Raw genomic sequence first — 57,671 nt, 5'->3', positions numbered from 1 at the left:
CTCATAAGAACCTGCTCCCAAATTTGATCCTACTACAATAATTGAATTGTTATTAGAGTCATCAATGATTTCAATATCCTCTAATTTTAATGTCGCAATTTCGGAATTTTTCACATTTACTGTTTTTACTTCTGACTCACAACCTAACTGTGACGTAGCCTGCACAAAATATATTCCCGACTGAGTAATATTTGCAGTCATCTGATTAGAGATTACAGTGCCATTTTCATCTTTCCATTCATACATATGATCCGGTCCATTTGGATTTGAAATCGATAATTCCAGCGATCCAACATTCAAACATAAAACCTGATTCTCGTCCACTTCAAAATCAGGAATAACGTTATTCGTAGTAACTGAAACCATAGTTCTGTTAGAAGACACACAACCATTTGAGCTAACCGCTTCAACAAAGTAATCTGTATCAGAAGAAACATTTACTTCAAATATATTTCCTGTAGAAATTACAGTTGTACTTGATGCAGTTTCATACCAACTAACTATTCCTTCAGAAGGAGTCGCTCCTATTGTTACAGTGCCCGAACTTCCACAAACGAAACCGTTTTGAGTCCCTGTTATTACAGGTAAATTATTTACAGTTGCTGTTACTCTTGTTCGCATGAATGATGTGCAACCTCCAACTGATATAGTAACATAAAAATTTTGTGATGAATTTAATACGGGTGTAGTAAAAGTTGTTCCTGTTCCTAATAAATTTCCACCAACCTCGGTATCAAACCAAAGAATAGTTCCCTCAGAAGCATTTGCCGATAACGAAACCGTTCCTGAACCACAGATTTCATTTTCAGTAGTTGAAATTATTTCAGGTATATAAATTCGAGTTGTAGCAGAAATATTTAAAATTGGATCATCTGGCCAACCACCATATTCTACAATATATCCTTTTGGCTCATAAACTCCAGTATCTCCATTTAGGGGTAAATCATTCCATGAACCGATAATTCCAATAGAGTCATCTGTTATATGAGCATAATCTTCTCCTGCTCCGAAATCATTAGGCTCTCCTGTATTCCAAAATGCAAAATTCGGGGTTGAACCATTAAAGTTACCGTTCCAAAAAATTGTTCCATCCTCAGGGCCTGTTGCCCATTTCCAAACACCTTCAGTTTCTTGATCAGTTCCACCAATCCATCCTGCACCATTTGATTGCTCTCCAACAAAACCAGCTTCGTCTGCTGATGTAATTGTTGCTAAATATCCACTTAATCCAAAATAAGTTCTATTTTCTGCTAAGATTTTTGCTTGTGACCAAGAGATTCCAATATCAGAGACAAATTCATAATAATGTTGTGTTGATGGTAAAAAATTAGCATCACCCACGGTTAATGAAAATATTTTTTCATCCGAAATTGCTGGATCTGAACTTTGAAAAACCACATCAGCAACAGCTTGTTCTATGTCCGTTAACAAAAGAGCGCTTCCTCCAGTCCCTGTAAACATTAATTTTCCCTCACGATTATCCCAACTAGTTATAATATTTGGATGAGATCCTGTTAATATTAAAATATCTGAAGTTGCATCATAATTAGCCGAAATCTGAATTGAAAAAGAATCCAAAGTTGTATCATCAGAATCAGTAATTGTAAAACTAGTTGCAATAGGTATTTGACTTAACGGACAATAACTTTGATTCCCTGACTCAGTTAAAACAGGTGGCTGATTTTGTCCAAAAACCTGAAACTGGAATAATAAGAAAAGAAGAACACCAAATACCAGTTTTTTTGATTTCATAAAGGAATGGATTACTTTTACCTGTTAAAACAAATTTACGTTTTTTAAAATTATGCGATGGAAACTTAAATCAACGCCAGATTTGGCAATAACAAAAAAATTAGCTGATGAATTATCTATTAACACCAAACTTGCCTCTATATTGGTTCAAAGAGGTATTACAACTTTTGATGAAGCGAAACATTTTTTTCGACCATCATTAGACGATCTACATGATCCTTTTTTAATGAAGGACATGGACAAAGCAGTAACAAGATTACAAACTGCTATTGATAACAATGAACAAATTTTAATTTATGGAGATTACGATGTAGATGGAACCACTTCTGTTTCATTACTCTATAATTACTTAATTGAACATTATAATAATGTAGCCACATATATTCCGGATAGGTACAAGGAAGGTTATGGTATATCGTTTCAAGGTATTGACTTTGCTAGTGATAATGATTTTTCACTAATTATTGCTTTGGATTGTGGTATAAAAGCTATTGATAAAGTGGCTTACGCAACAGAAAAAGGAATTGATTTCATTATTTGTGATCACCACAAACCTGGAGATGAAATTCCTAAGGCGGTTGCAGTTCTTAATCCTAAAAGAGTGGATTGCGAGTACCCTTATAAAGAACTTTGTGGCTGCGGAGTTGGATTTAAATTAATTCAAGCTCATGCTATTACGAATGGAGTTGAAGTCACTGAACTTCTTACGTTTTTAGATTTAGTAGCAACGGCAATTGCTGCGGATATTGTTCCTATGACGGGTGAAAATAGAGTTTTAGCCTATTATGGATTAAAAGTAATTAATGAACAACCTCGAATCGGAATTAAAGCGCTTATTAAATCCATAGAGAAGAAAGAACTAACTATTTCTGATGTCGTTTTTATTATTGCACCAAGAATTAATGCAGCGGGAAGAATAAAACATGCCAATTATGCTGTGGAATTATTAACTTCAACTGATATTGAAATTGCGACTGAAATAGCTTCGTCTATTGAAAAATTTAATGCTCATAGAAAAGAATTAGACAAAGAAATTGCGGAAGCAGCCTTACTTCAAATTAAAGAAAATAACGAGACCGAGAAATTCACTACAGTTGTTTATAATGAAGATTGGCACAAAGGAGTTATAGGAATTGTAGCTTCAAGATTAACCGAAACTTATTATAGACCAACAGTCGTTTTTACTAAAAGCGAAGGAAAACTTACTGCATCTGCTAGATCAGTGAAAGGTTTTGATGTTTATGATGCTTTGAATGAATGTTCCGAATTCATTGAACAGTTTGGTGGACATAAATATGCCGCTGGGCTAACAATTAAGCCTGAGAACTACGAAAAATTTAAAACTAAATTTGAAGAGGTAGTTAAAAACACAATAAACAAAGAGTTACTCACACCTGAAATCATTGTTGATGCAGAACTTGAATTTGCTGACATTTCTCCAAAGTTTTATCGAATTATTCAACAAATGGCTCCTTTTGGTCCTGAAAATAGGAAACCAGTTTTTAAAAGCTCATCCGTTAGAGATAATGGATATGGAAAACAAGTTGGACAAGATAAATCTCATTTAAAGCTCACGCTTTTTCAAGGAAACCCTAAGAATATTCTTGCAGCAATTGGTTTTAGCATGGGTGATAAAATAAATAAAATTGAAAACGATTTTGATGTTTTATATCAGATAGATGAAAACACATGGAATGGAAGAACTTCGTTACAGTTACTATTAAAAGATTTGAAATAGTTTATTTAGAATAAATCTAAATAATTATATTTGTTCTATAATCAATAACTCAGATTATGGAAGAAATAGTTAAAATATATGACAATCAAATAGGAATTTCATTTCAATGGAAACATTCTTGTTCCCTACTTACTCAAGTTATATTTAGAGATACAGGGTTTCATCTGACAGAAGATGAAATTGAATTATTTATTGAAAAAACAATAGACTCAAAAAAACAAAAGAAATGTCGTGAGTGTCCAATGGGTGAAGATTGTAGATCTCTTTTATTACAAACACCATCTAACAAGGTTAGCCTAGCAGTTTCATCGATAGAACTGGGACAAATAGAAGACTTATTACGAGGAACCTTATTTCAGTTACGATTGAATAACTATTTAGTAGATATATGTAAAAACTAAAAACCCAGCTGATTAGCTGGGTTTTCTTACTATTTTTTTTCTTTTATAAGGTACAAATAAACTGGAAAGTGATCACTATATCCTCCCGTAAATTGTCCGTTAGAAAAACTTCTAAAAGGATAACCTTTATAGCGTCCTTTACTTTGAACCATAAAACGCTTGTTGAAAATCCCAGACTTAAACATCTTATATGTTGAGAAATCTTTTCTACCCTTTTTATTCAATAAAGGTGAAGTAAAAAGGATTTGGTCAAATAAACTTAAATTATCTCTATACGCAGTTGTATTCAATCCTTTTTCAAACATTCTTTCGTAAGGATTATAAATATCTCCTTTTTGAACATCCTCTTTATCCGCCTTTGTTTTTAATACTTCTTTAAATGACTTATTCATAGGATCATCGTTAAAATCACCCATAATCATAATTTTAGCATTTTTATCCTCTTCCTTAATCTTTTCGATTATCTGAGTTACTTTATATGCAGCCTTTTCTCTTAGAGGACTGCTCTTTGCTTCACCACCTCTTCTTGAAGGCCAATGATTAACAATAACATGAACTAACTCATCATCTAAATAACCTGAGACCCTTAAAATATCTCTCGTGTAAACTTTTCTGTTTTCTGAAAATATATTAGGATTTACAGCTTCGTAATGAACAGGCTTAAAATAACGTTGTTGGTACAATAACGCTACATCAATACCTCTTTTATCCGGAGAATCAAAATGAATAATCCCGTAACGCATTTTCTTTAACCTATCAGAATTAACTAAATCCTCAAGTACTTGCTTATTTTCTATTTCAGACACCCCAATAATAGCAGGACCCGTTTTCGCTTTTTCCTCTCCTATTTGACTAATAACCTCCGCTAACTTGTCAATTTTACTCCAATAAACTTTCGATTTGTTGGTATTTAATTCCATAATCGGACTAGCCTCATCATTTTTTGAGGTGTCATTTATGGTATCAAATAAGTTTTCAAGATTATAAAATGCAACAGTTCTAATCTTATACTTCTTTTGTGCGTTAACAAATAAACTACTCATTAACAACACACTTAACAACAGTAATCTTCTCATCTTTAAAATTTAACTCGGCAAAAATAATACAAATTCCAAGCCACATTTTATAGAGTTATTAACAATCTGAAATGTTAATATTAAGTTAACATTGGCATTTTCATAAAAACATAATTTTGTGCGCATTTTTTATTAAAAATAATTTATAACAATTTTATGAAACAATTTACTCTATCAGTGTTATTTAGCTTGATTTCCATACTAGGATTATCAGCTCAAAACATTGTAAAAGGTGTTGTAAAAGACAGCAACTCCGAAGGATTATTACAAGGTGTTTCTATTAGTGTTGAAGGGAAAAACATAAGTGTTACTACTGATGTTATTGGTTCCTTCATCATTGAAAACTTGCCAGATGGAAGACACATCATTGTAATAAAGAAAGATGGATATGAAACTCAAAACTACCCTGTGTCTTTATCAGGAAGCATGGTTGATTTAGGGATTATCTACATGTATGAAGATGAATTTGCTGAGCAACAAGATTTAAGTACCATTATAATTACAGATGATGAGCTTAATGATGATACTACTGCTTCAGATAATATTTCGGGGTTATTACAAGCTTCAAGAGATGTTTATTTAAGAACTGCCGCTTTTGAATTTAGTTCTTCTTTCTTTAGAGTTCGTGGTTTAGATTCAGATAACGCCAAATTATTAATTAATGGTATAGAAATGAATAAGCTTTCGACAGGAAGACCAGAATGGGCTAACTGGGGAGGATTAAACGATGTTCTAAGAAATCAAGAATTTACAAATGGTTTAGCTGCTTCTAATTATACTTTTGGTGGTGTTTTAGGTTCTAACAATATTAGCACAAGAGCATCTGAATATAGAAAAGGTGGACGTATTTCTTACGCTTCGTCTAATAGAAGTTATGTTCACAGAGTTATGGGAACATATGCTACTGGATTAATGGATGACGGATGGGCATTTGCTTTTTCAGGAAGTAGAAGAATTGCGGATGAAGGTTTTGCTGACGGGTCTTCTTATAATGCTTATTCAACTTTTGCATCTATTGAAAAAGTATTTAACGACAATCATAGTTTAAACTTTACTTCTGTATTTGCTGCAAATAGAAGAGGTAAAGCTGCTCCGAATACGCAAGAAGTTATCGATATTAAGGGAATTCAATACAACCCATACTGGGGTTACCAAAACGGAAAAATCAGAAACTCTAGAATTAAAGATGTTGAAGAACCGTTTATTATGTTAAACCACTACTGGAATGTTAATGAAAAAACTTCTTTAACTACAAATGTTTCTTACCAGTTCGGAGGAATTGGAAACAGTAGAATTGATTTTAACGGAGCAAGAGTAGAAGATGGTGTACTTGACGGAGACGGAAATCCATTCATCACAAATTTAGCAACTGCTAACCCTGACCCAACTTACTATCAAAAATTACCAAGTTATGGTATCAGACAAGGGTTACCAGATGTTTATGGTATGTATCAAGCTTTCGCTAACGATGGTCAATTAGATTGGGATCAGTTATATGCTGCTAATGCAGCTTCTGTTACTGGAGGAAATTCTGCGTACGTATTATACGAAGACAGAAATGAAGATGACAGATTTACAATCAATACAATTTTCAACACTGAATTAACAGACAACATTACTTTAAATGCTTCTGTTAACTATACTTCTCAAAAATCAGAGAACTTTGCAGAAATAACTGATTTATTAGGAGGAACAGGATATTTAGACGTTGATACTTTTGCTGATACTTTTGAAGAAAAGCAAAACAACTTATTAAACCCATTACATTTAGCTGGAGAAGGAGATCGTTTCAAATATGATTTTGACTTGTTATCAGAAGTAATTAATGGTTTTGTTCAAACTCAATTCAAGTTTAACAAAGTTGATTTCTTCTTAGCAGGTAGCCTTTCTAGAACTTCTCACCAAAGAGAAGGAAACTTCCAAAATGGAGGATTCATCAATACTTCATTAGGAAAATCTGAAAAGCAAGAATTCACTAACTGGGGAGCTAAAGGAGGTTTAACTTATAAAATTACTGGTCGTCATATCTTAGATTTTAATGCAGGTTACTTAACAAAAGCTCCTACATTAAGAAACACATTCGCTAATTCAAGAGAAAACAATGCAACTATAAGAGGTATTACAAGTGAAAAGGTACTATCATTAGATGCAAGTTATATTGTAAGAACTCCAATAGTACAAGCTAGAGCTACAGCATACTATACTGGAATTAAAGATGCAACGGAAACTTCTTTCTTTTTCGCTGATGGAATTGGTGGAGACAACACTGCTTTTGTACAAGAAACTTTACAAGGTATTGAAAAAAGACACATTGGTGCTGAATTAGGTTTAGAGGTTAAAGTAACTCCTACTTTAAAGTTAAAAGGTGCTGCTAATATTGGTCAGTACACTTATGCTAACAATCCAAACTTATTTATTGCTTCTGAAGACTTTGTAAATGACCCTGATGCAGATGAATTTGGAGTTAAGAGTTTTGGACAATCAAATCTTAAAAATTACAGATTAGCTAGTGGACCTCAAAAAGCATATTCATTCGGATTTGAATATAGAGATCCTGATTACTGGTGGTTTGGAGCAACAGCTAACGTATTCAATGACACATACATAGATATTGCTCCTTTAACAAGAAGTAGTAACTTTGCAAATAGCACGAATGCGCTTGGAGCATCTGTTCCTTTTCCTGACTACGACGAGTCAATTGCTAGAGAATTATTAAGACAAGAAAGATTTAGCGACTATATGGTTGTAAATGCCGTAGGTGGAAAATCATGGAAAATTGGAGATAATCAATACATTGGTTTATTTGCTAGTATTGGAAACATCTTTAATAGAGAATACAGAACAGGTGGTTTTGAGCAAGGAAGAAATGCTAACTATCGTCAATTAAGAGATGACAAAGCATTAGACACTCCTGTTTTTGGTAACAAATACTGGTTTGGTAGAGGTACTACCTACTTCATTAACTTAAATTATAGATTTTAATAAAATATTATTAATAAATAGAAAAAATGAGAACTAATAAAATTTTAAGCATATTATCATTTTTTATCTTCGCTTTCGCAATTACTTCTTGTGTAGAAGATAACTCTTTTGAAACTCCGAATATTAAACTTGAGGAGCCAAACATAAATACTGATCTTACAGTGGCTAAGGTTCAGAATGATTTAATTCAAGAATATAACAGTAACGATAATTTAACTCTTACATATAGAGTTAACGAAACTCCAACTTACGTTTACGGATATGTAGTTTCAAGCGATGCTGCCGGAAACTTCTTCAAAACTTTAGTAATTCAAGATAAGCCAGAAAACCCAACTGCTGGAATCGAGCTTTTAATTAACAATGCATCATTAAGTGAATCTTTTGAAGTTGGTAGAAAAGTATACATCAAATTAGATGGGTTAACTGTTACATATGATGATGGTGAAAGCTCAAGTTTTATAAACCCAACGAACAATGTACCTGGAGTTTTCACTTTAGGATTCTTAACTAGCGAAAACAGAGTTGACGATATTCCTTATACATCAGAAGAGCAAAGAGAAGCTCTTGTTAAGTCTACTGAATTAGCTACAATTGTTCCTACTCCAATTAAAATTGGTGAAATCGAGCAAAAGCACGTAAACACATTAGTTACTTTAGAATCTGCTCAATTCGACAAAGAAGAATTAGGAAAAACATTTGCTGGAGAGTTAAATGATGAGTTTGATGGATTTAGAAATATTTTTGAATGTGGTACTGAAGCAAAAATTGCTTTACAAACTAGTACTTTTTCTAGCTTCAAATCTAATAAATTACCAGAAGGACAAGGAGCTGCTACGGCGGTTTTAGCAAAAGACTTTAGAGCTGAATTCTTCGTTTTAGTTGCTAACAATCCTGCTGAATTAGATTTTATCGACCCAGAAAGATGTGATCCTATCGTATTAGAGTGTACTGGTGCAACTTCTACTGATGTAACTGTATTTGAAGAAGATTTCCAAACTATTACAAACGAAGCTCAATTAGACGGTTTAGGATGGACTAACGTAAACGTATCTGGAGGAACTGAAAGATATGAAGATAGCTCTTTCTCTGGAAACAGATATATGAAGATTTCTGCTTTTGGAACTGGTGAAGATCCGTTAGAGGCTTGGTTAGTAACTCCAGCTATCAATTTAGATAGCACTACTGAAGAGGTATTGACTTTTGATATTTCTTCAAACTTTGAAACTGGTAAAGTCTTAACAGCGTTTATCACAGAAAACTATACAGGTGATCCAACAACTACTGAGTGGATTCAAATTGATGCTAACATTCCTACTGGTGACGGTGGTTTTGGAGATTTCGTATCTTCTTCAATCAATATTTCTTGTTTAAGTGGTGATGTACACGTTGCATTCAAATATTTAGGTTCTGCTGACAACATGGAAACTAGATACCACATTGACAATGTAAAAGTAACTGGAAAATAAGTTTAACTATTTTTTCAATTAAAAAGCCGAGTTTTAAAACTCGGCTTTTTTTATGCATCTTTATGAAAAAGAAATTAAATGTCATCTAAAAGAAGAATATCGAGAGCCTTTAAAAATGCTAAAATTCTGCCCTTACACAAAAACTCTAAATATGTACTTTTTTCTGATTGTCATAGAGGTGATAATAGTTTTGCTGATGATTTTGCAAGAAATAGAAATATCTTTAACTATGCCCTATCACAATACTTAGCTGATGATTTTACATATATAGAATTAGGAGATGGAGACGAACTTTGGGAAAACAAGTTTCATAGAATATTCCAGGAAAATAAAGATGTATATATGCTCCTAAAAAAATTTCACGATGTAAATCGTCTTCATTTTATTTGGGGGAATCATGATATGGATTATAAAAACCCTAAAAACGTTCAGAAGAATTTAGCTAGTTACTATGAAGATGCCACTGGAAAGCAAAGAGTATTAATGCCTAACGCTTCATTTTCAGAAGCTATTATTCTAAAAAACGAGCAACTCAATCAGTCGCTACTTCTTATTCATGGTCATCAAGCAGATTGGTTTAATTACAATTTATGGCGATTAAGCCGATTTTTAGTCAGGTTTTTATGGCGACCACTTCAAATACATGGAATTAAAGACCCTACAAGTCCTGCTCAAAACTTTAGAGAATCAATAAAAATAGAACGAAGAGTAGAAAACTGGATTAAAAACAATGATAATCAAATCGTAATTACAGGACATACGCACCGACCTCGCTTTCCTCAACCTGATGAAATTCCATTCTTTAATGATGGTAGCTGCGTTCATCCAAGATGCATTACCGGTTTAGAAATAGAAAACTACGAGATAACCCTAATAAAATGGCACTTTATAACACAAGAAAATGGAACCATGAAAATTGTAAAATCCATTCTTGAAGGCCCTAAAAATATTGAGGAATATCGGTAGTTAAAATCATTTCATAACATTTAGGTAACATATCAAAAAGCATTCGTTTATACATTTGCCAAGTTTAAATGTATAAAAATGGGAGATCCATATATTTTAATGTTAATAGCACTTGCGGGGCTTGCAATTCTTGACTTAGTGGTAGGTGTTAGTAACGATGCTGTAAACTTTTTAAATTCAGCTATTGGTTCAAAAGCCATTCCAATTAAAACAATTATGATTATTGCTAGTGTTGGTGTGTTCTTTGGAGCTGTAACTTCTAGCGGAATGATGGAGGTTGCTAGAAAAGGAATTTTTAACCCAAATATGTTCATGTTTGAAGAAATCATGTTCATATTTATGGCGGTAATGATTACGGATATTCTCTTATTAGATATATTCAATTCTCTAGGAATGCCAACTTCTACAACGGTATCAATTGTTTTTGAATTACTTGGTGCTGCTGTAGCAATTGCGCTTCTTAAAATAACTGCCTCAGAAGAAGCTTCTATTTCAGAAATTTGGAATTATATTAACAATGAACAAGCCACTAAAATTATTTTAGGAATCGTACTCTCCGTAGTAGTTGCGTTTACCGTCGGAGCTATAGTACAATATTTTTCAAGACTTATTTATTCATTTAATTTTGAAAATAGACCTACTTATATAAGCGCATTGTTCGGTGGATTTGCTATCACCGCAATTACTTATTTTATTATAATAAAAGGACTAAAAGGAACTGATTTTTACGGTAGTATTAAACATACCATAGAAGGAAGCACAACACTAATTGTTTTAGGTGGATTTGCTATTTGGTCGGCGATTTCATACTTACTTATAAATGTATTTAAAATAAACATTTTAACCGCGATTATTGCGATTGGTACGTTCTCATTAGCTATGGCTTTTGCAGGAAATGATTTAGTAAACTTTATAGGTGTACCTATTGCTGCCTTAAACTCCTATAATGCTTGGGAAGCTTCTGGCGTGGCCGCTAACGAATTCTCAATGGGAATATTAGCAGAAAAAGTTCCTTCAAACACATTATTATTATTGTTTGCTGGAGCAATTATGGTAATTACACTTTGGACTTCTAAAAAAGCACGTGCGGTAATCGAAACTGGAATTAACTTATCTCGTCAAGGAGATGGACACGAAAAATTTCAGCCAAATAATCTTTCTCGTATTGTTGTAAGAGCAGCTATGTTTACGAATATGGGGTTAAACAAGTTAATTCCATTAAAAACACAAGATTATATCAATTCAAAGTTTGAAAAACCAGTAATTAAATTACCTAAAGACAAGACATACGAATTACCTGCGTTTGACTTAGTTCGTGCTTCTGTAAATTTAATTATGGCGAGTATCCTGATTTCTATTGCAACTTCAATGAAACTTCCATTATCAACTACATATGTAACTTTTATGGTAGCAATGGGAACTTCTTTAGCAGATAGAGCTTGGGGACGCGAAAGCGCTGTATATAGAGTTGCTGGTGTTATTAATGTAATTGGTGGGTGGTTTTTAACTGCAATTATTGCTTTTACAGCAGCTGGTATTGTTGCTTTTTTAATTTACTGGCACACAGCAATGATTCCTGTTTTATTGTTTGTTGTAATCGCAATGTTGGTTAGAACTACGTTGCAATACTCTAAAAAGTCTAAAGAAGAGAAAAAACAGCAGTTTGTAGAAAGAGCTGAGTTAATTTCTATTAACGAAGTAATTGAAGAAAGTTCTGGACATATTGCTAATGTTGCTGAAAGAGTAAACAAATTATACTCAAGTGTTGTTAATGATTTAGCGACTCATGATTTAAATAAATTAAGAAAAACTGAAAAGCACGTAGCCAAGCTAAATAACGAAATTGAAAGTTTAAAAAGTGGTGTATTCTATTTTATCAAGTCTTTAGATGACACTTCTGTTCAGGCGAGTAAATTTTACATCTTAATCTTAGGTTACCTTCAAGATATTGCACAATCTATAAGTTACATTTCAAAGTCTACTTATAATCACGTAAATAACAATCACAAGAATCTTAAAAAATCTCAATTAAAAGATTTAAAGCACATTGACAATAAATTAAGTCAATTACTTGAGGATATCAGTAAAGCATTTGAAACAAAACAATTCGACAATTTAAATCAGATTTTAGTTGGGAAAAAGGAGCTTTTAAAAGAAGTATCTGAATCAATTGAAAGACAAGTTGAAAGGATTCGTACGTATGAAACGAGCCCTAAAAACACTACTTTATACTTTAGTATTTTATTAGAAACACAAGATTTAGTATCTGGATTAATAAATCTACTAGATAATTACAACGAGTTTTATATAAGTACGAAAGTATCAATTTAAGCACTTTAAAAACACCATAAAAAAACTCGAGTTAAACTCGAGTTTTTTTTATTTGAAAGAATTTAAAATTTCACTTAAAAAATTATTTACATCTGCATTTTTTGTAAGACCTAATCGAACTATTACCAATTCTTGATCTGGTAATACAAAAACATTTTGTCCTTGATATCCGTTAAATGAATACATATTTCTTGGCACATCTAAATACCTTCCTCCCGAATTCAACCAAATTTGTGCCCCGTACCATCCATCTGAAGTTGGTGTTGGTGTAGTAGCATAATTCACCCAATCTTTATCAAATAATGAATCTCCATTCCAATTCCCATTATGCAAATACAACAATCCAAACTTAGCCCAATCTCTTGCAGTCGCCCAAGCGTATGATGATCCAACATAGTTTCCAGCCATATCCGTTTCAACTGTCATTGAATTCATTCCAATTCTATCAATAAGCGAACTATACCAAAAATCTAAATATTCTTGATGTGTTTTAAATTGCTTTCTTAAAATACCAGAAAGTAAATTTGTTGTACCTGATGAATAATTCCAAGACTCATTTGGTTTACCTACTAAAGGTTTATCTATTTGAATCCTTGTAACATCTTCTGTTAAGAACAGCATCTTAGTTACGTCCGAAATAGAGTTATAATCTTCATCCCACTCCAAACCACTATTCATTTGCAATAAATTATGAATAGTAATATCCTTTCGCTCATCATTTTTCCATTCTTCAAAAGGAGCTTCATCATAAACATTAATCTTTCCTTGACAATGTAAAACTCCAAAAAGTGTACTAGTTATACTTTTAGTCATAGACCACCCAAGTAAAACAGAGTTTTTATCTAAACCTGTATCATATTTTTCTGCTATTATTTTGTCCTTATAAACAACAACAATTGCCCTAGTTTTATTGATATCGTTAAACATCTTATCCACGGTGGCATTTAACTTTTCGTAATTTATATTTGAAAAAATCGAATCTTTTGGTTCTGCATTACCATAAGGAAAAGGGGTAACAAAGTCAGGTTCCGTTCTTTTAGGTTTTGGAATATTTTTATCGAGCTTAACACCATCAACAAGTAATAAACTTCCAAATCCATCTCTATAGATCGATTTACGATTCAGTAAACCAAAAGCCGATGAATAAGCTGTTTTCTTGTCAATATCAACTCTATTGATTGCCTGATTGATAGGAGAAAAATTCGTATCTGTACTATCTGTAAACGCAAGACTTCTTTCCGCTAAAAACACAGAAGAACCCGTCATCTTTGCAGAATAACCAGCTATTATATTAAGTTTTGGGTAATTGTAAAAAACGATTAACAGTGAAACCGTGAAAAGTAATAATAAACTTCTCTTTAATATTTTCATATGAGGTTAATTTTAAACAAATGTAAGAATTTAAGTGATTGATTGTTCGTTTGCCAACAGAGCCGTATTTTTGTTATAAATTATATTTTTCATGTTTGATATCAATAAAATACGTGAAGATTTTCCAATCTTAAAAAGAAAAGTTCACGGAAAACCTTTAATATATTTCGATAACGGTGCGACATCTCAAACACCTAAACAAGTTATCGACACCATTGTTGACTATTACACTAACTATAACGCAAATATTCATCGCGGAGTACATACACTGAGTCAAGAAGCTACAGATAAGTATGAAGAAGCTCGTATTAAAATTCAAAAACACTTTAACGCGAAGCATGCTTATGAAATGATTTTTACAGCTGGAACTACAGAAAGTATAAATATTATAGCATCTGGTTTCAGTTCAATTTTAAAAGAAGGTGATGAAGTTATAGTATCTGCCTTAGAACACCACTCGAATATTGTTCCATGGCAAATGATGTGTGAAAAAACTGGAGCTACACTAAAAGTTCTTCCGATGGATGAGGATGGTTCTCTTAGAATGGACTTATTCGATGAATTACTAAACTCAAAAACGAAATTAGTTTTTTGTAATCATGTATCAAATGCTTTAGGAACAATTAATCCTATAGAAACTATTATTCATAGAGCTCATAAGTTCGGAGCATACGTTTTAATTGATGGCGCTCAAGCATGTCCACATATAAAACCCGATGTTCAAGCTTTAGATGTAGACTTCTATGTTACATCAGCTCACAAAATGTGTGGACCAACAGGTGTGGGAATTTTATACGGAAAACAAGAACTTCTTGAAATGCTTCCCCCATATCAAGGCGGTGGAGAAATGATTGAAACTGTAACTTTTGAAAAAACTACATACGCCGGTTTACCTCATAAATTTGAAGCTGGTACGCCTAATATATGCGGCGGAATTGCTTTTGGTGCCGCTATTGACTATATGAACTCTATAGGTTTTGAAACAATTCAAGAACGTGAAAATGAACTTTTAGAGTATGCTACCTCGGAGCTAAAACAAATAGAAGGACTCCGAATTTTTGGAACTGCTAATAAAACCTCGGTAATATCATTTAATATAGATGGAATTCATCCATACGATATCGGTAGTATCCTAGACAAACTAGGAATTGCGGTAAGAACTGGACATCATTGTGCACAACCTATTATGGATTTCTATAAAATTCCAGGAACAGTAAGAGCTTCTTTATCTTTTTACAATACAAAAGAGGAAATAAACACATTAGTTAATGCTGTAAAAAAGGCAAAAATGATGTTAAGTTAATTTTACCATTTTTACAAAAAACTTACCAAAAAGGTATTGTTAAATTCTCATTTTTCAATGCCTTTTTTTATTAAATTTACACAAAACACATCGTTTTTGTTTAAAAAAAAACATGAAAAATGACATTTTTTTTGCCAAAAACAACAATAAAACCCAATATTAATAAGGCTTCACCAAAGAAATTAACTTTTTTTTAAGGATTTCACTTTTGTAAGTAAAAAAATCTTATTTTTAGCATCACAAAAAATTAACATTATTATTGGTTTATTTAAGTTCATTTAACATAGTTGTTAATTTTTTAAAAAATGGGGAAGAAAAACCAGCCCTTGAAAAAAATATTTGGTTTTTCTCAATTATTAAATTTTAAATTTTACAAAATGAAAAGAGTTTTATTAAGCATTGCTGTAGTAGCAGGTTTATTAACTGGATGTCAAGATGAAAATTCAAGAGAAGACATTACATTAACACAAGAAGCAGTCGTAGATATGAGCGACTTCTATGTACAAACTGAGGAAACAGTTGCAAAAGGAGTAAACTCTCAATGTCAATCTATGAAGGTATTAAACCGTCAATTAAAAGAAAACCCAGGTTTATACAAGCAAATGTATGACATTGAATACAACACAAGAAAATTCATTGCTGCCAAAAAAGGCGGAAACGGCGGTGGTAAACCAGGCGGCGGAGACGGCGGCGATGGTGGAGGAGGAAATCCACCAGTAGATGACGGATTAGGAGTAATCAATATCCCTGTATATGTACATGTTGTATATAGTAACTCAAACGAAAATATTTCTGATGCACAAATCGCATCTCAAATGAGAGTATTAAATGATGACTTCAGAATGCAAAATTCTGACGCAAGTAATACACCAGCTGAGTTTGCTGCTGTAGCTGCTGATAGTGAAATTACTTTCACTTTAGCTAATACTTTTAGATATGCTGACTCAAGAACTTCTTGGGGAACTAACGATGCAGTAAAATCTGCTTACCCTCCAGTATCACCTTCTACTCACTTAAACATTTGGGTATGTAACATTGGTGGAGGAATTTTAGGATATGCGCAATTTCCAGGTGGTAATTTAGCTACTGATGGTGTAGTATGTGCTCCTCAATTCTTTGGTACTACTGGATACGTACAAGCTCCATTTAACAAAGGACGTACGATGACTCACGAAGTTGGTCACTACTTAAACTTACGTCACATTTGGGGAGACGGAAGATGTCGTCAAGACGATTTCGTATCTGATACTCCTTCTTCTGATGGACCTAACTACGGATGTCCAAGTTACCCAACTGTAAACTGTCGTTCTAATGACATGACAATGAACTACATGGACTACACTGATGATGCTTGTATGAGTTTATTCTCTCAAGGTCAGAAAGAAAGAATGAGAGCTACTTTCCAATCTGGAGGAGGTAGAGCTTCAATCTTAAACTAGTAAACACACAATTATTATTTATATTAACCTAAGTAGTTTATAAGAGGTTAAAAGACCTCTTATAAACTGCTTCTCAAAAAGCCCTTACCAATGAGAAAAGTAGTTTTATCTATTGTAGCTGCTGCAACTTTACTAATAGGTTGTCAAAACAATGAAACAGATCAACCTGTAGAAACTAATGATGAAGTTGTTGCACAAAAAAGTGCCAAGCAATGTTTTACAATGGATAAGTTAAATGAAAATTTAGCTCAAGATCCAAGTTTAGCCGGGAAAATGGCTAGTATTGAAGAACAAACTTTTAAGTTCATCTCAGAACAAGAAAATGTTTTAGGTAGATTAGTTAATGGAAAAATTCAAATTCCTGTAGTTTTCCACGTAATCTATAGACAAGCTAGTGAAAACTTACCTTTATCTGTTTTAGAAGATCAGATAGCAGCGTTAAACGAAGACTTTAATTTACAAAATCCAAATAGAGGTGCTATGCCAGCTGAATTTGCAGGTGTAGAGGCTAATGTTGGAATCGATTTTGTAATTGAAGATGTAATTAGAGTTAGTAGTAGAAAAAGAAGCTGGAGACCAGACGATTCTATGAAATTCTCTTCTAGTGGAGGTAGTGATGTAGTTAACCCTCAAGAATTCTTAAACATTTGGATTGTTAACAACATGCCATACCGAGGTGGAACTATCTTAGGATATGCTCAATTCCCAGGAGGTAGCTGGTCTACTGACGGTGTTGTATTAGGAAGTAGATTTGTTGGAAGAACTGACAGAACTGCTACTCACGAAGTTGGTCACTGGTTAAACTTACGTCACATTTGGGGTGATGGTGGTTGCGGTGCTACTGATTTTGTTGCTGATACTCCAGACGCTGCAGGACCAAGTAGAGGTTGCCCAACTTATCCAACTGTTGAGTGTGGTACAACTAACATGACTATGAACTTCATGGACTATTCTTCTGATGATTGTATGTACATGTTTACGAATGGTCAAAAAGCTAGAATGGACGCAGTTTTTGCTGCTGGAGGATTTAGAGCTACAATGGCTGACTAATCTCAAAACTTGAAAATTATTATATTTATGAGCGCCATAATTTATGGCGCTTTTTTTAATTGAAAACCATGAAAACATTCATCTCTTTATTAATAATTTTAACTTCAGTAAGCTGTGTTTCACAGAAAAAACAACAAACCAACTCAATAGAAGAAATAATATTTAATGCTCAAACGAGAGGAGCAATGGAAAATATAAAATTGGCAGGTAAAAATCTTGAGTATAAAACTTACAGTGATAGCAAAAGTCTTCTAATTAATGATGAGCAAAAGAACAAACTGTATGATTTAATTAAAAAAATAGATTTAACTAAACTTTCTGAATTTAAAGTTTCATCCGAAAACAGAGCCTCAGATAGAGCAATGCACGCAACTTTTACTATAAAAACAGATAAACAAACTTACACTTCAAATCAATTTGACGATAATAATCCACCTGAAGAGCTAAAAAAAATTATAGAACTATTAAGAAGTTTTGTTGATTAGTAACTATTTTCTTCCGAAATCAGCCGGAATTTCACCCCAAGCCTTTGTTTCCCATTTTAAAATTGGGTTTGAGTAGTTGTTATCATTAAGCCATTTTTCGGCTCTTTTAATTAATTCTAATAAATCACTATTCTCTTTTGTAAAAGTAATGTTAGTTCTACATTGCTTCTTTCTCACCCAACTCATTGCTATTTTGGAATCTGTATAAATTGGATAATTATGAGCATTTTTTTTCTGTAAAAAAGCCAAACCATGCACAATCGCCAAGAACTCTCCTATATTATTTGTTCCCTCTTTAAATGGACCTTGAATGAAAATTTGTTTTTTGGTTTTGGTGTCAACCCCTCTGTATTCCATTTTACCTGGATTACCTGCACATGCAGCATCTACCGATAAGCTATTTAAAATAGGTTTACCATACTTTTCAAGTTCTTTCTTAGTAAGTGTTTCTTTCTTTGTATTAACCCCTTTAAAATCTTCGAAAGACTTTTTTATAGCAACTTTCGCTTCAGATTCACTCGCAAATGATTTATATTCAGCACCTTCAAAACCGTTAATTTGTTCCTTACACGCTTCCCAAGAAGTGTAAATCCCAGGTTTTTTTCCTTTCCAAACAACGTAATATTTCTTTTTATTAGCCAATTTCTTCTTGTAAAATTACTTTCTCAATGATTTGAGGAAAATATTTATATTCTAATTCATGAACTTTTTCTGCAATCTCTTCGGCAGAATCATCTTCTTCTATTTTCGTTTTTGCCTGAAAAATGATAGCTCCTTCGTCATAATTTTCATTTACATAGTGTATTGTAATACCAGTTTCACCCTCAATATTATCTTTTACGGCTTTGTGAACATTCATTCCATACATTCCTTTTCCTCCATATTTTGGCAATAATGCAGGATGAATATTTATGATTTTATTTGGAAAAGCCTCAACAATCTTACTTGGCACCCTCCATAAAAATCCAGCTAAAACAATATAATCTGCTTCGTTTCTCAAAAAATTCAACACCTTATCAGTTTTAGTAAAATCTTCTTTATCAAATACTAACGTGTTTATTTCCAATCTTTTACACCTCTCCAAAACTTTGGCACGTTGGTTGTTAGTAAGCACGTGAGTAACATCAATAGATTTTTTAGTTTGAAAAAACCCAATAATATTTTCGGCATTACTACCAGAGCCGGAAGCAAAAATTACAATTCGTTTCATAATCTACAACACTATATAGTTACTGCAAAAAAACAATAATTATTAACATGAGTGTGGTCTTAAGAAAAGATTTTTTTATTTTAGACCCCACATTTTCGGGCAAAAATTAGAATTAAAACCTAAGATTTGTATTTTTGCCACGATTTTAAATTTAAAAATTAAAAAATTATGTCAGACATTGCATCAAGAGTAAAGGCAATTATCGTTGATAAATTAGGAGTAGACGATAACGAAGTAACTAACGAAGCAAGCTTCACTAACGATTTAGGAGCAGATTCTTTAGACACTGTTGAGTTAATCATGGAATTTGAAAAGGAATTTGATATTCAAATCCCAGACGATCAAGCGGAGAACATTGCTACAGTTGGTCAAGCAATAAGCTATATTGAAGAAGCTAAAAAGTAAGAATATATGCAATTAAAACGAGTTGTTATAACTGGACTTGGCGCATTAACGCCAATAGGAAATAATATTGAAGAATATTGGAATGGCTTAGTTAACGGAGTTAGCGGTGCAGCCCCTATTACATATTTTGATGCTGCCAAGTTCAAAACTCGTTTCGCTTGTGAACTTAAAAATTTCGATGTTAAAGATTACATCGATAGAAAAGAATCAAGAAGAATGGATAGATTTACGCAGTATGCGATGATTGCTTCTGATGAAGCAATTAAAGATGCTGAGTTAAATTTAGACACTATTGATAAATTAAGAGTTGGGGTAATTTGGGGTGCCGGAATTGGTGGTTTAGAAACTTTCCAAGATGAAGTTTTAAATTACGCCAAAGGAGACGGAAGTCCTAGATTCAACCCTTTCTTTATACCAAAAATGATTGCAGATATTGCGCCAGGACATATTTCTATTAAAAATGGATTCATGGGGCCAAATTACACTACCGTATCTGCATGTGCATCTTCAGCAAACGCATTAATTGATGCACTTAACTACATACGATTAGGACATTGCGATGTAATCGTATCTGGAGGTAGTGAAGCAGCTGTTACCATAGCTGGAATGGGTGGTTTTAATGCAATGCATGCTTTATCTACTAGAAACGATGATCCCCAAGCAGCCTCAAGGCCTTTTGATGCTGAAAGAGATGGTTTTGTTTTAGGTGAAGGTGCAGGAGCGTTAATTTTAGAAGAGTATGAACATGCCAAAGCTAGAGGCGCGAAAATTTACGCTGAAGTAATTGGTGGTGGTTTATCTTCTGATGCACATCACATGACAGCTCCACACCCTGATGGATTAGGAGTAATTGCGGTGATGAAAAACTGTCTAGAAAATGCAGGAATAAAACCGGAAGAAGTTGATCATATTAATACACATGGAACTTCTACACCTTTAGGAGATGTTGCTGAATTAAAAGCTATATCTGAGGTTTTTGGAGATCATGCTAAAAACATCAACATCAATTCTACTAAGTCAATGACAGGTCATTTACTTGGTGCTGCAGGTGCTATAGAAGCTGTTGCCTCTATATTAGCAATGAAGCACGGAATTGTTCCTCCTACAATCAATCATTCTACAAAAGATGAAAATATTAATCCAGATTTAAACTTAACGTTAAATACTCCTCAAAAAAGAGATATTAAAGTAGCGATGAGTAACACATTTGGATTTGGAGGTCATAATGCCTGTATAGCTTTTAAAAAATTAGATTAATTAATCTTATTATATGAATTTTCTTCGCAAAATAGTTAATCCAAAAACTAAGGAGGACGAAGAATTTTATTACGACTTAAAAGCACTACTAAATTTTAAACCCATAAAACTATCACATTATAAAAGAGCTTTTATTCATCGTTCTCTTAAAATGACAGATAGTAAAGGGAAGCCTATTAATTACGAACGTTTAGAGTTTTTAGGAGATGCTATATTGGGCTCTGTAATTGCTTCATTTTTATACAAAGAAGCTCCGAAAGGTGATGAAGGTTATCTAACTCAAATGCGCTCGAAAGTTGTTAGCAGACAAAGCCTAAACAAATTAGGTAAAGATCTAGATCTCATCAGATTTGTAAAAAGCAACATCAATCAAAACCAAATTGGTGAGAATATCCATGGAAATATTTTCGAAGCTTTAGTAGGTGCGATATATTTAGATCGTGGGTACAATTATTGTCATCAATTTATATATGATCAGGTAATTATACCTTATGTAGATTTGCAAAAACTTGAGAATAAAATATCAAGTTATAAAGGTTATATTATCGAATGGTGTCAAAAAACAAAAAGGAAATATCTTTTTGAAAGTTATGAAGATACGGGTAGACAAGTACAAAAACATTTTAGTGTAATTGTGTACATAGATGGTCAAAAAATTGCAAAAGGAAGAGCTACTTCAAAGAAAAAAGCTGAAGAAATGGCAGCAAAGAGAGTTTATTATGCTTTTCAAAACGAAATTAGCTCAATAGAATAAACAGAATCGAAATCGTTTTCGTTTTTTTCACAATATCTTATCATTACATTCTTTAACTTAGCATATTAGTAATTTATATCTTTTATGCAAGTTCATACAGTAAGCCTTGATGATTTTTCTTGCACTGATTATCACATTATAGGAATACATAGCACCCTAGAAGATTATCAGTTAGCTTACGTATTAAATGCAAATTTAAACGTTCATTTTCAGCGTTGCAAGACTGATATTGATGTTAAAAACAAATCTTATGAAGCCTTTTATCCATTGTTTGAGTATATGGATTATAATAATGATGATGTTTGGTATTTAATTTCAAATGTTTTTAAAACAAAGGCTAAAGATGACTCGAATAGTTTATTTGCAGAAAATGAAACGAGAAGATATTTAATTCCTGAAAAGAAAAAAGTAGATTATTTCTTAAAATTAGAAGGAGAGTTTACTCAAAACAAAGTACACGAAATTAACGAAGTTATTCATCAAACTCAAGGTGTAATAACTTCCTATAATATAGATACAAACACACTAAAATCTAAAGAATTTTTAATTTTTTAACCTATGCCACACAATAAAAAGACTAAGATTGTAGCAACATTAGGTCCAGCTACTAACACCAAGGAAATCCTAGCCGAAATGGGAGCTTCTGGTGTAAATGTATTTAGGATTAATTTCTCTCATGCAGATTATGACACTGTTAAGGAGAGAATTCGCCAAATAAGGGAAATTAATGAGGAAAGAGGATACAATGTAGCAATTTTAGCTGATTTACAAGGTCCAAAACTTCGTGTTGGGGTTATGGAAGATAATGTAGAAGTTAAAGCTGGAGACACTTTTATTTTCACTACAGAAGAATGTATTGGAACTAAAGAGAAAGCCTATATGACTTATCAACAGTTTCCAAAAGACGTAAAAGCAGGAGAAAATATTCTTGTTGATGATGGAAAACTTCAATTTGAGGTTATTTCTACAGACAAAACTTCTGAAGTTATAACCAAAGTAATTGTCGGAGGTCCTTTGAAATCAAAAAAGGGCGTAAATTTACCTAATACGAATATATCACTACCTGCACTAACCGAAAAAGACAAAAAAGATGTTGTTTTCGCCTTAAAGCAGGAAGTAGATTGGATTGCGCTGTCCTTTGTTAGAAATCCAGAAGATTTACGAATGCTTCGTGATTTAATCAAACAAAAATCTCGTTATAGAGTACCAGTAATTGCCAAAATTGAAAAGCCAGAAGCTGTTGAAAACATTGATGCATTAATTCCTTATTGTGATGGATTAATGGTTGCTAGAGGTGATTTAGGTGTTGAGGTACCTATGCAAGATGTACCATTAATTCAAAAGATGCTTGTTAGAAGAGCTAAAAAGGCCCGTATTCCTGTTATTATTGCTACTCAAATGATGGAAACTATGATTGAAAATAGTGTACCAACAAGAGCAGAGGTAAATGATGTAGCGAACTCGATAATGGATGGTGCCGATGCAGTAATGCTTTCTGGAGAAACTTCTGTGGGTAAACACCCTATTAGAGTTATACAAAAGATGACAGAAATTATTGGTAGCGTTGAGTTTTCTGATTTAATAAAAGTTCCGGTAGAAGCACCACATATTAGAACAAACCGTTTTATTACAAAGTCTATATGTTATCACGCGGCTTTAATGGCTGATGACATTAAAGCTTCAGCTATTTCTACTTTAACCAACAGTGGATATACAGCATTTCAGATTTCTGCCTGGCGACCAAAATCTCATGTAATTGCCTTCTCTTCAGAAAGGAGAATTTTAGGAAAATTAAACCTTTTGTGGGGAGTTAGAGCTTTTTATTACGATAGAGAATTAAATACTGATGATACTATTAAAGATCTTAATGAAATTATAAAAGAAAAAGGATTTGTAAAATCAGGTGAATTTGTAATTAATTTAAGCTCTATGCCAGTTGAAGAAAAAGGTATGGTGAACACGCTGAGAGTCTCACAAATAGATTAAATTCAAAAACCAAAACTAAAAAAGCCCATAAAATTAATTTTATGGGCTTTTGTTTTTATTAAAAGTAAAACTCTAAACTTCTATATTAATCTGCTAGAATTATAACTTTATTATCTTTCATTTCAAGTGTTCCTGAATTAATAGTAAAACTCAACTTTCCGTCGTTATCCTTATTAAATCTATCTTCGAATTTCTCATCTATAGAAGCGTTATTAGCCTCTACTCGAATCTTTCCAGATGTTAATACAGAAACAATAGGTGCGTGATTGTTCAAAATCTGAAATTCTCCATTTAAACCAGGCACTGCAACTGATGTTACATCAGATGAAAAAATTACTGCTTCAGGTGTTACGATTTCTAAAAACATTATATCAATTGTTTTTATTAATTATTAAGCTTCCGCTAACATTTTCTCACCAGCCTCAATAGCATCTTGAATAGATCCTCTTAAGTTGAAAGCTGCTTCAGGATACTTATCTAACTCACCATCCATAATCATGTTGAATCCTTTAATAGTATCTTTAATATCAACTAAAACTCCTGGAATACCAGTAAACTGCTCAGCTACGTGGAATGGTTGAGATAAGAAACGTTGTACACGACGTGCTCTGTGAACTACTAACTTATCCTCTTCAGATAATTCTTCCATACCTAAAATAGCGATAATATCTTGTAACTCTTTATAACGTTGTAATAACTCCTTCACTCTTTGTGCACAATTATAGTGCTCATCTCCTAAGATTTCTGGAGTTAAAATTCTTGAAGTAGAATCTAATGGATCTACTGCAGGATAAATACCTAACTCAGCAATTTTACGAGATAATACTGTAGTTGCATCTAAGTGAGCAAATGTTGTTGCTGGTGCTGGATCCGTTAAATCATCCGCAGGTACATAAACTGCCTGTACAGATGTAATAGATCCTTTTTTAGTAGATGTAATACGCTCCTGCATTGCTCCCATCTCTGTAGCTAATGTTGGTTGGTATCCTACGGCAGATGGCATACGACCTAATAAAGCCGATACCTCAGAACCTGCTTGAGTAAAACGGAAAATATTATCAACGAAGAATAATACATCTTTACCTTGATCTTCTCCTGCTCCATCACGGAAATACTCAGCTATTGTTAAACCAGATAAAGCAACTCTTGCACGTGCTCCAGGTGGCTCATTCATTTGTCCGAATACGAAAGTAGCCTTAGAATCTCTCATGGTATCTTTTTCTACTTTCGACAAATCCCATCCACCTTCTTCCATAGAATGCATGAAATCATCTCCGTATTTGATAATACCCGACTCTAACATCTCACGTAATAAATCATTTCCTTCACGAGTTCTTTCACCTACACCTGCAAAAACAGATAAACCTCCGTGTCCTTTTGCAATGTTGTTAATCAACTCCTGAATTAATACTGTTTTACCTACACCTGCTCCTCCAAATAATCCAATCTTACCTCCTTTTGCATAAGGCTCAATTAAATCGATAACTTTAATACCTGTAAATAATACTTCAGTAGAAGTTGATAATTCTTCAAACTTAGGCGCTTGACGGTGAATAGGCAAACCATTGCTACCCTCTTTAGGTAAATCACCTAAACCATCAATTGCATCTCCTGTTACATTAAATAAACGTCCATAGATATCCTCTCCTATTGGCATTTGAATTGGATTACCCGTAGCTACTACTTCTTGACCTCTTTTAAGACCATCAGTAGCATCCATTGAGATTGTACGAACAGTATCTTCACCAATATGTTGTTGAACTTCTAAAACTAATATTGAACCATCAGCTTTTTTAATTTCTAACGAATCATAAATCTTTGGTAATTCGGCATTTTCTGTATTGAACTCAACATCGATAACTGGACCAATAATTTGAGAAACTTTACCTGTTATTGTAGACATTACTTTCTGTAATTTAGTTATTGTATTTATTAAGTGATGTTTATCCCACTTTTCAGAGCGCAAAGGTAATTTTTTTATAACAATATAAAAAGTCTTTGTATAATATTTTTTTAAAAAGAAAAAAGCCTTGCAAATGCAAGGCTTTCTTTTAATTATATTTCGGTATTGATTACTTCTTTAAGTTAATCTCTACACGTCTGTTCTGTGCTCTACCAGCTCTCGTTTTGTTAGTAGCGATTGGGTAATCCTCCCCTAAACCAACAGAACTTAATCTGCTTGCAGGAACTCCACCTTTACCTGTTAAGTAATCTAAAACAGCTTTAGCTCTTTTCTCAGATAATCTTTGGTTAGTTGAAGCAGCTCCTTGGCTATCAGTATGACCCTCGATGTTGAAGTTAGCATCTGGATATTCTTTCATGATTCCAGCGATTAAATCTAACTTTCCAGTAACACCTGGTCTGAATGAAGATCTTCCAGAGTTGAAGTAGATAGCTCTTGCGAACTCATCTAATTTCTTCTTAGCCTCTTCAGTGATAACTGGCTTAGGCTCTGGACATCCTTGTCTTGAAGCAACACCAGGAACGTCTGGACACTTATCTACGTTATCCTTAACACCATCGTTATCTTTATCTCCCCAAGGACATCCTCCGTTTTCAGCAGGACCAGCCTCGTTTGGACACTTATCTTTGTTATCAGCGATACCGTCACCGTCAGCATCTGGACAACCGTTCATTGCTTTTGTACCAGCAGCGTTTGGACAAGCATCATCTTTATCTGCGATACCGTCACCATCAGCATCAGGACAACCGTTTAACGCAGCAATACCAGCTTCGTTTGGACAAGCATCATCAGAATCTTTGATTCCATCTCCGTCAGCATCAGGACATCCGTTGAATTCTTTTAAACCTGCAACTTCTGGACAAGCATCATTCTTGTCGTATACACCGTCTCCATCAGTATCTTTTCCACCGAAACGGAAAACTAAACCAAGAGAGTGTTGGAAGTGATCTTGTACTTTATCAGCAAATTCTTTTTTACCACCAGTTTGGTAGTTAACACCGATGTTATCGTTGAACCAGATGTTAAACCCATAACCCATGTTAAGAGTTCCTTCGCTTCCTTCAACGAAATTTCCAGCATCCATTCTTCCGAAGTCAACAAAACCTCCACCAATGTAAACATAAGGATCAAACCATCCTGTGTCTCCAAATAAGTGATTTAAATCCCACTTAGCTACTAAATCAATAGACCAGTAAAGCTCATCGATATCTTCGCTACTAGCGTAAGTTTTAACTTTGTTTATAGAACCTGCTAACTGTAAAGAAAACCCATCGTTCAAGTATCTGTCGATACTAATTCTCGAAATTGATGGTAAAGTGTTATCTCCCCACTCACCAGCTCCGAAGAAATCTTTCACGTGGTCACCAAATTCTGAGGTAGTTCTAACATCAATAGTGTTAATACCGAAACCTACAGCCCAAGGGTTGTTTTCGTCTTGCGCATTAACATTACCAAATGTTAAGAACGCAACAATAGCTAACATAGCTAAATTTTTTAATTGTTTCATTATCAAAAATTTAAATTAAAAGTTCGTTTATATATAACGCAAATGTAAGTTCTTAAAACTTATTTACAAAAGCAAATCTACAAAAACTTATAAAAAAAACAAGTTTTTGTTCTTCTATTTACTAAATAACGTTTAACTCTTTTCCTACTTTTATAAAAGCATTTATAGCTTTATCTAAGTGTTCTTTATCGTGAGCAGCAGATAATTGAACACGTATTCTTGCTTGACCCTTTGGTACTACTGGATAAAAGAACCCAATTACATAAATTCCCTCTTCCAATAATTTATCTGCCATTATTTGAGAAAGCTTTGCGTCGTAAAGCATTACAGGCACAATAGCTGCATCTGCTCCAACTAAATCAAAACCAGCCTTCTCCATTTCTGATCTAAAGTAGTTTGTATTCCATTCAAGTTTATCTCTTAGAGAAGTGTCATTCGATAACAAATCGAACACTTTTAGCGAGGCTCCAACGATTGCTGGTGCTAATGAATTTGAAAATAAATATGGTCTAGAGCGTTGACGTAAAATATCGATAATTTCCTTTCTACCAGTTGTATAACCTCCCATAGCACCGCCTAAGGCCTTACCTAATGTTCCTGTTACAATATCCACTCTACCTAATACGTTTTTAAGCTCTAAAGTTCCTCTTCCGGTAGCTCCTATAAATCCAGCAGCGTGACACTCATCAACCATAACTAACGCATCATACTTTTCTGCTAAATCGCATATTTCATCTAGCTTTGCAACGATTCCGTCCATAGAGAAAACACCATCCGTTACAATAATCTTAAACCTATGATTTTGTTTATTTGCTTCAATTAATTGTTCTTCTAAAGAAGCCATATCATTGTTATTATATCGATATCTGGCTGCTTTACATAAACGAACACCATCAATAATTGACGCATGGTTTAAGCTATCTGAAATAATTGCATCATCTTTTGACAATAAAGGCTCAAAAACTCCTCCGTTTGCATCAAAAGCCGCTGCATACAAAATTGTATCCTCAGTTTGATAGAATTCTGCGATTTTAGCCTCTAATTCTTTGTGAATATCTTGAGTTCCACAAATAAAACGAACAGAAGACATTCCGAACCCATGTGTATCCATCACATCCTTTGCTGCTTGAATAACTTCTTTGTTATTTGAAAGTCCTAAGTAATTATTTGCACAAAAGTTAATTACCTCTTCTCCTGTCGAGATTTTAATAACTGCATCTTGAGAAGAAGTTATTATTCTTTCACTTTTATATAATCCAGCCTCTTTAATATCCTGAATTTCTTGTTGTAAATGTTCTTTGATTTTTCCGTACATGGTATAGTTTGTTTGCGATGTAAAATTAGTCAATTTCTTTAACTAAAACTTCATCATTTATATAGACAAGTATTTTTTTAATGATTTTAAATTCTAGGCTTTCGAGCTCATCAGCATATTGTTCTAACTGGTTTACATGAGTTACACTCTCAACACCTGTTTTGTAATCTATTATAGTTACATTTTTGTTTGAAAAAACCAATCTATCAGGTATAATTATATCATTATTCACTGTCAAAATTTCTTTCTCATTGAAAGCAATAACTTCGTTGGAAAAATAATCTTTTAATAACGGATGATCTACAACATTTACAATTAAACTTTTAATGCTAGAAAGTAACTCCGTTGACAAGTCACCCTGCATTGTATAGAAATGAAAGACTCTTTCAATATCTGACTTTATGTAGATTTCTGAAAGAATAGCGTGGACTAAATTTCCATACTGGATAGATTTTTCTTGGTTTGTATCCCATAATTTTGATGCGCTAGCAAGTAACACTATATTATGTCTTTGCCAAGCTGTAGTTATAAACTTTTCTTGAATCTGAACTTGTCTTTGCTGAATTAATTTTTCACTAAATCGAAGGCTTTCACCAAAATGATATTCGTTCTCAGTATCTAACCAAAGCCCCACATTTTTTAGAAATGAAATAAAAATTCCAGAATAGTAATTAGTATTCTCACCTGACTTCCCGATTTTCTTTTCCGTTATAATATGTAATTGCTCAACAGCTCGAGTTAAAGCGACGTAAAGTAAATTAAGATTATCTAACTCTAATTCTTGAATCTGTTGATTATACATCTCAGTTCCTCTACTATTAATATTAGCAAGCGATTTATTGAAATCGATAAATAATGATTTGAATCCATCAAATGTCTCAGGTAAACCATCAAACCAAACTTTTGGTTTAACTTGTCGGTATATGTCCAAATCATAAGGGAAAATAACAACAGGAAATTCTAAACCTTTAGATTTATGAATTGTCATTATATGAACTGCATCTGCATCTTCAGAAGTTACAATACTCAACACTTCTTTTTTAACATTCCAGAATTCAATAAAATCATTAACATCATTTCCTTTATTCTGTTGATCCAAAACAACATCTAGAAAAAACTGGACATAAGCATCCGAACTTAATAATAAATTAAAACTTCGGATAATATACTCTATCTTATCATAAAAAGGTAATTCAAAATAAATATTCAAATTGAAGTCAACCGAAAAAGACTGCAACTCATTAAAAAAAGTATTGATATCTGTTTTGATGAATACATCATAGAAACTATGAGCATCTTTATCAATAGTTAAATGCTTATGTAAAAAGTATAGAATTTCGAACTTCTTTTCTTCATTATCAAACTGAAGAATTAATTGAATAATATTAGCTATGAAATTAACTCGTTCATTATTTTTAAGCAATAATGTTTCAGAAGATATAATTGGAATTCCTTTTTCAGATAAATAATTTGCAACTTGAATTCCTTCGCTCTTTTTTCTGACTAAAACAGCAATTTCATTTAAAGAATATTGTTGTTTTAACTCAGTAATTTTTTCAAAAACTTTTTTAGGATACTTTTCTTCTTCTACACTTTTATCTTCCTGTTTTTCTAAAAAACTTAATGATACATATCCTCCTTTTTTCGAATTATTTAATTGCTTATTTCCGTCAACAAACAACTGCTTATAATCTTCATTGTTCAAAAAAGAACTCACATGTTGAAAAAACTGATTATTAAAATTAACAACCTCAGAAAAACTTCTATAATTAGTATCTAATAAATTGATGCTTTTATTTACCTGAAATATTTTATGGTTTTCATTACTTAAGTTAATAAATTGTTCTGCTTTTCCTCCTCTCCAACGATAAATAGCTTGCTTTGCATCACCAACTAAGAGTAAACTACTATTTTCTTGGGCAAGTGCATTATCAATTAACGGAATTAGATTTTCCCATTGTAATACAGAAGTATCTTGCATTTCATCAATGAAATAATTCATGAATCGTTGTCCAAGGCGCTCATAAATAAAAGGAGTAGGTTGATTTTTTATATTATCTGAAATCAACTGATTGAACTCTGCATTTAATCTAATATTATTTTCTTCTTTCAGATGTTGTAATTCTGAATTTATAGAATTTAAAACAGCCAAAGGAATTAAACTTTTTAATACTAGATTATTTAAAAGATAAGTACCATAATATTCTTCATATAATCGTTTCGATTCATAATACAGCTCTTTAAAATCATCATACAAATCCTCAATAGTACTTTTAGCTTCAGCACTTGCTTTTCCAGCAAATAGGTTTTTATCTAGTTCAAAATTTTTATTGATTCTTCCGTCAAATTTTAAATCACCATCTTTTAAAAACTTTAATCTCAATAACTTTTCAAAGTGTTTCGGCACTTCTCCGCTATATGAGAAATCAGAAAACTCTAAGCCGTTGTTTTTGACTAATAACAATGCCTTGTCAGCTACTTCAGTAAATAAAGATTCAATTTGGTTGTTCGCCTTAACAAGTTTTTCCTTTAAGCTGAAAAAGTCATTAATTGACTTATCTGCTAAATTTCTAAAATGTTGAACATCATTTTCATTTAATAAAATTTTTGAAAACTCTTTTAATTCATAAGAAATATCCCAAGATTTATCTTCATCTATTTTAGACAAAGAAAAATCTATTAAAAGATTCGTCAACTCTTTGTTGGTTCCAATTTTAGAAATCAATATATCAACGGCTTCGTTAAGCAATGAAACCGCATCCATTTCAACTTCAAAATTGAGTGTTAAACCTAAATCGTGCGCGAAGTTCTTGATAATCTTATGTGTAAAACTATCAATCGTTGTAATGGAAAAAGCCGAGTAATTCTGTAGAATAGCATCTAATATTTTAGTACTTCTTTCTTTTACAGTTGCTTTATCTAAAGTGGTTTCCTGTAATATCTGCCCGATAATATCATTTTCAACTTCTTCTGCAGCATCTGAGAGTGATTTCATTACACGCTCCTTCATTTCACCAGCTGCTTTGTTGGTAAATGTTATGGCTAATATTTTCTGAAAGTAAAATACATCACTCGATTGCAGTACCACTTTTAAGTACTCTTTCACTAACGTAAATGTTTTACCACTACCTGCAGATGCATTAAATATTTGAAATGAAGGACTTACTTGCACAACTAAATTTTTATGCAAGTTAACTAAAAAAACACCCTAACTCGTAAGGTGTTTTTTAAAAATATTGAGCTTTTATAGACTAAGTATTTCCTTATTAATTCTAATAAAATCGTTGTTCTTAGCTTTTTCAGATAACCTCAAAGCTCTTTTCGCAACTTTCTTTGCTCTACTAATCTCATCCAAATCTTTTAAAATTAAAGCTTCACGTGTAACTTGAAAGAACAATGCTTTTTCTGAGGAAGTAACTTTTTGAATATATTCTAACGCCTTTGGCAAGTCAGTTTTGGTTTCATGAAGATAAAGTGCGGCTCTAAAATATTCGGAATTACTTGGACCAGCTAAGGTTTTATTGATAGAATTAACTATTTCTAATTCTTCCGGAATCTTTATTGAAATTTCAACTCGAGCTGTTTCCCATTCAATAAATAAATCTGAACCGTGCAATGAGTTATTTTGAAATCTCATTGAAAATGTTTCTACAACTTCTTTTAAATCTTTTACCAGAACTTCCATTGTCTTATAAGGATTTTGTTCTTTGTAATCATTCCAATTTGAGCTAGCATATTTATACCATTTTACTTTCCACTTATCTTTGCCTGGAACAATCAGTAATGTATAATCACCTTTTTTAAATTGTTCTCCATTTATAAGTAAATCTTTTGAAAAAGATAATTTAGTAGCTGTATTTGCACCAGTTCTCCAAACCTCCCCATAAGGTAATAATCCACCAAAAATCCTCCTTCCTTTTTTACTCGGACTAGAATATTCTATGGTTACTGTTGATAATCCTATATTCTGACTTAGCTTAGTTTTTGGACTTAAACTTGGGACTTTTAATTGCGCTAGCAAACCAGCGTTCACAAACATGAACGCCATTATTATATATGTTTTCATTCTTATTGTTTTTGATTAAAATATGCCGATGGAGAAACTCCCATCAAGCTTTTAAAAGATTTATTAAATGTTGTTTTGGAATTGAAACCCGCTTCTTGGGCCAATCCAAAAAAAGTAAGTTGTTTTCCTTTTTCACTTTTTGCTAAATCAACAAATTCTTTAATTCTGTAGTAGTTTACATATTCAAAGAAATTCATCCCGATATTTTCATTTAATAATCGTGATAATTCCGGACCATGCACTCCTAACATTTGAGCTAATTCTGTTTTCAATAATTTAGCGTTTAAGTATGGTTTTTTCTCTAGCATTAATTTTTCTAATGCTAGTTTTAAACGATCTAAATCTTCATGAGTTAATTTTGATTGATGATACTTCTTAACTTTTACATCTGGAATAGATTTCAACACCTCAGGTTTTAGCATCATGTAATAACTAATAAATAGAATTACGAACGTTAGTACAATCCAGATATAAGGTCTTGCAGTTCGTTCAATCATTGGAAAACCTAAGAAGTTTGTTATGAATAAAATCAGCCAGATTAACATACAAAAGCCAGTTACAATCAAAAAATGATGGACAAACTTTATATGAGGTACAAATGAAGACTCATTTTTGAAACTATCTGAGAATTTTTGAAAACCTTTATACGCCTTTATCCAGTACAATATATTCACTACTAAACCAATAGCGTGACACCAGTAAATAACCGTCATTAAATCAATAGACTTATTTCGTTCTATTTGATATTCACGTGATGGAATAATGAAATATCCTGTAATAAATAATGAATATACAATACCTGGGACATAGTACTGTAAACTAGCTTTTGTAAACTTTTCTTTGAACAAAGTAGATTGTACAAATAAGAAAATTGTAGGTCCAAATAAGAGCGCAGAAAACTCCGACATTGCCATTAATTTGAAACTTCTATCGAACAAATCAATACTATGTAATACTTTACCAAACAATCCTATAGTTAGAATTACAATCAATACCAATAAAAACTCATTGATTTGATTACGCCTTTTCAAAGACACTATAAAAATAAATATAAGTAATAAACTTTGAAAAAAACCAAAGTACACGAGTTGTTCAAGAATTTGTTGCATTTACTTTTTTCTTTTTTGAAAATTAATCAATTTGAAATTGATGTACATTTGATAATCTTGCATAGCTAGACAATGGATACTTCTTGGAAAAAGATTCAAACTGTTCATCAGTTTCCCATTCTACAATAGATATAATATCTGGCTTGTAATAATATCCCGTTGGCGACTCTCCTTTTTCTAATTTCAAAACAACTTTCCCTCCATTTCTTTTCACGCTATTTTCCCACACTTTATAAAAATCAGTTTTATCTTTTTTCTTTTTCCAAAACGAAGTTACCACATTGAACTTATTCTTATAAATTGAAAAATTTACATCATTTTTAACTTCAAAATATGCTAAACCAAAGTATGGAAATAAATCTTTTCTCTGCTTATGAAAATCTGGAACTTCTTTATCTATTATTCTTAAAAATTCCTTTCTTTTCTTAATATCGCTCCACTTCCCAAAAATAAAATTAACTGGCAAATGACTTCCCATCATTAATTTTTTAGTTCTAAATCCTGATTGTGGTTGATAAGTTAATTTAGAAGCAACAGGAAACGCTGTTTTTTTATACCTATCAAACAATTTTTTATAATTGTTCTTTGTCCCCGTTACAAGAAGTATATCTAATACTTCTCCTTTTTTAAACTGAAATGCTTTTTTTCCTGTTTGAGCTACTCCTTGATAACAGCAAACACATAAAAAAGCCAATTTGATTACTAATAACTTCATGTTTTCAAATTTTAAATTATTTCACAAAGCAACTACAAAACTCAATGAAAGTAAAGGGTTAAGAGGTACGGTTACCGTATGTGGACATCAAATTTTATGTTTTAGAATCGACAATTATTCGGATTCTGTTAAATACAGTAGAAATTTCTAATTGAAGCAACTTTTCGTTTATCTTCGTTATACAAACAAACCTATTTAACTATTTAATGAGCAGTATCTTGAAAATTGGGATGGCGCAAATTTCTCCTGTTTGGCTAAACAAAGAAAAGACCATCGAAAAAGTCAATTCGTATATTGTAAAAGCCGCTAAAGAAAAATGTGATCTAGTAGTTTTTGGTGAAGGATTATTGCCAGGATATCCTTTCTGGTTATCTATCACTAATGGCTCTGAGTTTAACTCACCAGTCCAAAAAGAGATACATGCTCATTATTTAAAAAACTCTATTGAGGTTGAAAAAGGTGATCTGAATAGCATCTGTAAAACAGCTAAAGAAAACTCAATTGCAATTTATTTGGGTATTATAGAAAGAGCTGTTAATCGCGGCGGTCATAGTTTATACTGTTCTTTAGTGTATATTGACAAAACAGGGACTATACAATCTGTTCACAGAAAATTACAACCGACATACGAAGAACGTCTAACTTGGTCTCCGGGAGATGGTCACGGCTTAACGGTTCATCCTTTAGGAGGTTTTACTGTTGGAGGATTAAACTGTTGGGAAAACTGGATGCCTTTACCAAGAACAGCTTTATACGCACAAGGAGAAAACTTACATATTGCAGTTTGGCCTGGGGCGGAAAGAAACACTTTTGATATCACAAAGTTTATTGCAAAAGAAAGCAGGTCTTTTGTTGTTTCCGTAAGTGGATTTATGTCTATTGATGATTTCCCGAAAAACACTCCTAACTATGAAGTAATTATTAAAGACGCACCGAAAATTTTAGCGAATGGTGGATCTTGTATTTCTGGACCAGATGGAGAATGGGTAATTCCTCCAGTTGTTGGAGAAGAAGGTTTGTTTACGGGTGAAATTGATTATCAAAAAGTACTTGAAGAGCGACATAATTTTGACTGCGTTGGTCATTACTCAAGACCAGATGTCACCAAATTAACTTTAAATAGAGAGAGACAATCTATCATCGATTTTTCATGAAATTAAGAGAACTAAACACGGCACTTTTACTAGTTGATATTCAGAAAGGATTTGACAACGAGGAATATTGGGGTGGAAATAGAAATAACAAAGATGCAGAAGAGAAATGTGCTCAAATTTTAAAAGAATGGAGAGCATTACAACTTCCTGTTTATCACATTCAACATAGTTCACAAAATCCGAAATCATTATTACATAAATCTCATCCTGGTTTTGAAATTCAAGACATTGTGAAACCACTACCAGGTGAACCCGTAATTGTAAAAGATGTGAATAGCGCTTTTATAGGCACAAATCTTGAAACTATTCTTAAAGACCAACAAATTAAAAATGTTGTAATTGTTGGATTAACTACAAATCATTGTATTTCTACAACAACTAGAATGGCAGGGAATTTAGGTTTTGATACTATCTTAGTTGGCGATGCTACAGCAACATTTGACAGAAAGGGAATGAATGGAGAAATCTTTTCTTCAGAAACTATTCATCAAACGACTTTAGCAAACTTACACGAAGAGTTTGCTGACGTTATTACCACAAATGAATTGTTGAGTAGAGTTTAACCTAACCCAACATCCAAAGACATCATCACAATAAATCCACCTATAAAACCAAGCGTGGCAATATCAGTGTATTTGTCTCGTTGTGTTTCCGGAATAACTTCTTCAACAACTACGAATATCATTGCTCCTGCCGCAAAAGCTAATGCGTAAGGTAAAATCGGAGTAAAAAACGAAACTGCTAAAGCTCCTAAAACTCCAGCAAATGGCTCTACAACAGCAGATAATTGTCCGTACCAAAAACTTTTTTTCCTGCTAACTCCTTGTCTCCTTAAAGGCATAGCCACGGCAAAACCTTCTGGGAAATTTTGAATTCCGATTCCGATAGCTAAAGAAATGGCAGCAATAATCATTTCGGTTTGCTCTACTCCAACTAATGTTGAAGCTGCTCCAAATAAAACTCCAACTGCTAATCCTTCTGGAATATTATGTAATGTAATTGCTAATACTAACAAAGTAGTTTTATGCCAATTTGTTTTTACACCTTCCGCTTCTTCTTCTTTAAAATTAATATGTAAGTGAGGTAACCATTTATCCATTCCGAATAAGGCCAAAGCTCCTAATGCAAAACCAATGGCAGACGGTAACACTTTTACAAATCCTTCTCCAGGACTATTTTCTATCGCTGGAGATAGTAAACTCCAAAAACTTGCAGCTACCATAACACCTCCAGTAAATCCAAGCATTCCATCTAAAACTGCTCGATTCAATTTCTTAAAAAAGAAAACTAAAGATGCTCCTAATGCAGTTAACCCCCAAGTAAATAAAGTTGCGTACAAAGCTCCCTGAATAGGATGTTCTTTACAAAACTCAACTATTTGATCGAAAAAACTCATATCTTTTTAATGTATAAGTTGCTAGCTATTTTATTTGAAATAGATAGCGGTTTATTATTTATTTCTATGGTTAAAGAACCATCAAAAGGTTCAATATCTATAATTGTGATTTCAACTCCTAAACCAATTCCTTGTTTATCTAAGAATTTTAAAAAATCAGATGAACTATCATTCACACCTACACAAACCCCAACCGTTCCTTTAGGCAAAACAGATAAAAGATTCTTCTCAATCTGATGTATATTTCCTTCTTCATCAGGAATTGGATCTCCATGTGGATCATGTTTAGGGTATCCCAAAAAAGCATCCAACTCATTAATAAGTTTGGGTGATTTTATGTGCTCCAATTGTTCAGCTACTTCATGGACTTCATCCCAAGAAAAATTCAATTTTTCTACTAGAAAAACCTCCCACAATCTATGTTTCCTGATAATTCCTGTAGCAATTCTTCTACCAAAATCGGTAAGCTTTACACCTTGATACTTTTTGTAAACTACAACTTCTTTTTCAGATAGTTTTTTAATCATATCGGTAACTGAAGAGGCCTTGGTATCCAACTGTTTTGCGATGGCATTCGTACTAATCCCTTTTTCAGAATCAATGGCTAGGTGATATATTGTTTTAATATAATTCTCTTCAGACTGTGAAAACATAGTTGTAATTCTTGACTACAAACATACGAATTTTTGATTTATAAAATTTAATTTTTAGTCTTGTCTAAAAATTAATTTATATTTGCATTAAATTTATTTTAGAACAGAGGAAATGAAGTCTTTCTTACAAACGATATTTTTATTCGCAACACTAATTAGTTACGGACAAACTATAAAAGGAAAAGTCACTTTTAATAACGAACCACAAGAGTTCGTATCAGTATATACTAAAGACAAATCACAAGGAACTATTACTAATAAAGACGGTGAATTCAACTTAACCATAAACCAGCCAAAAGTTACCATAGTATTTCAAAGTGTTGGATTTAAGTTAATAGAAAGGGAAATAAGTTTTAACGGTTCAGAAACCAAAACACTTGACATAACTCTGCAAGAAGACCTCTTAGGATTAGATCAAGTGGTTGTGAGTGCGACACGATCATATTTAAACAGAAAAGTGGCTCCCGTAATCGTTAATGTTACTGACGCGAAATTATTAGAAGCTACTCAGTCTGTTAGTTTATCTGAAGGATTAAACTTTCAACCAGGACTAAGAATGGAGACTAATTGTCAAAACTGTGGTTTTGCTCAGGTCAGAATTAATGGATTAGACGGAGCTTATTCTCAAATATTAGTAGATAGCAGACCCATTTTTAGTGCTTTAAACGGAGTGTATGGTTTAGATCAAATTCCAGCTAATATTATTGACAGAATTGAAGTAGTTCGTGGTGGAGGATCTGCTTTATATGGTGCAAATGCTATTGCTGGAACTATTAATATTATTACTAAAGATCCGATTGACAACACATTTCAAGTAGGGCAAAACGTTTCTTTAATCAAAGGAGAAACATTAGATATTTCAACAACTATTAACGGAACCGTCGTAAATGATGAAGCGTCTGCTGGTTTAACCTATTTTGGAATGTACAGAAATAGAAATTCATATGATTACGATGGAGATTCTTTCACTGAACTCACAAAACTAGAAACGCAAACCTTCGGATTTAAAGGATATATAAAACCTTCTGACAATACAAGATTAACAGCAGAATTTAATTCTATTAGTGAATTTAGAAGAGGAGGAAACAAATTAGGTTTACAACCTTTTGAAAGTGATGTTGCAGAACAAATTGATTCTGATGTATTAACGGGTGGACTTACATTTGAATCTTCTATTAATGAAGGAAAACAACATTTCTCAGCTTATGTTTCTACTTCTCGCTCAAAAAACAAAAACTATTACGGAGGCGGAGAGGATTTAGTTGCTCAAAATGGTCAAGTATTAGGATTTGGTAATTCTCGTGATGAAACTTGGGTTTTAGGTTCTCAATATGCCCACAAACTATCTGATTTTCTAGGTGGAAAAGGAAATTTCACTGGAGGAATTGAGTTTAAGTATGATAAAATGAAAGATGAAAAACCAGGTTTTAATGCTTTTGTAAATCAAACTTTAAGAACTTATGGATTGTATGCCCAACAGGAGTGGACTATCAATAAACAATGGAAAGTTTTAGGAGGGTTACGTGCAGATATTCATAACTTAACTGATGAAAGCGTGATTTTCAACCCGCGTTTAAATGTAATGTACTTCGCAAATGATAATTCTAGATTTAGACTTTCATATGCTAAAGGGTTTAGAGCTCCACAAGTATTTACAGAGGATTTACATGCACAAATTGCAGCCGGAGAAGTTTTAACCGTTCGTGTTGATCGTTCTAATTTAGTTTCAGAAACATCTCATAGTTTTACAGGATCTTTTGATTGGAATAAAAGTTTAACTGAAGGAGAAATATCGTTCACTTTAGAGGCCTTTTATACACGAATCGTAAATCCATTTATTCTAGAACAACTCACCGATGTAATATGGGAAAAACGTAACGGAGATAATGCATATGTAAAAGGATTCAACATCGAAACGAAATATGCTCCAAATGAAAACTGGATTTTACAAGCAGGAGCAACAATTCAAGAAGGGAAGTTTGACAAACCAGTTCAATGGTCTGATGATCCTAATATTTCATTAGAAAACGCAGATAACTTTTTCAAATCACCAAACTTCTACGGAAACTTTATTGCAACCTATGCTCCGAATAAAAAATTCCAAAACAATATTTCGGCTGTATATACAGGAAGTATGTACGTTCCACATTTAGCAGGTTTCATTACTGAGGATCGTTTAGAAAAAACACGAGACTTCCTTGAATTAAACCTAAAGTCATCTTATGACTTTTCTTTAGATAGCCATAATCACTCTACATTGAGAGTTGGTGGTGGAGTTCAAAATATTTTTGATAGCTATCAGCAAGACTTTGATCAAGGGCCAGATAGAGATGCTACCTATATTTATGGTCCAACTAGACCTAGAACATATTTTATTTCTTTAAAGTTCATTAGCAACTAGCTAATTAAGCTATTTGGTTTTTCTTGTTAACATTCGCGAAACATTCGGGTAAGGATTCATAAACGTTATGGTAATACAACTATAATCTACATCTAACTTTTACTTTACAAAATCTGTTCAATTTTGCCTGCAATAAGAATCACCAAGGATGAGAAAAATTTTAATATTCGCTTTAATAAGCTTTTCACAATTTATTTTTGCGCAAGATAAAGGAACGGTAAAAGGAATTGTTACTGATAAAGAAATGAGTAATGAGCCTTTGCCTTTTGCTAATGTATTTATAAAAGGAACTACTATTGGAGGTAACACTGATATGGATGGTACATATACTATATCAGTTGTACCAGGTAATTATACGTTAGTTTTTAGTTTTGTAGGATATCAGACTATTGAAAAACCAATCACAATTGTTGCTGGAAAAACAATAACAGTAAATCAAGCAATGGGTGCCAGTGGTGGAGAACAATTAGATGAAATCCAAATTAACGCTACTGTAAGTAAAGATAAAGAAAGTGCTTTATTATTAGAACAGAAGAAAGCGACAGTAATTAAAGAAAGTATCGGTGCACAAGAACTTGCTAAAAAAGGAGTTAGCGATGCTGCTGGAGCTGTAACTAAAATCTCTGGAGTATCTAAAGAAGAGGGAAATAGTAACGTTTATGTACGTGGGTTAGGAGATAGATACCTAAACACTACTATGAATGGTTTAACATTACCATCGAACAATGTCAACAAGAAAAATATTGACTTAAACTTATTCTCTTCTAACATTATTCAAAGTGTATCAATTAGTAAAGCATACGCTTCTGATTTTTATGGAGATTTCGCAGCAGGTAATGTAAACATTACATCTAAAGAGTTCACAGGAAAAGAAATGTTTGAAGTATCAATAGGAAGTGGAGTTAATTCTCGCGCTGCCGGACAAGACTTTGTAAAAAGTGAAGGAACAGGACAATTCGGTTTCTATGGAAGATATGGAAACAACCCGTTCGCAAGAGTTTTATCACACGGAATTGATCCAGTTGACGGAGGTGCTCCAATTAATGCAGATATTGAAATCAGTGCTGGTAAGAGCTACACTTTTGAAGATGATTCTAAATTAAGCTTATACGGTACCGCTTCTTTCGAAAGAGGTTTTGAATACAGAGAAGGACCTGCTGTTGATTTCATTACAGTATTTAAAAAGTCTTACCCAAATGCTAAAGAATATCAGTACTCGACAAAAACTACCGTTTTTGGTACTGCTTTGTATAAAATTAATGATAACAATAAACTAAAGTACACTTCGATGTTTTTAAATAATTCATCTGATGAAGTAGGTTACTATGGTTTTAAAGGTTTAGGTGAAAATAGAGATGCTATTTTAAACACAGATGAAGGTTTCTATCAAATGAACGTTCAGTTTAATCAAGATTTAGTTTTCGTAAACCAATTAACTGGAGATCATAAATTTTATGAAAATCCAGAAGATGAAACTCCTGAATTAGAGGTTACTTGGGGTATTGGATATAACAATGTTTTTGCTCACGAACCAGACAGAAGAAGAGTAAGTATAGAAAATTATCAATTTTCTTTAGACAATGATCCAACAACAAACGCAACTTTCTTCAACAATAACGTATTTGATAATCAACGTTATTTCCAAAGAATTATAGATGAAGAATTAAACAGTCGTATGCAAGTAACATATAATGCCTCTGAAGCTCTTGCTTTAAACTTCGGATACAACGGAAGGATAAAAACAAGAGAGTTTGAAAACATTCGTTACGGATATAACTTCGTTGGTAACAATGTTGAAGTAGATCCAAATAATATTGATGATGTTATCAACTTAAATAACGCTCAGTTTTTCCAAAATCAAACTGGAAAATTATATAACATTGAGGTATTCAATCAAATTCCAGGTTATCAGAATAGCAATATTGTAAGCTTACCTGGTACGAATGAAAATGAATATAGTGGAGAATTAAGAATTCATGCTTCTTATGTTTCAGCTAACATTACTCCAAATGAAAAATGGACAATCGTTCCTGGAGTAAGATTAGAGTATTTAGATCAAAGAATTGATTATGATGTAATTAACATTAACCCTAATGATGCTGGTTTCAGAGAAGTAGAACAAACATTCTTTTTACCAAACTTAAACGTAAAGTATGCACTTACAGATGATTCTAACTTACGTTTATCATACGGAAAAACAGTATCGGTTCCAGAATTTAAAGAAGTAGCTCCATTTGTTTACGAAGATGTAACTGAACGTATTGGAGGTAACTCTGATTTATTAAATGATCCTTCTTTCTCTGCAGTACATAATTTAGATCTAAAGTATGAGTGGTTTATGTCTAGAGGAGAGTTATTATCACTTACAGGATTTTACAAACAAATTAACGATCCGGTGAACTTAGTAATTGCAAATGATGCAACAGGAACACAACGTTATTTCAGAACTGGAGATAGAGCTCAAGTAGTTGGAGCTGAATTAGAAGTTCGTAAAGCATTAATCAAAAACGAAGATGACCAAACGCAATTAGGATTTGGATTCAACTTTACATACATGCACACGCAGCAAGATTTAAAATCAACTACAGGGTTATTTACTGCTACGTTCAATAGAGATTCTGATGAAGTGCAAGGAGCTTCTCCATACATCTTTAACGCGAATATCGACTATTCACCTACTCAATTTGAAAACTATAAACCAGTTGCCAATTTAGTATTCTCTTACTTCTCTGATAGAATTTACGCCTTAGGTTCTGGTACAGGAAACATCGTTCAAAAAGGTGTTCCAACTTTAGATTTCGTTTGGAAAAATGAGATTGGTAAGCACTTCGAAGTAAACTTTAGTGCGAAAAACTTATTAGATCCATCAATCGAAAGAGTAAGAGAAATCAACGGTGCTGATGATGTAACATTATCAAAATACAATAGAGGAATTAACCTAGGTTTGAGTCTTAAGTACAAACTTTAAATAAACAAAAAACAACAGAACTAATAAAAATTAAAAATTAAACAAATGAAAAATAATTTTTTACTAGGATTAGCTTTAGCTGCTACAATCTTAACTTCGTGTGGAGATGACGATACTGCTAATGTTATAATCAATGATAATAGTGTAATTAATAACGGTGGAGGAACTACAAATCCTGACACTGATGAAGAATTATCTGGAAGTATCTCATCTGATTTAACTTTAGATGCTACTAAAAATTACACAATCACAGGACCAACAATCGTTCAAGATGGTGCTTGTTTAACAATTCCTGCTGGAATGACTATTAGAGCTGCTGCAACTGGAGCTGATGTATATTTAGCTATCGCACAAGGTGGATGTATTAACGCTGAAGGAACTTCTTCTCAACCTATCGTATTTACTTCTGCTTCTAACACTCCAAACGCTGGAGACTGGGGAGGTTTAATCCTTTTAGGAAAAGCTCCAATCAACTCTGTTGACGGTACCACTACAACTACTGCAACTTCTGAAATCGCTTCTTTACCTTATGGAGGAACTGAGGCTGGAGATAACTCAGGTACTTTACGTTATGTACGTGTTGAATATTCTGGAGGTAAAGCTGACGGACAATCTGAAAACAATGGTGTTTCTTTCTACGGCGTTGGAAACGGAACTGTTGTTGATTATGTACAAGTTTTCGAAGGAAAAGATGACGGATTCGAATTCTTCGGAGGTACTGTAAACGTTAGTCACATAGCTGTGTTAAACTCTCAAGATGATTCAATTGACTGGACAGAAGGTTATACAGGAACTATTACTGATGCTTATGTTAAGCATGGTGCTTCTCACGATAAAGGAATTGAAGCTGACGGATTTAACACTGACGTTGCTAACAACGGTGGATACTTCTCTAAGCCAACTGTAACTAACTTAACTATCATCGGTTTAGGATCTGGAACTGGAAACGAAGCTGTACGTTTAAGAGCTGGTACTCAAGGTATCTTTAACAATGTTTGGATCGAAGGATTTAACGAAGCTTTTGATTTAGATGGTGCTGATGCTGCTAACCCAACTGGTGCTGGAGTATTAAGTGGTGACTTAGTTGTTAATTCAGTAATTTTTGCTGATGTTAACGTTAAAATGAAAAATGATACAGGTGAGACTTTCGCTGAATCTGACTTCTTAACTGAAGATGCTAACGCTACAGGAACTGACTTCGCTACTTGGGGAGCAGGATGGACTAGACAATAAGAAACATATATTTCTTAATATAAAAAAAGCCGAGGTAAAATCCTCGGCTTTTCTATTTTTGTACTACAATCTGAAACTTATTTAACAGCAATCTTTGTACTTTCTTTCCATGATTGTACACTTGCTATTGTATTGTTGTTATTGTAGTTAATTTCTTTAAGTTCGTCTTTGGTCCAAATAAACCACTTACCTACTTTTTTTCCTTGGTCGTAATGCGCCATAACAGTTTTGTTACCCTTTGCATCATAACGATTCCATACTCCATGTAAAAGTTTGTTTTTATAAAAACCTTCCTCTTTTACATTTCCATTATCATGAAAGTGAGTTACTTTAATTAAATCACCTTTCTTCTCGTATTTTGGCTTTATTTCCTGTGCTTGAGAGATTCCAAAGAAAGCTACACAAGCTAAAATTAGTACTTTTTTCATATTGGAGAACGTTTAACTATTTACATTAACATTACAAATATAACATATATTTTACTTTCAAACAACTTTTTGGTAACATTAATTTAACATTGGAAGAATGATTGGGAAATCTGTTATGAGATTGGTATATTTACATTACTTATTTATTAATCAATTAAATATTAAAATTATGGCAGTAATGAAAGTTATTGAAGTTCTAGCGAACTCAGAAAAAAGTTGGGAAGACGCAACTCAAAAAGCAATTAAGCAAGCTTCTAAATCGGTAAAAAACATTAAATCAGCTTTTGTTCAATCTCAAAGTGTTGTCGTTAATGATGACGAAGTATCTGAATTTAGAGTTAATTTAAAAATTACCTTCGAAGTAAAATAACCAGACCCGTTAAAGCTACACTACTACTATAATTATATTTTGCGATATTTTACATATCGCTTTTTTAATTCATTAAACAAATAATCATAATAAAAAAATGGAAGAATATCTATTAGAATTTAAAGACATCTTAATTCAATATGCACCAAATGTAATTGTGGCATTTATTTTACTTATTGTCGGACTTTGGGTTATAAAACTCATAACAAAAGCAGTTGACAAAGTAATGGATAAAAGAGGGATTGATAACTCGCTACAAGGTTTTTTACTTAGTCTAATTAATTGGACGTTAAAAATATTCTTATTTGTTACTATAGCGGGACAATTAGGATTAGAAACAACCTCTTTTGCTGCAATAATTGCTGCTACTGGTTTAGCTGTTGGTATGGCATTGCAGGGGTCTCTTTCTAATTTTGCTGGAGGTGCTTTAATTATGATTTTTAGACCGTTTAAAGTTGGCGATTATATAGAAGCTCAAGGTGAACAAGGTGTTGTAAAAGAAATTCAAATTTTTACCACTAAATTAAATACTGTAGATAACAAAGAGGTTATTTTACCTAATGGTGCTTTATCAAATGGCGCTATTACCAACTATTCTTCTGAAGAAAAAAGAAGAGTTGATATTACTTTTGGCGTTTCTTATGATGCCGATATTAAGCAAACAAAAGATGTTCTATATAATGTCATCAACAATACACCATACACTTTAAAAGACCCAGCAACTCAAGTTGTATTAGGTGAGTTAGCTGATAGTTCTGTGAATTTTAAAACTAGAACTTGGGTGAACAGTGGTGATTATTGGGATGCTTATTTTTATATTATGGAAAACACAAAAATCGCATTAGACAATGCTGGGATTGAAATCCCTTACCCACATAGTGTTGAAATTCAAAAGGAAGGTTAAACCTTTTTCTTTTCAGGAGTAACAATAAAATCTTTTAAATAAAAAGGTTCAAAATAAGCGACATCTTCGATGTCGTTTTTTTTATACTTTTCATAACTCAGTGAAGCCATTTCTTTTGAAGAAGGAAATTTACCATCAATAAAACTAAAATTAGGATGATTTAGAACTTCTTTACACTTTTCTGAACCACCACCAAGGAAAACTATTTTCTCTTTAGAATATTCTTTAAAAGAAGTTTCATCTATTATTTCCGCTCTAATTTCCCTTACTTGATTATAGTTACTATCATAAACAGCTGAATACACCTCCATTCTTCTAGCATCTAGCATGGGAATAATATATCCTTCCTCTACACTTACAGCATGTGATAATGATTTTAACGTATCTACAGAGATTAATGGAACATCTAGGGAAAAACACAAACCTTTAGCCGCAGAAACACCAATTCTCAACCCAGTGTAAGAACCAGGACCTTTACTAACTGCAATAGCATTAACTGAATGGATTTCAACCTTAGCTTCCTCTAAAACTTCTAAAACAAATGGGTGCAATTTTTCTGCATGTGAATAATTACCATCATTAAGTTCTTTAAAATGAATAACATTTCCATTTTCAGCTACTGAAACAGAACAATTCTTTGTTGAAGTTTCTATGTTAAGTATAATTGCCAAGGTTTACTTTTTTTTTTGCAAATATACAAAGCGTTCACCTCTTTTTAAGATTTAATCAAGTATGTTCTCTCCGTAGAAAAACTTTAAAACTTTCGTTTTAAAAATATAATCATACTTTGCTCTAATAGAAGCTGATTCCGCATTTACCAGTCTGTTACGAACCTGATCATAATCAAACTGAGTCATAGAACCGTAATCAAAACTAACCTGCGCGTTTTTAAAAGCCTCTTTTTGAGCTTCTAAAGAAATTCCAGCTGCTTCATAAGTTTTGGCAGCAGCTTTTGCATCTAAAAACGCTTGCTCAATAGTTTGTTGTAAACGAAGCTTTTCGTTCTCTAAGTTATTTTCAGAAACCATTTTTTGAATTTTAGAACGCTCAACATTAGCATCATTTCTAAAACCATTAAAAATCGGGATATTAATGTTCACCCCTAATCCGTAACCTAAGTTATTATCTAATTGAGTAAAAAATTCAGTATTTGAAAAACCTGTTGGTAAATCTAACAAGAAACCATAGTTGGTACTTACATTTGCAGAAGTAGAAATAGATGGATAATAACCAGCTCTAGCAATTTCAACTCCAAGACTCGCATTCTCTATATTCAATTTAGCTTTCTCAATTTCTGGACGATTTGTCAATGCTTTCTGATATACTTCATTAGAACTACTGTAAAGTAAAGCTGCAGATGGAGATCCGACCTCGATCACTGCAACATCAAAATTTTCGTAAGGCACTTGGATTAACTGAGCTAACTGTAATAATGCTATATTTAAACTATTCTCTTGAGTAACTACATTTTGAGCATCATTTGCTGCTGTAGATTGAATGTTTAATAAATCTCCTTTCGGAATAGAACCTGCTTCAAATTGAACCTGAGCTTGTTGAATTTGCTTCTTACTTATCTCAGCTTGGACTTTTGCAACTTCCAGATTTTCCTTTGCAAACAAAACATTTAAATAGGTGTTTACTACTTGTAAAGAAATATCATTTTCGATAATACCTAAATCTAACTTACTACTTTCTACACCTAACTTCGCTTGCTTATATGTGTTTAAATTTCTAAAACCATTAAACACAGTGTAACTAGCACCTACTCCTATAGATCCACCAAACGTGCTTGTAGCTACCCTGTCATTAGATACTGGATCAAAGGTAGAACCGAAGTTTAAGTTACCTCCTGTATTAGCACTAACTGACGGTAAAAAATTAGCCTTATTACTCTTTACATCTTTTTCAGCTATTTCTACACTTAACTTATTTTGCTTAATCGTAATATTATTAGTCAAAGCATGATCAACAGCTTCTTTTAGCGTCCATTGCTTTTGGGCAAATGTAAATGTTGTACTTAATAAAAAAGCTGATAGTAGTATTAGTTTCGTATTTTTCAAAGTATTTTGTTTTTGTAAACCAAGGATATGACGACAAAGAACACAATATGTTACAAAAAAAATTAAGATTCTTCTCTTTTTGTTTTTTTTCTGTATTTGTATAGCGCATAGAATAACAACCCCACCAAAATATATGGAAAAATCATTAGATATGTAATGCCATCGTTCACTCCTTCTGCCATTGTTTCATTACCTCCTTCAACAACTGCTTTGCACATTGCACATTGAGCATTCATGATGTTAAAGGACACTAAAAAAACAAAGAAAGTAATTGTCTTCTTCATATTAATGAACATAATAAGGAGAAATCATTACATAAACCACAACACCAGTTACAGCAACATATAACCATAAAGGGAATGTAATTTTAGCTATTTTTTTATGTTGTGGAAACTGACCTAATTTTGCTCTCATATAAGTAAACAAAACAAAAGGTATAACCACAACTGAAAGCAGAATATGCGAAATTAAAATGAAATAATACACATATTTTATAATTCCTTCACCTCCAAATTTGGTCGATTCAGATGTCATGTGATATGCCACATACATCACTAGAAACAATGCAGAAAAAATTAGTGCAGTCGTATTTAATTGCTCATGCAACTTTCTATTTCCTTTCTTAATAGCAATAATGGATCCTATTAATAAAACCGCAGTTAACCCATTTATTGTTGCATAAATCGGTGGTAAAAAAGATAAAGGTTCAACGTTTGGTATTTTGATTCCAAAAAGTGCAGCTACCGCAATTGGAATAACTACAGATACAACTGTTATAAACTTCTTATACTTCTTTTCGTTTACAGATACGTTACTCATTTAATAAAAGTTTAATGTCTTGTTTTAATTCGTTAATTTGATCTGGAAAACCCTGCTCTTCAAGTGCACGGTAATACATAATTGGATTCCCATGTTCATCATATCTTGAGCGGATATACCCATCTTTATCTACTAAAGCAAATAATCCAGAATGTTCAAAACCTCCATGGGTTTCTTCTCCATTTCCAGCATATAATTTAAAACCTTCGTTTGATAATTTATAAACCTCTTTTTGTGGCTTTCCAGTAAGTAAGTTCCAGTTTTTATGAGTGATTTTATAATTATCTGCATATTGTTTTAATTTCTCCGGTGTATCAATTTCTGGAGTAATTGTAAAAGAAGCTATACCGAAGTTTGGGTTCCCAAAAAATTCATCTTGAATTGTTACCATTTTACGATTCATTATTGGACAAATAGTAGGACAAGTAGCGAAAAAGAATTCTACTACATACACTTTACCCTCATAATCCTTATTCGAAATTGTTTTTCCTTCTTGATTTACAAATTCGAAATCTGGCACCTTGGTGAACTTATGTAAATCTGCTTTTTGAAAATTCTTTACAATTTTTGGAACTGAATAAATTCCAAATAACAATACGATAAACGCTATACCTACGTAAGAATACTTCCCTTTTTTCATTAATTATTACTTTTTTCTGTCTGCACTATTTTTTTTCAACGCTAAACGATACTCCGCTAAAACGACTTTCACATCATCTTTCATCTTGTCATTTAACTCTCCGACAGAAGCCATATTATAACCAAATAATTTCCCATCTGCCATATCTTTATCGTCAACTCTACCTCTTAAATTCAATTCTTTGTCAATGATAAATGCCTTGGATGTGTGTAAATTGAAATCTAAAGATTGATTTACCTTGAAACTATCATAAAAAGCTCTTATCACATTATCTTCTGCATAAATGAAATTCCATTTCATCATATCTGTGTAATTACCAATAGATTTTTTTATTTTCTCAATTTGTTCTTCTGAGCCTTTTGGACAAACAACAATCATTTGAAAGTCATTAAAACCATAAAAGGGTTTATATATCTTCTGATTTAGGTTAAAGATTTCACCTTTTACTGCATCCGCCTCTTTTCCAGGGAAGAGAACAATGGAAATTTTATTTTCAAATTTAAATTTACTATCTAAACTTGACACATCGATAACATTCTTTGTTAATACAGGGAGTTTAGCGAAGTTATTCATTCCCATAGAAAGAAAAATATAGAACAATAAAGGCACTATAAAAAGAATGGAAAGAACTATATATTTTTTTGAAATTTTCAAACGAATTTAATTTTAATTGTTTTGCAAAAATAAGCAATTATGAAGCATAGAACTATTCAACCTAACCCGATAACTACTTAAAATATTCTAAAAATTAACTTTAATCTCTATGATTGGTATAAAATTATTTAATCACTCAGAGTTAAAGTATAAAGCAAAAAAAAGGTGGTAAAAACCACCACCTTTTCTAATTTATATTATTACCATTTAATTAATGGTGCTAATGTGTCATATAAATAACCACCTTCAAATAATACGATGAATAAAAGGTAGCAGATTAAGAATACTGCAGTCCAAACTACCGCTCTTCTAAACCATTTTTTTTCACCTTCAAGGTGCATAAATGCCCAAGCAATGTAATATGCTTTAGCTAATGTTAATATGATAAATATCCAATTTAACCAACTAGTACCAGGACCGCTTAAGTGTAAAAAATCAGGTTTTTCAATACCTAAACCTACTTCTACTGCAGTAATTACAGATAAAATTGCTAAAACAATCCAGATTCTTTTTGTATTTGACTCGTGTGAATGTGCCATCTTAAAATATCTTTATAATTAATTAAACTAAGTAGAAGAACGTAAATACGAATACCCAAACTAAATCTACAAAGTGCCAATATAATCCAACTTTTTCTACCATTTCATAATGTCCTCTTTTCTCGTAAGTTCCAAGAACAACATTAAAGAAAATGATGATGTTAATTACAATTCCAGAGAATACGTGGAATCCGTGGAAACCTGTAATAAAGAAGAAGAAGTCTGCAAATATTGGATTTCCATATTCATTCACATGTAAATTTGCACCTTCAACAACTAAATTCGCCTTTTCTAGCTCCTTTAAACTCTCTTCTCTAGATAGAATGATTTTCTTTTTAGTTTCTAAATCAATTCTCTCTGATCTGATTTGTAACGAAGGATCCGCTTTAAACGCTTCTTGAACCTGAGCTACAGAATATTCTGAAATTGTTTTTTCAGACGTAAACCATAAACCATTCTTTCTTGAGTGTTGTTCTCTACCGTCGGTTCTTTCTCCTGTTACAAAATCAGCTAAAGCTATTTGCTCACCATTTTTAACGAATTGTAATATTTTATTGTCTGAAGTTCTAACTGCACCGTAAGATCCCTTGATAAAAGTTTTCCATTCCCATGCCTGAGAACCAACGAATATTAAACCGAATATAATTGTAACGAACATGTACAACGCTACTTTCTTTTGTTGCATTTTGTGACCTGCATCTACAGCTAACACCATAGTTACAGAGGACACAATTAATATGAAGGTCATAAACGCAACATAGTACATTGGGTAGTTTCCGTGGAAAAACGGAACGTGTGTAAATACCTCATCGGCGATTGGCCAAGAGTCAATAAACTTAAAACGTGTTAAACCGTAAGCGGCTAAGAATCCTGAGAATGTTAATGCATCAGATAGGATAAAAAACCACATCATCATTTTACCATAACTTGCACCAAATGGTTGCACTCCGGCTCCACCACCCCAAGTCTCTTTATTATCAGAATTTACAGCGATATTAGATTCCATAAATATCTTTTATCAGTTAATTTTTGTTAAATAATGCGCCAAAATTACGCATTTTATATTACTTGTAAAACTTAAAGAATAAAAATAAAAGTATCCATAGTAAATCTACGAAATGCCAAAAGATTGCACCTAGTTCAAACCCAAGCATATTGGTAGATGAATACTTCTTTTTAAAATGATTATAAATAACGACCATTAGCACTACAACTCCCGCCAAAAGGTGTAAAACGTGAATAAACGTTATTCCAATGACAAATGAGGTTGAAACCGTGCTTTTTGGTCCTGTAAAATATAATCCTAAACTTTCTAATTCTTTAAATCCTATATATTGATACCAAACAAATGCTAAACCAAGCACAAAAGTCGCGATTAATAATAGCATAGATTTCTGTAAATCGTCTTTTTTCAGAAACGATTGTGATAAAAATAATGCGATACTACTTAATACAATTAAAACTGTACTTATGTAAAAGGCCTGAGGTAAATCAAACGACACCCAATCTTCTCTTTTAGAACTCACAATGTAAGCACTTGTTAATCCAGCAAAAAACATCACCATACTAATTAAAGACACCCAAAGCATTGGTTTTGCTGATTTTCTTTTTGCTTCTTTAAGCTCTTTATTTACTTGAACTTCACTCATTTTTTAATGTAAAAATTTATCGATTACGTAAATAATTGGTAATACTGTAATATAAAAAACACTAGCTAACATTAGTTTTCTAGCATCCGTATTGTCTTGAGATTTGTATAATTTAATTCCGTAAAACAACATCAATAACCCCAAAATTAATACGATAATTGCAGTTAAAGGGTAGATGTATAATTTACCAGTTACTTTTAAAACAGGTGCTACGGAAATCAAAATCATTACACAAGTATAAAAGATAATTTGTGCTACAGCTCCTTTATCTTTTTTATCCATAGGTAACATATGTAAACCTGCTTTTTTATACTCTTCATCTTGTAACCACCCAATAGCCCAGAAATGCGGAAATTGCCAGAAAAACTGAATCATAAATAAAAATCCAGCTTCTATTCCGAAACTACCAGTTGCTGCAACCCAACCTAACATAAATGGAATTGCTCCAGGAATAGCTCCTACAAAAACCGCCAATGGTGTAACAGCTTTTAAAGGTGTATAAGCACTTGTGTATAAAAAAATCGAAATCGCTCCGAACAATGCACATTTTGGATTGATGGCATATAATATTGCAATTCCTGCAATTGTAAAGAGTGTAGCAATAATTAAAGCAGTAGTAGATTTCATTCTACCAGAAGGCAAAGGACGATTTTTTGTTCTTTGCATAATTGCATCAATATCTTTCTCTATAACTTGATTAAAAGCATTTGACGCACCTACCATTAAATAGCCTCCGATACTCAATAATAATACTATTGAATAGTCAACTGTTTCTGCTCCTAATAAATAACCAGCAACTGAAGTAAATACCACACTAACCGACAAACCAACTTTAGTTAGTTGCTTAAAATCTAAGAAAAGTGTTTTTAAAACCGACTTATCTGCCATCAAAACTGAACCCACCTTGCTTTTAAAAAATTTTTGCAAAGATATTCCATATATATGTAACCACCATAAAATTTACGTTTTATTGAATATTTAAACTTTTTTTGAAAAAAAATCGATTTTTGTTTGACAGATTAAAAAACGGTTGTATATTTGCACCCGCAATCACAATTGCACACGATCTTAAACAAAAAGACTACGCGAAAGTAGCTCAGGGGTAGAGCATCACCTTGCCAAGGTGAGGGTCGCGGGTTCAAATCCCGTCTTTCGCTCTGAACCTTATATAAAATACCAATGCTGAAGTGGTGGAATTGGTAGACACGTTGGACTTAAAATCCAATGAGCCGTAATGCTCGTGCGGGTTCAAGTCCCGCCTTCAGTACTAAAGCCGAAACATTTTGTTTCGGCTTTTTTTATTTATTTCTTTAAAATATCCTTAATCTCATCTATTTTATCAAACATTGCTTTCGCAAAAGGACATAAAGGAAGTATTTTAATATTTTTTTCTCTAGCCATATCAACTATTTTATAGAGGAGTTTCTTTCCAACTCCCTTTCCTTTAAAACTTTCATCTACTTCTGTGTGATCTATTATAATGAAATCACTTTCAGGAATAGAATAGGTCATTGCTCCAGCTTTCTTTCCGTTATCACTTGCTAAAGCAAAACCTTTACTCCCTTGTTCTTTAATTGTTATTTCCATTTTTTAAAATTTTATTTCTGTTGGTAATATGAAATGATATAGATTAGAATGGAAAATACTATGGAAATATTAATTATCAAAGATTATTTACTAAAGAAAAAAGCTAGTCTCATAAACTAATTTCTTTTACTAAGATTTATTCCTCGCAACAAAAACTGTATTAAGCGCAACACCTGTAATTACTACTCCCGCTCCGAGTAAACCAATAATTGTATATTTTTCATCTAGCCAGAAAACACCTGCTAACATGGTAAATAAAACTTCAATATACTTTAAAGGTGCAGATTTATTTATTTCTGAGGTTTGAAAAGCTTTTGTCATATAGTATTGTCCGATAAATCCAAAAACACCTAAACTAACTAAGGATAACCAATCGAGGTCTGATGGAGTTCTCCAATAAAAAATGGTAAAAATCCCGCTAATAAAAGTAGAAATCCCCATAAAATAATTTATTACCACTAATGGATGATCTCTTGTATTTATTTTACGGATTAGCATAAACACCAAACCAGTTAACACTGCAGACCCCAGAACAATCAAAAAACCAATTGTACTTACATCTGTATCAAAACCTTTTAAAATTAACACTCCAAGAAAAGCGATACCAAAATACATCCATTGATTCCATTTTATTTTTTCCTTCAATAAAAAAACGGCAAAAATTGCTGCAAAAATTGGTGAGATGTAACGAATAGAAACTGCTGTTCCCGTTTTTAAATATTTTAGTGACGCAAAAAAGAGCGTCATGGCCACAAAGCCTATAATCCCGCGAGCAAATAATAATTTTCTTTGGTTACCTAGAGGTTTAATGTTGTTCTTTATTAATAAAGGAATGGTAAAAAAAAGCGTAATTGCTGATCTAAAAAATACAATTTGATACACATTAAAATGGCGTAAATCTTTTACCAATATATTCAATACGGAAAATGACAGCGCACTAATAATCATGAAAATAATCGCCTTTCTCATGCTACTAATGTAAACAGACTTCTTTACTTAAAATCATAATTCTGTCATAACTTATAATTATAAATTAGCCCTTCAAAAAAGGAAATTCAACTTTTTGGAATATTCTTTGTAAAGTTTAAAATGTATCTGCGTCTAAATCCACAAATCAAGATAATTATGAAAAAATTAATCCCAATTATTGCCCTTTTTATATCAGTAAGTATTTCGGCTCAAACGAGTGTATTTAATGGTTTATTAAGTAAGCATGTTGATGCTAAAGGAAATGTAAACTATAAAGCTTTGAAAAAAGATGAAGCTACATTAGATACTTATATCGCTTATTTAGAAAAAACATCTCCAAGTTCATCTTGGTCAAAAAATAAGCAAATGGCATTCTGGATTAATGCATATAACGCCTATACAATCAAATTGATCTTAAATAACTATCCTGTTAAAAGTATCATGAAAATTAAAAAGAAAGGGAAAAGCGCATGGAAAATTCCTTTCGCAGTTGTAGGTGGAAAAACATACACGTTAGATCATATCGAACATAATATTTTACGTAAGAAATTATTCGATCCAAGAATTCACGTAGGTGTAAATTGCGCCTCTGGATCTTGTCCTAAACTACATAACAAGGCTTTTACTGAAGCAAATATTAATAATGAACTAGAGAGTTTAATGAAGCAGTTTATTAATGATTCCAAGAGAAATAACTTAAAGAAAAAAAGTACTATTCATATTTCTGAAATCTTTAATTGGTTTAAGGGAGATTTCACTAAAAAAGGTTCTGTTGTTGACTATATTAACAAATATGCAAACGAACCTGTAGATGATGATGCTAAAATTCAGTATTTACCTTATAACTGGAATCTAAACGGAAAGTAGTATTTTTATTCTCATTTTACTGAAACAAGTTCAGTATAAAAACATAAAAGAAAGTACATGTCTAAAACATATTATGATCCTGCCGACTTAAGAAAGTTTGGTAAAATAACAGAATGGAGTGAAGAGCTTGGAAACAAGTTCTTCGACTATTATGGGAAAGTTTTTGAAGAAGGAGCACTTACCGCTCGAGAAAAAAGTTTAATAGCATTAGCTGTAGCACATACAGAACAATGCCCATATTGTATTGATGCTTATACAAAAGATGGTTTACAACGTGGAATCACCAAAGAAGAAATGATGGAAGCTATTCACGTTGGAGCAGCAATTAAAAGTGGTGCTACCTTAGTTCACGGTGTTCAAATGATGAACAAAGTGAACAAATTAGAAATGTAAGTAAACTCTAATTTAGCGAAGTCTAAATCTTAGAGATTACTTATCCCAAATTTTGTTGGAAACTGAAAATATTGTCACCTCGAGCGGAGTCGAGAGGTTGTTTAATTAGGTCTCGACTGCGCTCGACCTGACAAAAAACAAGTAATGAAGAAATCGCTTTTAGCAAGAAATAACGATTTAGCAAACACACAACGTCAATTAGAAATTCTATCAAATGGAATTTTTAAGGATGGTGAATTACCTACGTTTGCTGAAAAAATTAAGGAAACAAATCAATTTCCTTTACAGCCCAAGAAATTAGAAATTCTACAAATAAACCTTGGTTACATGTGTAATCAAGTTTGTGCTCACTGTCATGTAGACGCTGGTCCTGATAGAAAAGAAATCATGACTCAAGAAACAATGAAACAGTGTTTAGAGGTAATTAAAAAAACTGGTGCACATACTTTAGATTTAACTGGTGGAGCTCCAGAAATGAATCCTAACTTCCGTTGGTTTGTAGAAGAAGCTTCAAAAGCTGGAATTAAAGATTTTATCGTACGATCGAATCTGACTATTATTCGTGCGAATAAAAAATATTACGATCTACCTGAGTTCTTTAAAAAACATAATGTTCATGTTGTTTCATCTATGCCGCACTGGACTCGTGGAAAAACAGATAAGCAACGTGGTGATGGAGTTTTCGATAAATCCATCAAAGCATTACAAATGTTGAATGATGTTGGTTACGGAAAAGAAGGTTCTGGATTACAATTAGATCTTGTTTATAATCCATCAGGAGCATTTTTACCAGGTGATCAAGCTGCCTTAGAAAGTGATTTTAAAAAAGCCTTATTAGAAGACTTTGACATTGTGTTTAATAGTTTATTCACAATTACCAACTTACCTATTAGTAGATTTTTAGATTACTTAATTGCTTCTGAAAACTATGAAGATTATATGTATGCTTTAGTAGAAGCTTATAATCCGATGGCCGTTCAGAATGTAATGTGTACCAATACACTTTCTGTGAGTTGGGATGGTTGGTTATACGATTGTGATTTTAACCAAATGCTAAATCTGAAAGTTGCTAGCAAGGTGAAACACATTTCAGAATACAACGAAGAATTATTAAGCAAACGTAATATCATTATCAACCAACATTGTTACGGTTGTACTGCTGGAGCAGGAAGTAGTTGTCAAGGAACTGTAGCGTAATTTAATTAGCAAATTTGATAATTAGTTAATATAATAAATGTCTGTTTTAAATCATGAATACAATTTTAGCATCATTCCGAATTCATTTCGGAATCTCATGATATTGCGAAACTGTTATTTATGATGAGAACCTGAAATAAATT

General features: G+C 32.6%; 53 protein-coding genes and 2 tRNA genes (1 of these 55 running past the window's edge). 27 read left to right on the top strand and 28 right to left on the bottom strand.

Going from position 1 to position 57,671, the window contains the following annotated elements:
- On the bottom strand, positions 1-1,752 hold the 5' portion of the coding sequence (locus tag ACOSP6_RS08515) for a T9SS type B sorting domain-containing protein (RefSeq protein WP_422095101.1). It extends 402 nt beyond the left edge of the window; 1,752 of the gene's 2,154 nt are visible here — the first part of the coding sequence; it begins with the start codon at positions 1,750-1,752; its stop codon lies off the left edge, out of view.
- A 52-nt stretch (positions 1,753-1,804) separates the two neighbouring features.
- Here ACOSP6_RS08515 and recJ point away from each other — a divergent pair, with 52 nt between their 5' ends.
- Together recJ and ACOSP6_RS08505 are read left to right on the top strand one after the other, a co-directional pair.
- Entirely contained in the window at positions 1,805-3,490 is a 1,686-nt protein-coding gene (recJ, locus tag ACOSP6_RS08510) for a single-stranded-DNA-specific exonuclease RecJ (RefSeq protein WP_422095100.1), read from the top strand.
- Between the two features lie 56 nt (positions 3,491-3,546).
- Positions 3,547-3,891, top strand: coding sequence for a hypothetical protein (locus ACOSP6_RS08505; protein WP_422095099.1), 345 nt, complete (start codon positions 3,547-3,549; stop codon positions 3,889-3,891).
- A gap of 29 nt (positions 3,892-3,920) precedes the next feature.
- On the opposite strand, the gene ACOSP6_RS08500 is transcribed toward ACOSP6_RS08505, so the two are convergent.
- Positions 3,921-4,967, bottom strand: coding sequence for an endonuclease/exonuclease/phosphatase family protein (locus ACOSP6_RS08500; protein WP_422095098.1), 1,047 nt, complete (start codon positions 4,965-4,967; stop codon positions 3,921-3,923).
- Between the two features lie 156 nt (positions 4,968-5,123).
- Here ACOSP6_RS08500 and ACOSP6_RS08495 point away from each other — a divergent pair, with 156 nt between their 5' ends.
- From ACOSP6_RS08495 to ACOSP6_RS08480, 4 genes are all read left to right on the top strand, one after another.
- Complete coding sequence (locus ACOSP6_RS08495; protein ID WP_422095097.1) at positions 5,124-7,949, top strand: carboxypeptidase-like regulatory domain-containing protein; 2,826 nt, start codon at positions 5,124-5,126, stop codon at positions 7,947-7,949.
- A 26-nt stretch (positions 7,950-7,975) separates the two neighbouring features.
- Positions 7,976-9,415 (top strand): DUF5689 domain-containing protein, encoded by a 1,440-nt coding sequence (locus tag ACOSP6_RS08490; RefSeq protein WP_422095096.1) that lies wholly within the window; start codon positions 7,976-7,978, stop codon positions 9,413-9,415.
- A 78-nt stretch (positions 9,416-9,493) separates the two neighbouring features.
- A complete protein-coding gene (locus tag ACOSP6_RS08485) occupies positions 9,494-10,381 on the top strand; it encodes a metallophosphoesterase (protein WP_422095095.1) in 888 nt (295 codons plus the stop codon).
- Positions 10,382-10,459: 78 nt separating this feature from the next.
- Positions 10,460-12,712 carry an inorganic phosphate transporter gene (locus ACOSP6_RS08480; protein WP_422095094.1) on the top strand — a complete coding sequence of 751 codons (2,253 nt, stop codon included), beginning with the start codon at positions 10,460-10,462 and terminating at the stop codon, positions 12,710-12,712.
- A gap of 48 nt (positions 12,713-12,760) precedes the next feature.
- On the opposite strand, the gene ACOSP6_RS08475 is transcribed toward ACOSP6_RS08480, so the two are convergent.
- Positions 12,761-14,083 carry a serine hydrolase domain-containing protein gene (locus ACOSP6_RS08475; protein ID WP_422095093.1) on the bottom strand — a complete coding sequence of 441 codons (1,323 nt, stop codon included), beginning with the start codon at positions 14,081-14,083 and terminating at the stop codon, positions 12,761-12,763.
- Positions 14,084-14,174: 91 nt separating this feature from the next.
- On the opposite strand from ACOSP6_RS08475, the gene ACOSP6_RS08470 reads away from it, so the two are divergent.
- The 4 genes from ACOSP6_RS08470 to ACOSP6_RS08455 all read left to right on the top strand — a co-directional run bounded on the left by ACOSP6_RS08470 (position 14,175) and on the right by ACOSP6_RS08455 (position 18,360).
- The gene (locus tag ACOSP6_RS08470; RefSeq protein WP_422095092.1) at positions 14,175-15,386 is read left to right on the top strand and encodes an aminotransferase class V-fold PLP-dependent enzyme; all 1,212 of its coding nucleotides are present in this window, start codon (positions 14,175-14,177) and stop codon (positions 15,384-15,386) included.
- Positions 15,387-15,763: 377 nt separating this feature from the next.
- Positions 15,764-16,825 carry a M43 family zinc metalloprotease gene (locus ACOSP6_RS08465; protein ID WP_422095091.1) on the top strand — a complete coding sequence of 354 codons (1,062 nt, stop codon included), beginning with the start codon at positions 15,764-15,766 and terminating at the stop codon, positions 16,823-16,825.
- Positions 16,826-16,915: 90 nt separating this feature from the next.
- Positions 16,916-17,875: a M43 family zinc metalloprotease gene (locus ACOSP6_RS08460; protein WP_422095090.1), complete on the top strand. Its 960-nt coding sequence runs from the start codon at positions 16,916-16,918 to the stop codon at positions 17,873-17,875.
- A gap of 68 nt (positions 17,876-17,943) precedes the next feature.
- The gene (locus ACOSP6_RS08455; RefSeq protein WP_422095089.1) at positions 17,944-18,360 is read left to right on the top strand and encodes a hypothetical protein; all 417 of its coding nucleotides are present in this window, start codon (positions 17,944-17,946) and stop codon (positions 18,358-18,360) included.
- 3 nt (positions 18,361-18,363) lie between these two features.
- On the opposite strand, the gene ACOSP6_RS08450 is transcribed toward ACOSP6_RS08455, so the two are convergent.
- Positions 18,364-19,002, bottom strand: coding sequence for a viroplasmin family protein (locus tag ACOSP6_RS08450; protein ID WP_422095088.1), 639 nt, complete (start codon positions 19,000-19,002; stop codon positions 18,364-18,366).
- Positions 18,995-19,570 carry a phosphoribosylglycinamide formyltransferase gene (purN, locus tag ACOSP6_RS08445; RefSeq protein WP_422095087.1) on the bottom strand — a complete coding sequence of 192 codons (576 nt, stop codon included), beginning with the start codon at positions 19,568-19,570 and terminating at the stop codon, positions 18,995-18,997. The genes ACOSP6_RS08450 and purN overlap by 8 nt, the downstream gene beginning before the upstream one ends.
- A gap of 168 nt (positions 19,571-19,738) precedes the next feature.
- On the opposite strand from purN, the gene ACOSP6_RS08440 reads away from it, so the two are divergent.
- The 5 genes from ACOSP6_RS08440 to pyk all read left to right on the top strand — a co-directional run bounded on the left by ACOSP6_RS08440 (position 19,739) and on the right by pyk (position 23,972).
- Positions 19,739-19,975, top strand: a complete 237-nt coding sequence (locus ACOSP6_RS08440; RefSeq protein WP_075340350.1) for an acyl carrier protein — start codon at positions 19,739-19,741, stop codon at positions 19,973-19,975.
- A 6-nt stretch (positions 19,976-19,981) separates the two neighbouring features.
- Positions 19,982-21,232 (top strand): beta-ketoacyl-ACP synthase II, encoded by a 1,251-nt coding sequence (gene fabF, locus ACOSP6_RS08435; RefSeq protein WP_422095086.1) that lies wholly within the window; start codon positions 19,982-19,984, stop codon positions 21,230-21,232.
- Between the two features lie 13 nt (positions 21,233-21,245).
- Positions 21,246-21,986, top strand: a complete 741-nt coding sequence (rnc, locus tag ACOSP6_RS08430) for a ribonuclease III (protein ID WP_422095085.1) — start codon at positions 21,246-21,248, stop codon at positions 21,984-21,986.
- Between the two features lie 84 nt (positions 21,987-22,070).
- Positions 22,071-22,541, top strand: a complete 471-nt coding sequence (locus tag ACOSP6_RS08425) for an IPExxxVDY family protein (RefSeq protein ID WP_422095084.1) — start codon at positions 22,071-22,073, stop codon at positions 22,539-22,541.
- A gap of 3 nt (positions 22,542-22,544) precedes the next feature.
- On the top strand, positions 22,545-23,972 hold the full coding sequence (pyk, locus tag ACOSP6_RS08420; protein WP_422095083.1) for a pyruvate kinase: 1,428 nt from the start codon (positions 22,545-22,547) through the stop codon (positions 23,970-23,972).
- 85 nt (positions 23,973-24,057) lie between these two features.
- On the opposite strand, the gene ACOSP6_RS08415 is transcribed toward pyk, so the two are convergent.
- The 8 genes from ACOSP6_RS08415 to ACOSP6_RS08380 form a co-directional block, all read right to left on the bottom strand.
- Positions 24,058-24,339 carry a F0F1 ATP synthase subunit epsilon gene (locus ACOSP6_RS08415; protein ID WP_422095082.1) on the bottom strand — a complete coding sequence of 94 codons (282 nt, stop codon included), beginning with the start codon at positions 24,337-24,339 and terminating at the stop codon, positions 24,058-24,060.
- Between the two features lie 24 nt (positions 24,340-24,363).
- A complete protein-coding gene (atpD, locus tag ACOSP6_RS08410; protein WP_422095081.1) occupies positions 24,364-25,875 on the bottom strand; it encodes a F0F1 ATP synthase subunit beta in 1,512 nt (503 codons plus the stop codon).
- Between the two features lie 169 nt (positions 25,876-26,044).
- Positions 26,045-27,442 (bottom strand): OmpA family protein, encoded by a 1,398-nt coding sequence (locus ACOSP6_RS08405; protein ID WP_422095080.1) that lies wholly within the window; start codon positions 27,440-27,442, stop codon positions 26,045-26,047.
- A gap of 121 nt (positions 27,443-27,563) precedes the next feature.
- Positions 27,564-28,757, bottom strand: coding sequence for a glycine C-acetyltransferase (kbl, locus tag ACOSP6_RS08400; RefSeq protein ID WP_422095079.1), 1,194 nt, complete (start codon positions 28,755-28,757; stop codon positions 27,564-27,566).
- Between the two features lie 25 nt (positions 28,758-28,782).
- Positions 28,783-31,947, bottom strand: coding sequence for a UvrD-helicase domain-containing protein (locus ACOSP6_RS08395; protein ID WP_422095715.1), 3,165 nt, complete (start codon positions 31,945-31,947; stop codon positions 28,783-28,785).
- A gap of 54 nt (positions 31,948-32,001) precedes the next feature.
- The gene (locus ACOSP6_RS08390; RefSeq protein WP_422095077.1) at positions 32,002-32,823 is read right to left on the bottom strand and encodes a DUF2911 domain-containing protein; all 822 of its coding nucleotides are present in this window, start codon (positions 32,821-32,823) and stop codon (positions 32,002-32,004) included.
- 2 nt (positions 32,824-32,825) lie between these two features.
- A complete protein-coding gene (locus tag ACOSP6_RS08385; protein ID WP_422095592.1) occupies positions 32,826-33,860 on the bottom strand; it encodes a helix-turn-helix domain-containing protein in 1,035 nt (344 codons plus the stop codon).
- 94 nt (positions 33,861-33,954) lie between these two features.
- Positions 33,955-34,647, bottom strand: coding sequence for a hypothetical protein (locus tag ACOSP6_RS08380; RefSeq protein ID WP_422095076.1), 693 nt, complete (start codon positions 34,645-34,647; stop codon positions 33,955-33,957).
- A 206-nt stretch (positions 34,648-34,853) separates the two neighbouring features.
- Here ACOSP6_RS08380 and ACOSP6_RS08375 point away from each other — a divergent pair, with 206 nt between their 5' ends.
- Positions 34,854-35,801 (top strand): carbon-nitrogen hydrolase family protein, encoded by a 948-nt coding sequence (locus ACOSP6_RS08375; protein WP_422095075.1) that lies wholly within the window; start codon positions 34,854-34,856, stop codon positions 35,799-35,801.
- Positions 35,798-36,364, top strand: a complete 567-nt coding sequence (locus tag ACOSP6_RS08370; protein ID WP_422095074.1) for a cysteine hydrolase family protein — start codon at positions 35,798-35,800, stop codon at positions 36,362-36,364. The genes ACOSP6_RS08375 and ACOSP6_RS08370 overlap by 4 nt, the downstream gene beginning before the upstream one ends.
- Here the strand turns inward: ACOSP6_RS08370 and ACOSP6_RS08365 are convergent.
- Positions 36,361-37,197, bottom strand: coding sequence for a ZIP family metal transporter (locus ACOSP6_RS08365; protein WP_422095073.1), 837 nt, complete (start codon positions 37,195-37,197; stop codon positions 36,361-36,363). The two genes, ACOSP6_RS08370 and ACOSP6_RS08365, sit on opposite strands and share 4 nt — an antisense overlap.
- Entirely contained in the window at positions 37,194-37,850 is a 657-nt protein-coding gene (locus ACOSP6_RS08360; protein WP_422095072.1) for a metal-dependent transcriptional regulator, read from the bottom strand. Before ACOSP6_RS08360 ends, ACOSP6_RS08365 begins: the two co-directional genes overlap by 4 nt.
- Positions 37,851-37,962: 112 nt before the next feature.
- On the opposite strand from ACOSP6_RS08360, the gene ACOSP6_RS08355 reads away from it, so the two are divergent.
- The 3 genes from ACOSP6_RS08355 (at position 37,963) to ACOSP6_RS08345 (ending at position 44,452) form a co-directional block, all read left to right on the top strand.
- A complete protein-coding gene (locus ACOSP6_RS08355; RefSeq protein WP_422095071.1) occupies positions 37,963-40,251 on the top strand; it encodes a TonB-dependent receptor in 2,289 nt (762 codons plus the stop codon).
- 148 nt (positions 40,252-40,399) lie between these two features.
- On the top strand, positions 40,400-43,219 hold the full coding sequence (locus ACOSP6_RS08350) for a TonB-dependent receptor domain-containing protein (RefSeq protein WP_422095070.1): 2,820 nt from the start codon (positions 40,400-40,402) through the stop codon (positions 43,217-43,219).
- A gap of 45 nt (positions 43,220-43,264) precedes the next feature.
- Positions 43,265-44,452, top strand: a complete 1,188-nt coding sequence (locus tag ACOSP6_RS08345) for a multidrug transporter (protein ID WP_422095069.1) — start codon at positions 43,265-43,267, stop codon at positions 44,450-44,452.
- Between the two features lie 77 nt (positions 44,453-44,529).
- Here ACOSP6_RS08345 and ACOSP6_RS08340 read toward each other — a convergent pair whose 3' ends face one another.
- Positions 44,530-44,880 (bottom strand): toxin-antitoxin system YwqK family antitoxin, encoded by a 351-nt coding sequence (locus tag ACOSP6_RS08340; protein ID WP_422095068.1) that lies wholly within the window; start codon positions 44,878-44,880, stop codon positions 44,530-44,532.
- Positions 44,881-45,049: 169 nt separating this feature from the next.
- Here ACOSP6_RS08340 and ACOSP6_RS08335 point away from each other — a divergent pair, with 169 nt between their 5' ends.
- Both ACOSP6_RS08335 and ACOSP6_RS08330 read left to right on the top strand, forming a co-directional pair.
- The gene (locus ACOSP6_RS08335) at positions 45,050-45,250 is read left to right on the top strand and encodes a dodecin family protein (protein ID WP_422095591.1); all 201 of its coding nucleotides are present in this window, start codon (positions 45,050-45,052) and stop codon (positions 45,248-45,250) included.
- 97 nt (positions 45,251-45,347) lie between these two features.
- Complete coding sequence (locus tag ACOSP6_RS08330; RefSeq protein ID WP_422095067.1) at positions 45,348-46,154, top strand: mechanosensitive ion channel family protein; 807 nt, start codon at positions 45,348-45,350, stop codon at positions 46,152-46,154.
- Here the strand turns inward: ACOSP6_RS08330 and tsaB are convergent.
- From tsaB to cyoE, 10 genes are all read right to left on the bottom strand, one after another.
- Positions 46,151-46,825 carry a tRNA (adenosine(37)-N6)-threonylcarbamoyltransferase complex dimerization subunit type 1 TsaB gene (gene tsaB / locus ACOSP6_RS08325; RefSeq protein ID WP_422095066.1) on the bottom strand — a complete coding sequence of 225 codons (675 nt, stop codon included), beginning with the start codon at positions 46,823-46,825 and terminating at the stop codon, positions 46,151-46,153. The two genes, ACOSP6_RS08330 and tsaB, sit on opposite strands and share 4 nt — an antisense overlap.
- 51 nt (positions 46,826-46,876) lie before the next feature.
- Positions 46,877-48,214: a TolC family protein gene (locus tag ACOSP6_RS08320; protein WP_422095065.1), complete on the bottom strand. Its 1,338-nt coding sequence runs from the start codon at positions 48,212-48,214 to the stop codon at positions 46,877-46,879.
- Between the two features lie 62 nt (positions 48,215-48,276).
- Positions 48,277-48,498 carry a hypothetical protein gene (locus ACOSP6_RS08315; protein ID WP_422095064.1) on the bottom strand — a complete coding sequence of 74 codons (222 nt, stop codon included), beginning with the start codon at positions 48,496-48,498 and terminating at the stop codon, positions 48,277-48,279.
- A 1-nt stretch (position 48,499) separates the two neighbouring features.
- Positions 48,500-49,033: a DUF420 domain-containing protein gene (locus ACOSP6_RS08310; protein ID WP_422095063.1), complete on the bottom strand. Its 534-nt coding sequence runs from the start codon at positions 49,031-49,033 to the stop codon at positions 48,500-48,502.
- A complete protein-coding gene (locus tag ACOSP6_RS08305; protein ID WP_422095062.1) occupies positions 49,026-49,673 on the bottom strand; it encodes an SCO family protein in 648 nt (215 codons plus the stop codon). Before ACOSP6_RS08305 ends, ACOSP6_RS08310 begins: the two co-directional genes overlap by 8 nt.
- Before the next feature lie 6 nt (positions 49,674-49,679).
- Entirely contained in the window at positions 49,680-50,327 is a 648-nt protein-coding gene (locus tag ACOSP6_RS08300) for a hypothetical protein (protein WP_422095061.1), read from the bottom strand.
- A 200-nt stretch (positions 50,328-50,527) separates the two neighbouring features.
- The gene (locus ACOSP6_RS08295) at positions 50,528-50,866 is read right to left on the bottom strand and encodes a cytochrome C oxidase subunit IV family protein (RefSeq protein WP_422095060.1); all 339 of its coding nucleotides are present in this window, start codon (positions 50,864-50,866) and stop codon (positions 50,528-50,530) included.
- A 22-nt stretch (positions 50,867-50,888) separates the two neighbouring features.
- Positions 50,889-51,872, bottom strand: coding sequence for a cytochrome c oxidase subunit 3 (locus ACOSP6_RS08290; protein WP_422095059.1), 984 nt, complete (start codon positions 51,870-51,872; stop codon positions 50,889-50,891).
- Between the two features lie 58 nt (positions 51,873-51,930).
- A complete protein-coding gene (locus tag ACOSP6_RS08285) occupies positions 51,931-52,515 on the bottom strand; it encodes a cytochrome c oxidase subunit 3 (RefSeq protein WP_422095058.1) in 585 nt (194 codons plus the stop codon).
- 3 nt (positions 52,516-52,518) lie between these two features.
- A complete protein-coding gene (gene cyoE / locus ACOSP6_RS08280; RefSeq protein WP_422095057.1) occupies positions 52,519-53,403 on the bottom strand; it encodes a heme o synthase in 885 nt (294 codons plus the stop codon).
- Between the two features lie 197 nt (positions 53,404-53,600).
- Between cyoE and ACOSP6_RS08275 the strand changes: the two genes are divergently transcribed.
- Both ACOSP6_RS08275 and ACOSP6_RS08270 read left to right on the top strand, forming a co-directional pair.
- Positions 53,601-53,672, top strand: a tRNA-Gly gene (locus tag ACOSP6_RS08275).
- A 24-nt stretch (positions 53,673-53,696) separates the two neighbouring features.
- Positions 53,697-53,782 (top strand) — tRNA-Leu (locus tag ACOSP6_RS08270).
- Between the two features lie 35 nt (positions 53,783-53,817).
- Here ACOSP6_RS08270 and ACOSP6_RS08265 read toward each other — a convergent pair.
- Positions 53,818-54,102, bottom strand: coding sequence for a GNAT family N-acetyltransferase (locus ACOSP6_RS08265; RefSeq protein WP_422095056.1), 285 nt, complete (start codon positions 54,100-54,102; stop codon positions 53,818-53,820).
- A 129-nt stretch (positions 54,103-54,231) separates the two neighbouring features.
- Entirely contained in the window at positions 54,232-55,071 is an 840-nt protein-coding gene (locus ACOSP6_RS08260) for a DMT family transporter (protein ID WP_422095055.1), read from the bottom strand.
- Between the two features lie 156 nt (positions 55,072-55,227).
- Between ACOSP6_RS08260 and ACOSP6_RS08255 the strand changes: the two genes are divergently transcribed.
- The 3 genes from ACOSP6_RS08255 (at position 55,228) to arsS (ending at position 57,528) form a co-directional block, all read left to right on the top strand.
- Positions 55,228-55,938 carry a DUF547 domain-containing protein gene (locus tag ACOSP6_RS08255; protein ID WP_422095054.1) on the top strand — a complete coding sequence of 237 codons (711 nt, stop codon included), beginning with the start codon at positions 55,228-55,230 and terminating at the stop codon, positions 55,936-55,938.
- 57 nt (positions 55,939-55,995) lie between these two features.
- Positions 55,996-56,331: an arsenosugar biosynthesis-associated peroxidase-like protein gene (locus ACOSP6_RS08250; RefSeq protein ID WP_086029663.1), complete on the top strand. Its 336-nt coding sequence runs from the start codon at positions 55,996-55,998 to the stop codon at positions 56,329-56,331.
- 144 nt (positions 56,332-56,475) lie between these two features.
- On the top strand, positions 56,476-57,528 hold the full coding sequence (gene arsS / locus ACOSP6_RS08245; protein ID WP_422095053.1) for an arsenosugar biosynthesis radical SAM (seleno)protein ArsS: 1,053 nt from the start codon (positions 56,476-56,478) through the stop codon (positions 57,526-57,528).
- The last annotated feature ends 143 nt before the right edge of the window (positions 57,529-57,671 follow it).

This window comes from Tenacibaculum sp. MEBiC06402, assembly GCF_049239625.1.
In the GTDB taxonomy this organism is placed as follows: Bacteria; Bacteroidota; Bacteroidia; order Flavobacteriales; family Flavobacteriaceae; genus Polaribacter.
This window is presented reverse-complemented; position numbering and strand designations above follow the sequence as displayed.

Coding starts and splice junctions, on each gene's coding strand:
- ACOSP6_RS08340 (WP_422095068.1), bottom strand. CDS start 44,880: ATGAAAAAAGTACTAATTTTAGCTTGTGTAGCTTTCTTTGGAATCTCT.
- ACOSP6_RS08440 (WP_075340350.1), top strand. CDS start 19,739: ATGTCAGACATTGCATCAAGAGTAAAGGCAATTATCGTTGATAAATTA.
- cyoE (WP_422095057.1), bottom strand. CDS start 53,403: ATGGCAGATAAGTCGGTTTTAAAAACACTTTTCTTAGATTTTAAGCAA.
- recJ (WP_422095100.1), top strand. CDS start 1,805: ATGCGATGGAAACTTAAATCAACGCCAGATTTGGCAATAACAAAAAAA.
- ACOSP6_RS08335 (WP_422095591.1), top strand. CDS start 45,050: ATGGCAGTAATGAAAGTTATTGAAGTTCTAGCGAACTCAGAAAAAAGT.
- ACOSP6_RS08390 (WP_422095077.1), bottom strand. CDS start 32,823: ATGAAAACATATATAATAATGGCGTTCATGTTTGTGAACGCTGGTTTG.
- ACOSP6_RS08265 (WP_422095056.1), bottom strand. CDS start 54,102: ATGGAAATAACAATTAAAGAACAAGGGAGTAAAGGTTTTGCTTTAGCA.
- ACOSP6_RS08305 (WP_422095062.1), bottom strand. CDS start 49,673: ATGAAAAAAGGGAAGTATTCTTACGTAGGTATAGCGTTTATCGTATTG.
- kbl (WP_422095079.1), bottom strand. CDS start 28,757: ATGTACGGAAAAATCAAAGAACATTTACAACAAGAAATTCAGGATATT.
- ACOSP6_RS08500 (WP_422095098.1), bottom strand. CDS start 4,967: ATGAGAAGATTACTGTTGTTAAGTGTGTTGTTAATGAGTAGTTTATTT.
- ACOSP6_RS08475 (WP_422095093.1), bottom strand. CDS start 14,083: ATGAAAATATTAAAGAGAAGTTTATTATTACTTTTCACGGTTTCACTG.
- ACOSP6_RS08490 (WP_422095096.1), top strand. CDS start 7,976: ATGAGAACTAATAAAATTTTAAGCATATTATCATTTTTTATCTTCGCT.
- ACOSP6_RS08295 (WP_422095060.1), bottom strand. CDS start 50,866: ATGGCACATTCACACGAGTCAAATACAAAAAGAATCTGGATTGTTTTA.
- ACOSP6_RS08505 (WP_422095099.1), top strand. CDS start 3,547: ATGGAAGAAATAGTTAAAATATATGACAATCAAATAGGAATTTCATTT.
- ACOSP6_RS08380 (WP_422095076.1), bottom strand. CDS start 34,647: ATGAAGTTATTAGTAATCAAATTGGCTTTTTTATGTGTTTGCTGTTAT.
- ACOSP6_RS08330 (WP_422095067.1), top strand. CDS start 45,348: ATGGAAGAATATCTATTAGAATTTAAAGACATCTTAATTCAATATGCA.
- ACOSP6_RS08365 (WP_422095073.1), bottom strand. CDS start 37,197: ATGAGTTTTTTCGATCAAATAGTTGAGTTTTGTAAAGAACATCCTATT.
- ACOSP6_RS08315 (WP_422095064.1), bottom strand. CDS start 48,498: ATGAAGAAGACAATTACTTTCTTTGTTTTTTTAGTGTCCTTTAACATC.
- ACOSP6_RS08460 (WP_422095090.1), top strand. CDS start 16,916: ATGAGAAAAGTAGTTTTATCTATTGTAGCTGCTGCAACTTTACTAATA.
- ACOSP6_RS08405 (WP_422095080.1), bottom strand. CDS start 27,442: ATGAAACAATTAAAAAATTTAGCTATGTTAGCTATTGTTGCGTTCTTA.
- ACOSP6_RS08355 (WP_422095071.1), top strand. CDS start 37,963: ATGAAGTCTTTCTTACAAACGATATTTTTATTCGCAACACTAATTAGT.
- ACOSP6_RS08310 (WP_422095063.1), bottom strand. CDS start 49,033: ATGAGTAACGTATCTGTAAACGAAAAGAAGTATAAGAAGTTTATAACA.
- ACOSP6_RS08260 (WP_422095055.1), bottom strand. CDS start 55,071: ATGAGAAAGGCGATTATTTTCATGATTATTAGTGCGCTGTCATTTTCC.
- ACOSP6_RS08290 (WP_422095059.1), bottom strand. CDS start 51,872: ATGGAATCTAATATCGCTGTAAATTCTGATAATAAAGAGACTTGGGGT.
- ACOSP6_RS08480 (WP_422095094.1), top strand. CDS start 10,460: ATGGGAGATCCATATATTTTAATGTTAATAGCACTTGCGGGGCTTGCA.
- pyk (WP_422095083.1), top strand. CDS start 22,545: ATGCCACACAATAAAAAGACTAAGATTGTAGCAACATTAGGTCCAGCT.
- fabF (WP_422095086.1), top strand. CDS start 19,982: ATGCAATTAAAACGAGTTGTTATAACTGGACTTGGCGCATTAACGCCA.
- atpD (WP_422095081.1), bottom strand. CDS start 25,875: ATGTCTACAATAACAGGTAAAGTTTCTCAAATTATTGGTCCAGTTATC.
- ACOSP6_RS08350 (WP_422095070.1), top strand. CDS start 40,400: ATGAGAAAAATTTTAATATTCGCTTTAATAAGCTTTTCACAATTTATT.
- ACOSP6_RS08360 (WP_422095072.1), bottom strand. CDS start 37,850: ATGTTTTCACAGTCTGAAGAGAATTATATTAAAACAATATATCACCTA.
- ACOSP6_RS08425 (WP_422095084.1), top strand. CDS start 22,071: ATGCAAGTTCATACAGTAAGCCTTGATGATTTTTCTTGCACTGATTAT.
- arsS (WP_422095053.1), top strand. CDS start 56,476: ATGAAGAAATCGCTTTTAGCAAGAAATAACGATTTAGCAAACACACAA.
- ACOSP6_RS08415 (WP_422095082.1), bottom strand. CDS start 24,339: ATGTTTTTAGAAATCGTAACACCTGAAGCAGTAATTTTTTCATCTGAT.
- ACOSP6_RS08495 (WP_422095097.1), top strand. CDS start 5,124: ATGAAACAATTTACTCTATCAGTGTTATTTAGCTTGATTTCCATACTA.
- ACOSP6_RS08465 (WP_422095091.1), top strand. CDS start 15,764: ATGAAAAGAGTTTTATTAAGCATTGCTGTAGTAGCAGGTTTATTAACT.
- ACOSP6_RS08375 (WP_422095075.1), top strand. CDS start 34,854: ATGAGCAGTATCTTGAAAATTGGGATGGCGCAAATTTCTCCTGTTTGG.
- ACOSP6_RS08485 (WP_422095095.1), top strand. CDS start 9,494: ATGTCATCTAAAAGAAGAATATCGAGAGCCTTTAAAAATGCTAAAATT.
- purN (WP_422095087.1), bottom strand. CDS start 19,570: ATGAAACGAATTGTAATTTTTGCTTCCGGCTCTGGTAGTAATGCCGAA.
- ACOSP6_RS08285 (WP_422095058.1), bottom strand. CDS start 52,515: ATGAGTGAAGTTCAAGTAAATAAAGAGCTTAAAGAAGCAAAAAGAAAA.
- rnc (WP_422095085.1), top strand. CDS start 21,246: ATGAATTTTCTTCGCAAAATAGTTAATCCAAAAACTAAGGAGGACGAA.
- ACOSP6_RS08250 (WP_086029663.1), top strand. CDS start 55,996: ATGTCTAAAACATATTATGATCCTGCCGACTTAAGAAAGTTTGGTAAA.
- ACOSP6_RS08370 (WP_422095074.1), top strand. CDS start 35,798: ATGAAATTAAGAGAACTAAACACGGCACTTTTACTAGTTGATATTCAG.
- ACOSP6_RS08455 (WP_422095089.1), top strand. CDS start 17,944: ATGAAAACATTCATCTCTTTATTAATAATTTTAACTTCAGTAAGCTGT.
- ACOSP6_RS08255 (WP_422095054.1), top strand. CDS start 55,228: ATGAAAAAATTAATCCCAATTATTGCCCTTTTTATATCAGTAAGTATT.
- ACOSP6_RS08470 (WP_422095092.1), top strand. CDS start 14,175: ATGTTTGATATCAATAAAATACGTGAAGATTTTCCAATCTTAAAAAGA.
- ACOSP6_RS08345 (WP_422095069.1), top strand. CDS start 43,265: ATGAAAAATAATTTTTTACTAGGATTAGCTTTAGCTGCTACAATCTTA.